The sequence below is a fragment of the Pseudoxanthomonas wuyuanensis genome, assembly GCF_900215535.1.
GTDB classification, from domain to species: domain Bacteria; phylum Pseudomonadota; class Gammaproteobacteria; order Xanthomonadales; family Xanthomonadaceae; genus Pseudoxanthomonas_A; species Pseudoxanthomonas_A wuyuanensis.
Genome location: NZ_OCND01000002.1, coordinates 57,440 through 113,947, shown reverse-complemented (window position 1 = coordinate 113,947; position 56,508 = coordinate 57,440). Strand labels below are relative to the sequence as shown.

50 protein-coding genes (2 of these 50 only partly in view) are annotated in these 56,508 nt (G+C 66.0%); 30 read left to right on the top strand and 20 right to left on the bottom strand.

The genetic code is table 11. The annotated features are described in order from the left end of the window. Nucleotides 1-119, top strand: the 3' portion of a protein-coding gene (locus tag CRO39_RS20440) for a hypothetical protein (protein ID WP_141400722.1). The gene continues 112 nt to the left of window position 1, outside the view; the window shows 119 of its 231 coding nt (coding positions 113-231); its start codon lies beyond the left edge, outside the window; it ends in the stop codon at nt 117-119. A gap of 541 nt (nt 120-660) precedes the next feature. Here the strand turns inward: CRO39_RS20440 and CRO39_RS05530 are convergent. The 6 genes from CRO39_RS05530 to CRO39_RS05500 form a co-directional block, all read right to left on the bottom strand. Further along, on the bottom strand, nt 661-1,407 hold the full coding sequence (locus CRO39_RS05530) for a hypothetical protein (protein ID WP_141400721.1): 747 nt from the start codon (nt 1,405-1,407) through the stop codon (nt 661-663). 649 nt (nt 1,408-2,056) lie between these two features. Beyond that, complete coding sequence (locus CRO39_RS05520) at nt 2,057-3,199, bottom strand: helix-turn-helix domain-containing protein (protein WP_162125651.1); 1,143 nt, start codon at nt 3,197-3,199, stop codon at nt 2,057-2,059. 57 nt (nt 3,200-3,256) lie between these two features. Further along, complete coding sequence (locus tag CRO39_RS05515) at nt 3,257-4,141, bottom strand: type II toxin-antitoxin system death-on-curing family toxin (RefSeq protein ID WP_097120885.1); 885 nt, start codon at nt 4,139-4,141, stop codon at nt 3,257-3,259. Nucleotides 4,142-4,160: 19 nt separating this feature from the next. Next, entirely contained in the window at nt 4,161-5,009 is an 849-nt protein-coding gene (locus CRO39_RS05510) for a TSCPD domain-containing protein (protein WP_097120884.1), read from the bottom strand. A 116-nt stretch (nt 5,010-5,125) separates the two neighbouring features. Further along, nucleotides 5,126-5,653, bottom strand: a complete 528-nt coding sequence (locus tag CRO39_RS20855) for a hypothetical protein (protein ID WP_162125653.1) — start codon at nt 5,651-5,653, stop codon at nt 5,126-5,128. Nucleotides 5,654-6,394: 741 nt separating this feature from the next. Next, nucleotides 6,395-8,551 carry an adenosylcobalamin-dependent ribonucleoside-diphosphate reductase gene (locus tag CRO39_RS05500; protein ID WP_097120883.1) on the bottom strand — a complete coding sequence of 719 codons (2,157 nt, stop codon included), beginning with the start codon at nt 8,549-8,551 and terminating at the stop codon, nt 6,395-6,397. Between the two features lie 960 nt (nt 8,552-9,511). On the opposite strand from CRO39_RS05500, the gene CRO39_RS05495 reads away from it, so the two are divergent. The 8 genes from CRO39_RS05495 to CRO39_RS05460 all read left to right on the top strand — a co-directional run bounded on the left by CRO39_RS05495 (nt 9,512) and on the right by CRO39_RS05460 (nt 17,082). Then, entirely contained in the window at nt 9,512-10,942 is a 1,431-nt protein-coding gene (locus CRO39_RS05495; RefSeq protein WP_097120882.1) for a Do family serine endopeptidase, read from the top strand. A 316-nt stretch (nt 10,943-11,258) separates the two neighbouring features. Next, complete coding sequence (locus CRO39_RS05490; protein ID WP_097120881.1) at nt 11,259-11,630, top strand: hypothetical protein; 372 nt, start codon at nt 11,259-11,261, stop codon at nt 11,628-11,630. Nucleotides 11,631-11,636: 6 nt separating this feature from the next. Next, the gene (locus tag CRO39_RS05485; RefSeq protein ID WP_097120880.1) at nt 11,637-12,131 is read left to right on the top strand and encodes a phage holin family protein; all 495 of its coding nucleotides are present in this window, start codon (nt 11,637-11,639) and stop codon (nt 12,129-12,131) included. Then, nucleotides 12,128-12,571, top strand: coding sequence for a protein sip-5 (locus CRO39_RS05480; RefSeq protein WP_097120879.1), 444 nt, complete (start codon nt 12,128-12,130; stop codon nt 12,569-12,571). The genes CRO39_RS05485 and CRO39_RS05480 overlap by 4 nt, the downstream gene beginning before the upstream one ends. A 323-nt stretch (nt 12,572-12,894) precedes the next feature. Then, nucleotides 12,895-13,998, top strand: coding sequence for an AI-2E family transporter (locus CRO39_RS05475; RefSeq protein ID WP_097120878.1), 1,104 nt, complete (start codon nt 12,895-12,897; stop codon nt 13,996-13,998). Between the two features lie 424 nt (nt 13,999-14,422). Beyond that, nucleotides 14,423-14,545, top strand: coding sequence for a hypothetical protein (locus CRO39_RS21285; RefSeq protein WP_274382246.1), 123 nt, complete (start codon nt 14,423-14,425; stop codon nt 14,543-14,545). A 447-nt stretch (nt 14,546-14,992) separates the two neighbouring features. After that, nucleotides 14,993-15,715, top strand: coding sequence for an HAD family hydrolase (locus CRO39_RS05465; protein WP_097120877.1), 723 nt, complete (start codon nt 14,993-14,995; stop codon nt 15,713-15,715). Next, nucleotides 15,712-17,082, top strand: a complete 1,371-nt coding sequence (locus CRO39_RS05460; RefSeq protein ID WP_097120876.1) for a leucyl aminopeptidase family protein — start codon at nt 15,712-15,714, stop codon at nt 17,080-17,082. Before CRO39_RS05465 ends, CRO39_RS05460 begins: the two co-directional genes overlap by 4 nt. Nucleotides 17,083-17,399: 317 nt before the next feature. On the opposite strand, the gene CRO39_RS05455 is transcribed toward CRO39_RS05460, so the two are convergent. Together CRO39_RS05455 and CRO39_RS05450 are read right to left on the bottom strand one after the other, a co-directional pair. Further along, entirely contained in the window at nt 17,400-18,002 is a 603-nt protein-coding gene (locus CRO39_RS05455; RefSeq protein ID WP_097121301.1) for a response regulator transcription factor, read from the bottom strand. Nucleotides 18,003-18,295: 293 nt separating this feature from the next. Next, the gene (locus CRO39_RS05450) at nt 18,296-19,510 is read right to left on the bottom strand and encodes a sensor histidine kinase (protein WP_097120875.1); all 1,215 of its coding nucleotides are present in this window, start codon (nt 19,508-19,510) and stop codon (nt 18,296-18,298) included. 238 nt (nt 19,511-19,748) lie between these two features. Here CRO39_RS05450 and CRO39_RS05445 point away from each other — a divergent pair, with 238 nt between their 5' ends. The 5 genes from CRO39_RS05445 to CRO39_RS05420 all read left to right on the top strand — a co-directional run bounded on the left by CRO39_RS05445 (nt 19,749) and on the right by CRO39_RS05420 (nt 26,293). Beyond that, nucleotides 19,749-20,996 (top strand): efflux RND transporter periplasmic adaptor subunit, encoded by a 1,248-nt coding sequence (locus CRO39_RS05445; RefSeq protein WP_097120874.1) that lies wholly within the window; start codon nt 19,749-19,751, stop codon nt 20,994-20,996. Nucleotides 20,997-21,504: 508 nt separating this feature from the next. After that, nucleotides 21,505-22,194, top strand: a complete 690-nt coding sequence (locus tag CRO39_RS05435; protein WP_097120873.1) for an ABC transporter ATP-binding protein — start codon at nt 21,505-21,507, stop codon at nt 22,192-22,194. A 133-nt stretch (nt 22,195-22,327) separates the two neighbouring features. Then, nucleotides 22,328-23,488: an ABC transporter permease gene (locus CRO39_RS05430; RefSeq protein WP_097120872.1), complete on the top strand. Its 1,161-nt coding sequence runs from the start codon at nt 22,328-22,330 to the stop codon at nt 23,486-23,488. 103 nt (nt 23,489-23,591) lie between these two features. Then, the gene (locus tag CRO39_RS05425) at nt 23,592-24,905 is read left to right on the top strand and encodes an ABC transporter permease (protein WP_097120871.1); all 1,314 of its coding nucleotides are present in this window, start codon (nt 23,592-23,594) and stop codon (nt 24,903-24,905) included. A gap of 305 nt (nt 24,906-25,210) precedes the next feature. After that, the gene (locus tag CRO39_RS05420) at nt 25,211-26,293 is read left to right on the top strand and encodes an alpha/beta fold hydrolase (RefSeq protein ID WP_097121300.1); all 1,083 of its coding nucleotides are present in this window, start codon (nt 25,211-25,213) and stop codon (nt 26,291-26,293) included. A 60-nt stretch (nt 26,294-26,353) separates the two neighbouring features. On the opposite strand, the gene CRO39_RS05415 is transcribed toward CRO39_RS05420, so the two are convergent. Then, a complete protein-coding gene (locus CRO39_RS05415) occupies nt 26,354-26,971 on the bottom strand; it encodes a nucleotidyltransferase family protein (protein WP_162125656.1) in 618 nt (205 codons plus the stop codon). Next, nucleotides 26,968-27,933: an XdhC family protein gene (locus CRO39_RS05410; RefSeq protein WP_097121299.1), complete on the bottom strand. Its 966-nt coding sequence runs from the start codon at nt 27,931-27,933 to the stop codon at nt 26,968-26,970. The genes CRO39_RS05415 and CRO39_RS05410 overlap by 4 nt, the downstream gene beginning before the upstream one ends. A gap of 194 nt (nt 27,934-28,127) precedes the next feature. Between CRO39_RS05410 and CRO39_RS05405 the strand changes: the two genes are divergently transcribed. The 3 genes from CRO39_RS05405 to CRO39_RS05395 all read left to right on the top strand — a co-directional run bounded on the left by CRO39_RS05405 (nt 28,128) and on the right by CRO39_RS05395 (nt 31,549). Further along, nucleotides 28,128-28,583: a (2Fe-2S)-binding protein gene (locus CRO39_RS05405; protein WP_097120869.1), complete on the top strand. Its 456-nt coding sequence runs from the start codon at nt 28,128-28,130 to the stop codon at nt 28,581-28,583. 154 nt (nt 28,584-28,737) lie between these two features. Further along, nucleotides 28,738-30,936, top strand: a complete 2,199-nt coding sequence (locus CRO39_RS05400) for a xanthine dehydrogenase family protein molybdopterin-binding subunit (RefSeq protein WP_097120868.1) — start codon at nt 28,738-28,740, stop codon at nt 30,934-30,936. A 13-nt stretch (nt 30,937-30,949) separates the two neighbouring features. Beyond that, nucleotides 30,950-31,549 (top strand): hypothetical protein, encoded by a 600-nt coding sequence (locus CRO39_RS05395; RefSeq protein ID WP_097120867.1) that lies wholly within the window; start codon nt 30,950-30,952, stop codon nt 31,547-31,549. Nucleotides 31,550-31,746: 197 nt separating this feature from the next. On the opposite strand, the gene rarD is transcribed toward CRO39_RS05395, so the two are convergent. The 8 genes from rarD to groES all read right to left on the bottom strand — a co-directional run bounded on the left by rarD (nt 31,747) and on the right by groES (nt 42,424). Continuing rightward, a complete protein-coding gene (gene rarD / locus CRO39_RS05390; protein ID WP_097120866.1) occupies nt 31,747-32,664 on the bottom strand; it encodes an EamA family transporter RarD in 918 nt (305 codons plus the stop codon). Further along, nucleotides 32,661-33,569 (bottom strand): drug/metabolite exporter YedA, encoded by a 909-nt coding sequence (yedA, locus tag CRO39_RS05385; protein ID WP_097120865.1) that lies wholly within the window; start codon nt 33,567-33,569, stop codon nt 32,661-32,663. The genes rarD and yedA overlap by 4 nt, the downstream gene beginning before the upstream one ends. A gap of 267 nt (nt 33,570-33,836) precedes the next feature. Next, nucleotides 33,837-34,655: a bifunctional transcriptional activator/DNA repair enzyme AdaA gene (locus CRO39_RS05380; RefSeq protein ID WP_238394492.1), complete on the bottom strand. Its 819-nt coding sequence runs from the start codon at nt 34,653-34,655 to the stop codon at nt 33,837-33,839. Nucleotides 34,656-34,741: 86 nt separating this feature from the next. Next, the gene (locus CRO39_RS05375) at nt 34,742-36,925 is read right to left on the bottom strand and encodes a carboxy terminal-processing peptidase (RefSeq protein ID WP_097120863.1); all 2,184 of its coding nucleotides are present in this window, start codon (nt 36,923-36,925) and stop codon (nt 34,742-34,744) included. A gap of 303 nt (nt 36,926-37,228) precedes the next feature. Next, the gene (gene lipA / locus CRO39_RS05370) at nt 37,229-38,239 is read right to left on the bottom strand and encodes a lipoyl synthase (RefSeq protein WP_097120862.1); all 1,011 of its coding nucleotides are present in this window, start codon (nt 38,237-38,239) and stop codon (nt 37,229-37,231) included. Nucleotides 38,240-38,865: 626 nt separating this feature from the next. Then, a complete protein-coding gene (locus CRO39_RS05365) occupies nt 38,866-39,939 on the bottom strand; it encodes a 3-deoxy-7-phosphoheptulonate synthase (RefSeq protein ID WP_097121298.1) in 1,074 nt (357 codons plus the stop codon). Nucleotides 39,940-40,350: 411 nt separating this feature from the next. Then, a complete protein-coding gene (gene groL / locus CRO39_RS05360) occupies nt 40,351-41,991 on the bottom strand; it encodes a chaperonin GroEL (protein ID WP_097120861.1) in 1,641 nt (546 codons plus the stop codon). Between the two features lie 142 nt (nt 41,992-42,133). Next, nucleotides 42,134-42,424, bottom strand: coding sequence for a co-chaperone GroES (groES, locus tag CRO39_RS05355; protein ID WP_097120860.1), 291 nt, complete (start codon nt 42,422-42,424; stop codon nt 42,134-42,136). Between the two features lie 209 nt (nt 42,425-42,633). Between groES and cutA the strand changes: the two genes are divergently transcribed. The 7 genes from cutA to accC all read left to right on the top strand — a co-directional run bounded on the left by cutA (nt 42,634) and on the right by accC (nt 49,190). Then, nucleotides 42,634-42,957, top strand: a complete 324-nt coding sequence (gene cutA / locus CRO39_RS05350; protein WP_097120859.1) for a divalent-cation tolerance protein CutA — start codon at nt 42,634-42,636, stop codon at nt 42,955-42,957. Between the two features lie 4 nt (nt 42,958-42,961). Beyond that, nucleotides 42,962-45,283 (top strand): protein-disulfide reductase DsbD family protein, encoded by a 2,322-nt coding sequence (locus CRO39_RS05345; protein WP_097120858.1) that lies wholly within the window; start codon nt 42,962-42,964, stop codon nt 45,281-45,283. Next, nucleotides 45,280-45,876 (top strand): TlpA family protein disulfide reductase, encoded by a 597-nt coding sequence (locus tag CRO39_RS05340; RefSeq protein WP_097120857.1) that lies wholly within the window; start codon nt 45,280-45,282, stop codon nt 45,874-45,876. The genes CRO39_RS05345 and CRO39_RS05340 overlap by 4 nt, the downstream gene beginning before the upstream one ends. Nucleotides 45,877-46,295: 419 nt before the next feature. Further along, nucleotides 46,296-46,748, top strand: a complete 453-nt coding sequence (gene aroQ / locus CRO39_RS05335) for a type II 3-dehydroquinate dehydratase (protein ID WP_097120856.1) — start codon at nt 46,296-46,298, stop codon at nt 46,746-46,748. Beyond that, on the top strand, nt 46,745-47,146 hold the full coding sequence (locus tag CRO39_RS05330; RefSeq protein WP_097120855.1) for a lysozyme inhibitor LprI family protein: 402 nt from the start codon (nt 46,745-46,747) through the stop codon (nt 47,144-47,146). Before aroQ ends, CRO39_RS05330 begins: the two co-directional genes overlap by 4 nt. A gap of 59 nt (nt 47,147-47,205) precedes the next feature. Beyond that, the gene (gene accB, locus CRO39_RS05325) at nt 47,206-47,682 is read left to right on the top strand and encodes an acetyl-CoA carboxylase biotin carboxyl carrier protein (RefSeq protein WP_097120854.1); all 477 of its coding nucleotides are present in this window, start codon (nt 47,206-47,208) and stop codon (nt 47,680-47,682) included. A 140-nt stretch (nt 47,683-47,822) separates the two neighbouring features. Next, nucleotides 47,823-49,190 carry an acetyl-CoA carboxylase biotin carboxylase subunit gene (gene accC, locus CRO39_RS05320; protein WP_097120853.1) on the top strand — a complete coding sequence of 456 codons (1,368 nt, stop codon included), beginning with the start codon at nt 47,823-47,825 and terminating at the stop codon, nt 49,188-49,190. 43 nt (nt 49,191-49,233) lie between these two features. On the opposite strand, the gene CRO39_RS05315 is transcribed toward accC, so the two are convergent. Next, nucleotides 49,234-49,611, bottom strand: a complete 378-nt coding sequence (locus CRO39_RS05315; RefSeq protein ID WP_097120852.1) for a hypothetical protein — start codon at nt 49,609-49,611, stop codon at nt 49,234-49,236. Further along, nucleotides 49,608-50,570 carry a hypothetical protein gene (locus tag CRO39_RS05310; RefSeq protein WP_097120851.1) on the bottom strand — a complete coding sequence of 321 codons (963 nt, stop codon included), beginning with the start codon at nt 50,568-50,570 and terminating at the stop codon, nt 49,608-49,610. The genes CRO39_RS05315 and CRO39_RS05310 overlap by 4 nt, the downstream gene beginning before the upstream one ends. Before the next feature lie 260 nt (nt 50,571-50,830). Here CRO39_RS05310 and prmA point away from each other — a divergent pair, with 260 nt between their 5' ends. From prmA to purD, 6 genes are all read left to right on the top strand, one after another. After that, nucleotides 50,831-51,751, top strand: a complete 921-nt coding sequence (prmA, locus tag CRO39_RS05305; protein WP_097121297.1) for a 50S ribosomal protein L11 methyltransferase — start codon at nt 50,831-50,833, stop codon at nt 51,749-51,751. 58 nt (nt 51,752-51,809) lie between these two features. After that, nucleotides 51,810-52,853, top strand: coding sequence for a DUF3426 domain-containing protein (locus CRO39_RS05300; protein WP_238394493.1), 1,044 nt, complete (start codon nt 51,810-51,812; stop codon nt 52,851-52,853). Nucleotides 52,854-52,996: 143 nt separating this feature from the next. Continuing rightward, nucleotides 52,997-53,269, top strand: coding sequence for a DNA-binding transcriptional regulator Fis (gene fis / locus CRO39_RS05295; RefSeq protein WP_097120850.1), 273 nt, complete (start codon nt 52,997-52,999; stop codon nt 53,267-53,269). Nucleotides 53,270-53,357: 88 nt separating this feature from the next. Further along, nucleotides 53,358-54,941: a bifunctional phosphoribosylaminoimidazolecarboxamide formyltransferase/IMP cyclohydrolase gene (purH, locus tag CRO39_RS05290; protein WP_097120849.1), complete on the top strand. Its 1,584-nt coding sequence runs from the start codon at nt 53,358-53,360 to the stop codon at nt 54,939-54,941. Between the two features lie 7 nt (nt 54,942-54,948). Then, the gene (locus tag CRO39_RS05285) at nt 54,949-55,818 is read left to right on the top strand and encodes a DNA-methyltransferase (RefSeq protein WP_202926244.1); all 870 of its coding nucleotides are present in this window, start codon (nt 54,949-54,951) and stop codon (nt 55,816-55,818) included. After that, nucleotides 55,815-56,508, top strand: the 5' portion of a protein-coding gene (gene purD / locus CRO39_RS05280; protein ID WP_097120848.1) for a phosphoribosylamine--glycine ligase. 593 nt of this gene lie beyond the right edge of the window; the window shows 694 of its 1,287 coding nt (coding positions 1-694); its start codon is at nt 55,815-55,817; the stop codon falls past the right edge of the window. Before CRO39_RS05285 ends, purD begins: the two co-directional genes overlap by 4 nt.

Genomic DNA, 56,508 nt, shown 5'->3' with positions numbered 1-56,508 from the left:
ATGTGCATGATTCGCTGCTGCAAAGTGATGCCGCTACGGAGCTTGCGAGTGAAACGATCCGGGTCAGCGAAGATGAACCCTTGAAGGAACACGGCGCCACCAACAAGGACGGCTCCTAATCGTGGAGGCCAACAGATGTCTCCGGCGACAACAGTAAGCAGCGCGCACAACGCGAACGTACCAAAGGTGAGCAGTGCCGCTAAGAAAGTGCTGAACCACATCGCGATGGCCCCCAGTTAGCCCAACTACCTAATAGACGGAATCCAAGGCCGGCTACACTACTTATCCATACCGCGCCATATGAAATACGACCTAAAGGCGAACTAAAAGGGACGGAGGCAGCTAAATGAATTAATCCCCCCCTGTCCTCTTTAGCTGTGCTTTGAATCTGTACCAGTTCACTGCAAAGCGCCCATGACGCCTGGCCTGCGGTATCGAATCCACATTGGTTGCTCCCCAGCAACGCATTCCCGGCCTCCATGGAAACATCGGGAACGGGCGAGCACAACGTAAATAATTCACACCTGATGGCAAAGGCTTTTTATGCTGCGCCCTCCGACCCCTAGAGTTCGACGTAAAGGGTATCTTTCGGGAGAGCTGGACTTCAGTTCTTCGGCTTACTGTCGCCGATTCGCCGCATGGGCCGATCACGACCTAGCATCAGTGATTGCTGGAGACATCCTGCGGCCCCTCAACAGCAACGCTGGTCAACCGATCCGCGGGTTTTGCTCTACCGGCTGCGTCTTTCGTCCGGGCCGTAGATTCCATCGCATCCGCCAGCACCATCTCGTAGAGCTGTACGCGCAGCCGCATCAGCGAGGCAACCCGGGCGATTAGCCATGTGATGACCAGGAACAGGCCAAGCATCGCCTGCCAGAGGGGAATAGCCAGCAGCTGTTCCCAGTTCCGGATGGCTATGAACAGCGCTGCGAATATCGGCAACAAGCCCAGGCGATCCGCGCTTCCCGACAGCAGACCAATCTTTGCGGCCAGTCGTTCCTGGACCACGCGTGCGAAATCCAGATGCTGCTGCAACCTGTCTTGCGGAAACTCCGAGAGCCAGCGCGCCAGGCTGCGGAACTGAGCCAGATCGTGATCCAGCTGTTCGACCTGCTCGTCCTTCCAACGCCACATACCACGCGCAAACACCCACATCGACCTGACGAAGTACGGCAGGTAGAACGCCACAGCCACCCACACCCCGGACCGCGCCAGATAAACCATCCACATCTGCGGCTCGAAGAATCTGATCAGCAGCGAAGGCGCCAGGCCAAGCACCATGCCCAATGTGCCAAGTGCGTTGAGAACCACCAGCCAGCGCGGTGTGTTTAGCACAGCGGCCGGACCATCCGGCATCTCGCGAATGCGGGCTTCAAGCGTTCTGAATGAAAGAAGATGCTTTGTCATCTGACGTCATTCCGTTGATCTGATAAGTAAACCTGACCCCTTTTTTTTAGAATGGATCGCTCCGCTTGATCCATCCTACGCGCTAGCAGGCCTAGCATTGAGGCTGCACTGCAACGCCAATCCATAAGCCCGCTCCAGATGTGGCGCTAGATCGCCCTCAAGCTCTTTGTGTTGGCTAACGACGACCGGCACATCTGAATCGCCAAGCCTGCGCGTGAAGAGCAGCCATGAGAACAAATGGGGTGTCGTTTGAACCAGCGAGTGCCCAGCTGACGAGGCCAACTTCCTGGCCTTCTGATCATCGGTAAGCACTGCTTGGCCGGTCCTCATCGCGAACGCGATGGAGGATATCTCACCCATACCTAGCCGCTTGCGATTCTCAAGAACGGTTATGTCCTGCAGGCCTCCGATGTCGCAAGAGTGTGCCACGAACTCACCTCGCAGCTGCTCTGCCTTAAGTCGCCTCCGCAGCTCGTGATCCGCGTTAGTTGGGGACTTCCTCGGCTTGATCAAGCATTCATATTGAACAAATGAGGTGATGCAGAAGTCGCAACGCGCCTCCTTAGCCGCAGAACGAAGGCGAATCGAAGAAAGAATGTTCCAAACTGAGCAGGTATCTGCAACATTCACCGGATGGAAGTTAGACGGGTCAATTGACATACAGACTCCGTCCATACAGCCTTGCCAGCTCGCTGAGTTCGCCTCGACTACAAAGGAGAGCTTCGGCGAGGCGGCCGAGGCTAATCACTCCCTCCCTGTAACCGTCAAAGCAAAGCCCTACGTAGTGATCTGAAAGGCCACGCTCCAACAATTCAGCCTTTCGGGCGCACTGCATGTCATTGAGTGCGGCGGGTAGCTCAGGTTCGAGCTTGGCCTCGCGCGGTACGCGGAAGCGCCGAATGCGCTCACTGACCTCTGCATCGACGACACCCGCCTCCTTGAGCGCGATACCTAATGCATCGCAACTCACTCGAAGTTCGTTTGCCCAATGTTGCGCTTCCGTCTCGCTCCAAGTAGCAACTGCAGTAAAGCGGCGCAAAACCTCAGGCGGCATTAGGTAGCACGAGGCGAATCTATTAGCTCGCACTTCGAGCATGTCAGAATCCTGCGGTTTGAAGTAGCTCACGCTCGGGCCTGAACCGCTATCAAAAATAGCGTGCGCCATCTCATGTGCTGCACTGAATCGCTGCCGATAGATGTCTTCGCTATAGTTCACTAGGGCGCACTTGCCCGCCACGGGGTGCATTATGAAGAGGCCCGAGATGGCCGAATTCCCAAGTTTCCGCCGAAAAACGTGGAGACCTGCAGATCGGAATTCATCGTAGATATCGCGAGGCACCTGTCGGTCGCCGTGACCCATAGCTTTTCGGAAAGCTGCAGCCGCGGTCTCTCCATGTCCTTTGAAGTAGTTTCCTGTCGGCGAAAAGGTGAAAGGCTGCGGCGCCCTCCCCAGCTCCTGCGTCAGTAGCTCCTCCGTTTCACACAGATACAAGAATTCTTGAATCGAAGCACGATCCTGCTTTGAGAACTCCCGACCATGCGCACGATAAAGGATTTCAGTCTGCTCGAACGGCGCCGATTGCTCGTTGCTAATGAAGTACTTGAAGTCGCAGCGGTAATGGTCCGCCAGGATGAGAACCTCGTCGCCCGTCGGCTCTTGCAAGCCCTCTTCGATTGAGCGCAGGCGTGCAATCTCGATACCGGTAGCTGTCGCCACTTCCTCGAGAGTCTGCATAAGCTGGGCGCGATACTTCGAAAACTTTTCGCCCAAAGCTTGAAGATTAATCGCCATCCGCTTTCATCACATCACCTCGACGTTGGATAGACGGCATGACTACGGCACCAGAACTTACCTGTCCGCCAACCGACTTAGTGGCCCCGAATACTCTTCGATTAGCGAATTCAGTGGATCGGCCGACCCGAAGAACGCCTGTGAATCCACGCCTTTAATCGGCAACAAACCGAGCTCCGTACGAACGGTTTTGATCGCCCCCGCGCTGACTTGCTTCTTCCATCCAGGAAACCCAATGTTAGCGACCCTTGAGGCTCGACGCTCCGGCTTCCCAAAGAGCCCAAGCACTGGGCGCCGCGTTTCATACTTCACTACATCGATGTAGTTCCCGCTTGGATTCTCTAGGCCCGCGGAGAACTTCGTGTTCAGAATCCTGTTCAGATCCTGGAATGTAATCGTGTAGCTGCGCCGATCAACTTGACGAGTATTCCGCTTCAAAAAGTCGGCAATAAACCTAATTTCAGCATCGGGAACATCACTCTTCTCCATATCCGCAAACCGTCGGTACTTCGCAAGCGAGTCTTCCGCAACCTCAACTACGAAATCTTCTAGCTCGCGCTGAGAAGTTGTTGGAACTCGATTGTTTTTTTGGAGAAAGTAAAGCGTCACCAACAAGGCAGTGCGCTTATTCGCATCGTGGAAAGGATGATCTTTTACGATCCCATACAGCAATGTCGCGCATCGCTCATATTCGTTACGCCACTTCTCCATGCCTCCGAATGAAACAAACTGACGATAGACGGCAGAGTGAAGTAGTGAAGAGTCGCGCGGCCCAATACCACCAATTCCAGTGCCCGCGTCAAAAAAGTAGTCCGCAATAAGGAAGTGAGCCCGTAGAACATCGTAGATGCCTACCGTGTTTCCCGCCGAATATGGGTCGTCAGGAAACTCACGCATCCATCGTTCGTATTCCGCTCTTACTTCGCTGCAGATGAAATCCATTCAAGTGCGGCCATATCTATCACCCACACTTCGAATACCCACAGTTCAAACACGTCGCGCAGCCATCCATGATGACCAGCGCTTTGGTGCTGCACTTGTGGCAGAGTGTGGCTGAGGGGGGGAAGCTGGTGCCGTCGCCGGTGACGGCGATGTCTTCGGTGCCGTTGGAGGAAGAAGCAGAAGCACCCCCTTCCGCCCTTCGGGCACCTTCCCCCGCTGGCGCAGGGGAAGGGGAAGAAGCGGGGGATGCGCTTACATCAGAGTTTTTTTTTGCGCGGTTTTCGTATTGGGCGCGCTTTTCGGCCAGGATGGCGCGCTGGTGGTCGCTCATTTCCGGGTCGTGGATAAGTCCAATGGACTTCATGTGTTCTTCGACGATGGCGCCCAGTTCGGCCACCAGCGAGGGCATGTAGACGCCGCCGGCCTTGAAGTAGCCGCCGCGCGGGTCGAACACGGCCTTCATTTCATCGACCAGGAAGGTGACGTCGCCGCCCTTGCGGAACACGGCGCTCATGATGCGGGTCAGCGCGACGATCCATTGGAAGTGCTCCATGGACTTTGAGTTGATGAAGATCTCGAACGGGCGGCGCAGTTCGTGCTCGGTGCCGGCGTTGAGCACGATGTCGTTGATGGTCACGTACATGGCGTGTTCCACCAGCGGCGATTTGATCTTGTAGGTGCTGCCGATCAGGACTTCCGGGCGCTCGATGCGCTCGTGCATGTGGATGATGTCGGCCTTGGGCAGTTCGGCTTCGGCCTTGGCGCGGCTGATCGACTCGACCGGAACGGCCGGCGCGGATTCGCGCGCCTTGTCTTCCGGGGTGAGCACGCTGTAGCCCTTGATTTTCTTGTCGATCTTGACGGCCATGACTTTGGAATCCTGTTATTGCGGTTGCGGTGTGATGTGGCGTGTTGCGGTGGGGCGAAGAGCGCACCCTCTGCCCAACCCCTCTCCCGTCAAGGGAGAGGGGCCAAGGCACAGGCTTACTTCTTAGCTTTCTTTACGGCTTTCTTCGGGGCTTTCTTGGCGACCTTTTTGGCCGCTTTCTTGGGTGCTGCTTTCTTGGGTGCTGCTTTCTTTACGGCTTTCTTGGCCGTGGCCTTTTTGGCGACCTTCTTCACGGCTTTCTTGGCGGTCTTCTTGGTTGGCGCTTTTTTGGCGGCGGCTTTCTTGGCGACCGTTTTCTTGGTGGCTTTCTTGCCGGCGGCCTTCTTCTTCAGGCTGGCGGCTTCGGCCTTGGCGCTGGCGCTGGCGGCGGCGAGCTTTTTCTTGGCCTTGGCGACGGTTTTCTTGACCGCCTTGCTGGCCTTGTCGGTACGCTTGGCGACTGCTTTCTTGGCCTTGGCGATGTCGGCCTTTACGGTTTTGCGGGCCTTTTTTGCGGCTTTTTTGGCCTTGGCTACCGTGGCGCTGGCGGTGGAGGCCACTGCTTCGCCGATTTCCATTGCCTTGTCTTTCATGTTTTCAGCGGCGCCGGAAAGCGTCGCCGTGACACCATTACCGTTGCTCATGACTTCTGCCCTCCTGTGGGCGTAGGTTTGTTACGACGCCGATGCTATACCTGATGCTGGTTGCTGTGGAGATGGACCGATGTTTGGTTCATCGCCTGGGGTGAGGAAGAGCGATTCGCTGCGCTCGTCCCCCCTCATCCTGCGAGGGGAGAGGGGTGAAGCTGGAGCAACAGCAAAAGCTGACCCCTCCCCAACCCTCCCCTGCTTCGCAAGGGAGGGGGTTGAAGCTGACCCTCCCAACCTTTGCTTGCTTCGCTTGGGAGGGGTTGAAGCTGAGCCCTTCCCGACCTTTGCTTGCTTCGCTTGGGAGGGAGAGGGGTGAAGCTGGAGCAACAGCAAAAGCTGACCCCTCCCCAACCCTCCCCTGCTTCGCAAGGGAGGGGGTGAAGCTGACCCTCCCCTACCTTTGCTTGCTTCGCTTGGGAGGGGTTGAAGCTGGCCCCTTCCCGACCTTTGCTTGCTGCATGGAAGGGAGAGGGGGTGAAGCTGGAGCAACGGCAAAAGCTGACCCCTCCCCAACCCTCCCCTGCTTCGCAAGGGAGGGGGTAGAAGCTGCCCCTCCCGACCTTTGCTTGCTTCGCTTGGGAGGGGTAGAAGCTGACCCTCCCAACCTTTGCTTGCTTCGCTTGGGAGGGGGTAGAAGCTGGCCCTTCCCAACCTTTGCTTGCTTCGCTTGGGAGGGGGTTGAAGCTGGCCTTTCCCGACCTTTGCTTGCTTCGCTTGGGAGGGGGTAGAAAGGGTTTAGAACTTGCCGTAGTAGCCTTCTTTGAGGGCGTCGAACAGGTTGGCGGCGGTGTGCATTTCGCCGTCGTATTCGATTTGTTCGTTACCTTTGACCTCGACCGTGCTGCCGTCTTCCAGCTCGAAGCGGTACAGGGTGTTTTCCAGGTCCGCTTCCTTGACCAGCACGCCCTGGAAGGCGGCGGGGTTGAAGCGGAACGTGGTGCAGCCCTTCAGGCCCTGCTGGTGGGCGTAGCGGTAGATGTCCTTGAACTGCTCGTACGGGTAGTCGGTGGGGACGTTGGCGGTCTTGGAGATGGAGCTGTCCACCCACTTCTGCGCGGCGGCCTGTACGTCCACGTGTTCCTTGGGGTGGATGTCGTCGGCGCTGATGAAGTAGTCCGGCAGCTTGGCGTCGGCGTCTTCGGCAAACGGCATGGCCTTGGGGTTGACCAGGTGGCGGTAGGCCAGCAGCTCGTACGAGAACACGTCCACCTTTTCCTTGGACTTCTTGCCCTCGCGGATCACGTTGCGGCTGTAGTGATGGGCGAAGCTGGGCTCGATGCCGTTGGAGGCGTTGTTGGCCAGGCTCAGGCTGATGGTGCCGGTGGGGGCGATGGAGCTGTGGTGGGTGAAGCGGGCGCCGGTTTCGGCCAGCTCGTCCACCAGCTCCGGCGCCACTGTGGCAATGCGCTGCATGTAGCGGCTGTACTTGGCGTGCAGCACCTTGCCGGGAATCTCCTGGCCCACCTTCCAGCCGTCCTTCACCATTTCCGGGCGCTGGCGCAGCATGGCGGCGGTGACTTCGAAGCGCTCTTCCATGATGGGCGCGGGGCCTTTTTCTTTCGCCAGGGCAAGGCCCATTTCCCAGCCGGCCACGGCCATTTCGCGGGCGATGGCTTCGGTGAATTCGCAGGACTCGGCGCTGCCGTACTTGTGCTTGAGCATGGTCAGGGTGCTGCCCAGGCCCAGAAAGCCCATGCCATGGCGGCGCTTGCGCAGGATTTCGGCGCGCTGCTGTTCCAGCGGCAGGCCGTTGACCTCCACCACGTTGTCCAGCATCCGGGTGAATACGCGCACGACTTCCTTGTATTCCTCCCAGTCGAAGCTGGCTTCGTCGGTGAAGGGCTTGCGCACGAAGGTGGTCAGGTTGACCGAGCCCAGCAGGCAGGCGCCGTACGGCGGCAGCGGCTGCTCGCCGCAGGGATTGGTGGCGCGGATGTTTTCGCACCACCAGTTGTTGTTCATCTCGTTGACGCGGTCGATCAGGATGAAGCCCGGCTCGGCGTAGTCGTACGTGGAGACCATGATCATGTCCCACAGGTGGCGGGCGCGGATCTGGCCGTAGATCTTGCAGGCCACCAGGCCGTCGTCGCGGGTCACGTAGTTCTTGTGGGTGGGCCACTCGCGCCACAGCACCTGGGTGGCGTCGTCCACGTCGATGTCGCCCTGTTCCTTGGCGTTGACCGGGAACACCAGGGGCCAGTCGGCGTCGTTGTCCACCGCTTCCATGAAGCCGTCTGTTATCAATAGCGACAGGTTGAACTGGCGCAGGCGGCCGTCTTCGCGCTTGGCGCGGATGAAATCCTTGACGTCGGGGTGGCCGATTTCGAAGGTGCCCATCTGCGCGCCGCGGCGGCCGCCGGCGCTGGACACGGTGAAGCACATCTTGTCGTAGATATCCATGAAGGACATCGGGCCGGAGGTGTAGGCGCCGGCGCCGGCGACGAACGCGCCGCGCGGGCGCAGCGTGCTGAATTCATAACCGATGCCGCAGCCGGCCTTGAGGGTCAGGCCGGCCTCGTGGACTTTTTCCAGAATGCCGTCCATCGAGTCCTCGATGGTGCCGGACACGGTGCAGTTGATGGTGCTGGTGGCCGGCTTGTGTTCCAGCGCGCCGGCATTGGAGGTGATGCGGCCGGCGGGAATGGCCCCGCGGCGCAGCGCCCAGACGAAACGTTCGTACCAGTAGGCGCGCTTCTCGGGCGTGGCCTCGGCGTCGGCCAGGGCCCGGGCCACGCGCTGGTAGGTGCCGTCGATATCGGCATCCAGGGCCTGGCCCTGCTTGGTCTTCAACCGGTACTTCTTGTCCCAGATGTCCTGGGAGGCCGGCTGCATGGGAATCTGATCTGCCGCTGCCGGTTGGGTGTTGATGGCTTCGAGGCGCACCGTACTCATGATCTTGTTGTTCTCCTTGGTCCTGCACCCGCTTTACATGTCTGCGGGCGGCTACTGCCGCCCACCCCTCACTACCGGGCCGGAACGACGGCGACAGCCCCGCACGCGGCCGCATAGCATGCGCCGCGCAAAGTGGCTGGAATGTGTTGGCGGGTCCTGCAAGGAAGAACGCTCACCCACGGTCACCATCGTCTTTTCGCGCCCTGCCGACAGGACGCCCGTTTACCAAGAAACCCTAGTTCTTGGGCCCGTTTCGCACCAAACCGCTATATGTAGTGGCGGCACGAGGTATGCAAGCTACGCCCGGCCTGCCGGTCTGTCAACCGGATTGACAAGCGCTTTTTTGTGGCCAGCCATCCATGGCGGCCACCCTTGCGGGCCGTCGCTGACGCGACGTCATAGATTTGGTTCTTCTCCCGTTTCCGGGGATGTTGGCTTCGGCGGGAGCCGCCGCCCGTCAGGCTGGGGGGTGCTCCGCCCTCCTGACGACGTCGTGTCTTTACGTCGGGCCGCAAGCCATCCCTGGCCTGCTCTCCGCACCCCCCAGCCCGCCGGCCGTCGCCTTTGGGCAGATGGCAGATCGCGACTTCGGAAGGCCTTTCTTCGAGCGCCGACCAGGTGTCCAGAAGCCGGTGGCCAGGGCAGTGCGGGACCGTCCGCGGCATGGATGCCGCGGAAGAGCCTGCATGGACGCATTTACGGCGTGTCCCGCACTGCCCTGGTCACCGGACTCCACATGGATGTTCCCCGCGCTTGGGAGAAGAACCAAAAATTTCTCCGTGAAACTTTTTGCCCTGGCTGGCGGCGGTCCGGGCCGGCCGCGGCGGGCGAAAGGGTGAACTTCATTGCCGGTTTAGGGGTCGGGACGCAGACTCGTTCATATTCGGCGGGCGGGCTTGAGTTCGGCCGCCGCCGCCGCGACTTTCCAGACACTGACAGCCCACCGGAATGAAACCACCGATGCGCCCGCTACCGACCCTGCTTGCCCTGACCGCCGCTGCCGCCTTTGGCGGATTTGCCGCGATTTCGCTGCACGAAAACCTCAACCAGCCGGCCCAGGCCGCGCCCGCGGCCATGGCCGCCGTCCCCACCGCCGCGGCGCTGCCGACGGCAGTGGGCGGCCAGCCGGTGCCGTCGCTGGCGCCGATGCTGAAAACGGTGATGCCGGCAGTGGTCAGCGTGTACACCACCCAGCGCGTGCGCATCCGCAACCCGTTTGCCGACGACCCGTTCTTCCGCCGGCTGTTCCCGGACATCCCGCAGGAGCGCATCAACCAGTCGCTGGGCTCGGGCGTGATTGTCGATGCCGCCAAGGGCTATGTGCTGACCAACCATCACGTCATCGAAGACGCCGACGATGTGCAGGTGACGCTGGCCGACGGGCGCACGCTGAAGGCCGAATTCCTGGGTTCGGACGCCGATACCGACGTGGCGCTGATCCGCATCCCGGCCGAGAACCTGACCGCCATTCCGCTGGCCGACAGCAGCCTGCTGGACGTGGGCGATTTTGTCGTGGCCATCGGCAATCCCTTCGGGCTGAGCCAGACGGTCACCTCGGGTATCGTTTCGGCGGTGGGCCGCAGCGGCATCCGCGGGCTGGGCCTGCAGAACTTCATCCAGACCGACGCCAGCATCAACCCCGGCAATTCCGGCGGCGCGCTGGTCAACCTGCAAGGGCAGCTGGTCGGCATCAACACCGCCAGCCTCAACCCGCGCGGCAGCATGGCCGGCAATATCGGCCTGGGCCTGGCCATTCCGTCCAACCTGGCGCGCGATGTGATGCGCCAGCTGGAAGCCACCGGCGAGGTGGTGCGCGGCACGCTGGGCCTGGAAACCCAGACCGTCGACGCGCGCCTGGCCACCGGCCTGAAGCTGGACAACCCGCGCGGCGCGCTGGTGACCCGGGTCTACGCCGGCTCCGGCGCGGCCGCGGCCGGCGTGCAGACCGGCGATGTGATCGTGGCGGTCAACGGCCAGCGCATCAACGATGCGCCGTCGCTGCACAACTTCGAGGGCCTGCAGCCGGTGGGCAGCACGCTGAACCTGGAAATCAGCCGCGACGGCAAGCCGCTGACCTTGCGCGCCAGCCTGAAGGAACAGCCGCGCGCAGTGGCCGGCGAAACGCTGGACCCGCGCCTGAGCGGCGCCAGCTTTGCCGACTTGCCCGAATCGCTGCGCCAGTCCGGCCTGCAGGGCGTGCAGGTCAAGGAAGTAGCCCGCGGCAGCCGCGCCGCGCAGAACCAGCTGCGCGCCGGCGACGTGGTCACCGCCGCCAGCAGCGGCGACTTCACCGATCTGGCCGGCTTCCGCGCCAGTTTCGAACGCAAGCCCCCGCAGTTGGTACTGCGTATCCTCCGCGGCAATGCCCAGGGCACGCTGCCGATGCAGTGAAAGAGCGAGGAACGAGAAACGAGAAACGAGAAGCGAGAAACGAGTGAAGAGGAGTGAGAAACGAGTGAAAAGGCGAGGAACGAGTGAACGCGGCTTTCGCTTCCCCTGGGCGGTGCTGTAGCCGAGCGGAGGAGCCAGGAGCGAGGCGTGAGGAGTAAAGAGTGAGTGAAAGAGGTCAGCTTTTCACTCGTTTCTCACTCCTCTTCACTCGTTTCTGGCTCTTCTTCACTCGTTTCTCGTTCCTCTCCACTCGTTTCTCGCTCCATCTGCGTTACGCTGACCGGGCACCCCCTTTTTTCCGCTGAAGGAGTAGACGATGAACATGCCCACTGCCACCGATGCCGTGAAAGAGAACCTGGGCGAGGCCGGTTCGCATCTGAAATCCGCTGCCAGCGCTGCCGGCGAGGCCATCAAGGGCGCGGCCAGCGCCGCCAGCGAGGAACTCAGGCTGGGCAAGGCCAACGTGAAAGCGGAGCTGGCCGACAGCGGCCTGGCCGGCCTGGCCGCCGCCGAGTCCGGCGGTGCCGCCGCCAAGGAGCAGGTCGATGCGCTGATGGACAAGGGCCGCGACCTGATCGACAGCGCCGCGGATCTGATCCGCGAACGCCCGCTGGCCTCGTTCGGCGTGGCCTTTGCCGCCGGCTGGATCATCGCCAAGCTGGCGCGCAGCGGCGGTGGCGACAAGTAAGCGCGCGTGACCGATAGCGACGACAGCGCGGGCGCGGAGAAGGCGCCCAGCCTGGAACAAAGCCTGCGCGAAGTCGGCGCGGCCGGGCGCGCCGCGTTCGGTGCTTCCCGCGATACCGGCCGCGCGTTGCGCCGGCTGGTGTCGGCGGATCTGGCGCTGGCGCGCAGTTCGCTGGGGCGCGCGCTGGCCTGGGTGGGCGTGGCGGTGGTGTTTGGCGGTTCCGCCTGGCTGCTGATTGCCGGCGCGCTGATCGCGCTGCTGCAGCGCCTGGGCTGGTCGTGGCTGCAGTCGCTGTCCTTTGCCGCGCTGCTGAGCGTGGCGGTCACCGCGCTGGCGGTATGGAAGGTGTCGCGCTACTTCGACCACGCCGGCATGCATGCCACCCGCCGCCAGCTGAGCCGGATGGGCCTGTTCGACGAGGACAGCGAGGACGAGGATCCGCCCGTGCGGGAAGAGCAGGTACAGGCAGGAAACACGCAGAAGGGAAGCCCGCAACGATGAACTTCGAAGCGCTGCAGCGGCGGGTGGAACGCGCCGAACGGCTGGTCGAAGGCCGTGCCGAGGAAGCCCGCGGCCAATGGCAGATACTGAAATCCGCCTGGCGGCAGGGCTGGACGCCGCTGCGCATCGTGGTGGCCGGCGGCGTGACCGGCTTCCTGGTCGGACGCTCCGAACCGCTGCGCGCGATGACCGGCGCGCGCTGGCTGCAGATGGTCGGCTCGATCTCCGGCATGATCGCCAGCCTGCAGGCCGCCGCCGCGGCCGAACAGGCCGAAGAAGCAGCCGAATCGGCCGAGGCCACCGCCCCAGATGCGCAGGCGCAAGGCGATGACAGCGGCTACGCGGAAGAACCGCTGGTCGACGAACGCTTCGACGAAGATCCGGTGACCGCGGTCCAGCCGCGCCCGGCCGAGGCGGCGACCGAACTTTCCGAACGCTGACAGGGCCCGAGGTTTCTGACTAGCACGATGCTTCAGTTCCCTTCTCCCTTTGGGAGAAGGTGCCCCGAAGGGGCGGATGAGGGAATGGCAACGACTCGCCATCCACCTTTGCTACAAGCGGACGCTTCCTTCCCTCATCCGTCGCTACGCGCCACCTTCTCCCGTAGGGAGAAGGAAAGGCTCAATGCCTTCACCCCAAAAGGGAGAAGGAAGCTGAGATTCGACTCAGGAGCGCATGCACCCACCCCGCGCTGCATCATGCGTTACTGACCTCCCAGGCGCGATAATCGCGGTTCCGCAGCCGCCGTTGGAAGGTGCCCGCCATGCCGTCCCCCGACGAACCGCTGCCAGCCGATCCGCAACCTGCCGAGGCCGCCACGCCACCGCCGCGCCCGCGCGCATCGGCACCGCTGCTGTTGCTGACCATCCTGGCGGTCGGCTTTACCTTGTGGGCGGCACAGCCGGTGCTGTTGCCGGTGCTGCTGGCGATGTTCTTCGCCCTGGTCGGCAATCCCATCATCCGCCTGCTGCGGCGGCTGTACCTGCCGCGTTTCATTGCCGCGCTGCTGGTATTGCTGGGCGGGATGACCGGCGCGGCGCTGCTGGGCAACCAGTTGCTGCCGCCGGCGATGGAGTGGGCGCGCCAGGCCCCGCGCGAAATGCGCCAGTTGGCCTCCAAGCTGCACGCGCTGACCAAGCCGGTGCAGGACGCCAACCAGGCCGCGGAGAATTTTGCCCGCGCCGCCGGCGGCACCGCCGGCAAGCGCCCGCCCATCGTGCTCACCGCCCAGGACGACCCGTACCGGCGGTTGCTGGCCACGCCGCGGCTGCTGGCGTCGATTCTGGCGGTGGTGCTGCTGACGTTCTTCTTCATGGTGTACGGCGACAACCTGCAGCGCAACGCCATTGCCCTGCTGCCCGGCCGCCAGCAGAAGAAGCTCACCGTGGGCATCCTGCAATCGATAGAACGCGAGGTGTCGCGCTATGTGCTGACCATCAGCCTGATCAACCTGGTGGTGGGCATGGTCTTTGCCGGCGTGATGTATGCGCTGAAGTTTCCGCTGGACGAGGCGCTGCTGTGGGGCACGCTGGTGGCGCTGCTGAATTTCGCGCCCTACGTGGGGCCGCTGATCGGCGTGATGCTGATGCTGCTGGTGGGCTTTGTCACCTTCGACGAACTGTGGCAGTCGCTGCTGCCGGCCGGCGCCTATCTGGCGTTGCATACGCTGGAGGGTCAGTTGATCACGCCGATCGTGCTGGGCCGGCGGATGGCGTTGTCGCCGTTGGTGCTGATCCTGGCGTTGATGTTGTTCGGTTGGATGTGGGGAATCATCGGTCTGTTGTTGGCGGTGCCGTTGTTGGTCTGCATCAAGTTGGTGTTGGCCAAGGTGGAGGGAATGGAGGGGTGGGCACGGTTGTTGGAGTAGGGGTTGCTGGTTTTTTTTACTTCATTCCTATGAAAGCTTTGACCAACTCTGCTGGCGAAGAGCTTTGACCAGCTCTGCTGTTGAAGAGCGTTGACCGGCGTTGCAGTTGAAAAGCGGTTGACCAGCTTCGCGGTTTAGAAGCGTTTCGCACCTGGCGGTGCGAGTTACTTTTCTTGTGTGGCCAAGAAAAGGTAACCAAAAGAAGGCCACCCCGGCGGCGCGCCCTCCGCGCGTTGCGCTACGGGTCCGCAAGCAGGCCGGGAATTTCCGGACGGCACATCCATGTGCCTTCCGGAAACGGCGCGCGTCGTGCGCGCCGCCCCTGCGGGGTTTAACCCGTCCCGCTTGCCGCGCCTCAGGGGCCCCTTGAAAAGCAACCGCAAAGGCAACTGCAAAAGCGAAAGCTGGCGCACGGGCAGCCTGAATGTCCGTTGTTGCTGTTGTTGTTGCTGTTGCTGTTGCTGTTGCTGTTGCTGCTGTTGCTGCTGTTGCTGTTGCTGTTGCTGTTGCTGTTGTTGTTGTTGTTGTTGTTGCTTTCAGCTTTTGACTTTTCGGGTCCCTTGAGGCGTGGCGGAGGGGACGGGGAAGAACCCATAGGGCGGCGCACATGGACGTGCGCCGTTTCCGGAAGGGGCAGGATGCCCCGTCCGGAAATCCCCGGCCCCGCAGCGTACCTGGAGCGCACAGCGCGGAAGGCGCGCCGCCGGGTGGTCTTTCTTTTGGTTACTTTTCTTTGGCCACGCAAAGAAGCGCTTTTCAACAGCCGAATGGCTGGTCAAAGTGACTCGCGCCGACAGGTGCGAAAGCTTTTCAACAGCAGCGCCGGTAAACACTCTTCAATAGTTGAGCGGGTCAATGCGCTTCAACAGGAAGCATGTCAACGTCCGTCAACAGCAAAATCCGCTCAACGCCCACAGTCGGCAAGACAACAACACCAAAACCCGGAATACCCCCAATCCAACGCCCCCACCCCCTTCGCGCTAAAATGCCGCCAATGAGCTTCCCCCTGCGCGCCATCACCCTCGACCTCGACGACACCCTCTGGCCGTTCGCCCCGATCGGCGCACGCATCGACCAGGTCCTGCACGACTGGATGCGAGTGCACAGCCCGCGCACCGCCGAACGCTTCCCGGTGGCCGCGATGCGCGAATTGCGCGAACGCTCGTTCGCAGAAAATCCGCACCTGCACCACGACCTCAGCGCGCTGCGGCGGCTGACCCTGCAGCAGGCGCTGGCCGAGAGCGGCGCCGACCCCGAACTGCTGGAACCGGCCTACGAAGTGTTCTACGCCGCGCGCAACCAGGTCCAGTGCTATCCCGATGCGCTCGACGCGCTGGCGCGGCTCGCTGCCAAAGTGCCGGTGGCGGCGGTCAGCAACGGCAATGCCGATCTGCAGCGGATCGGCCTGTCGCAGCATTTCGTTTTCCAGCTGGGCTCGCGCGAACACGGCGCCGCCAAGCCCGACGCCAGCATCTTCCACGCCGCCTGCGCGCGGCTGGGCGCCGCCCCGGGCGAAGTGCTGCATGTGGGCGATCACATCGAGATGGACGTGCTGGGCGCGGCCCGCGCCGGCCTGCGCAGTTGCTGGCTCAACCGCGAAGCGCAGCGCTGGTCGCATCCGTCGCTGCGCCCGGATCTGGAATTCCACACCCTGACCGCGCTGGCCGACTGGCTGGATGCGCATCCCTCTTTCGCCACGGAGCATGCCGCCGCATGAGCCTTCCCCACGGATTCACCGACATTTCCTCGCCCTCGCTGCCGCTGCATGTGCTGGAGCGCAGCCAACTGGCCGACTGGCGCGCCAGCCAGCCGGCCGCCATCGGCGCCTGGCTGGATGCGCAGAACTTCACCGCCGCGCCGGGTTCGCTGCTGGCGCTTCCGGGCGAATCCGGCATCGGCGGGGCGATTGTCGGCATTGGCGATCCGCTGGACCCGTATTCGTACGCGCATGCGCCGTTCGCGCTGCCGCAGGGTAGCTGGCAGCTGGCCACCGCGCTGGAACAGGCGCAGCGCGCGGCATTGCAACTGGGCTGGGGCCTGGGCAGCTACCGCTTCGATCGCTACAAGCAGCCGCCGCGGTCGCCGGCGCGGCTGGTGCTGGAACAGGCCGACGCCGAGGCGCTGGACCTGCTGGCGGCCAGCCTGCGCGTGCGCGACCTGGTCAATACGCCCACCGAGCACATGGGCCCGGACGAGCTGGAAGCCGTTGCCCGCGAGATTGCGCAGGCCCATGGCGCGAGCGTCGAGGTGACGGCCGGCGATGAACTGCTGGCGCAGAACTTCCCCGCCATCCACGCGGTGGGCCGCGCCTCGCACCGAGCGCCGCGGCTGATCGCGCTGCGTTGGGGCCAGGCGGACCACCCGCATGTGGCGCTGGTCGGCAAGGGCGTTTGCTTCGACACCGGCGGGCTGGACATCAAGCCGGCCGACGGCATGCGCAACATGAAGAAGGACATGGGCGGCGCGGCGCACGCGCTGGCGCTGGCGCAACTGGTGATGGCGCGGAAACTGCCGGTGCGGCTGACCGTGCTGGTGCCGGCGGTGGAAAATGCCATCGGTCCCAATGCGTTCCGCCCCGGCGAAGTCATCGCCACCCGCCAGGGCATCAGCGTGGAGATCGACAACACCGATGCCGAGGGCCGGGTCATCCTGTGCGATGCGCTGACCTATGCCGGCGAGCAGTCGCCGGACATCGTGCTGGATTTCGCCACGCTGACCGGCGCGGCGCGCATTGCGCTGGGCCCGGACCTGCCGGCGCTGTTCGCCAATGACGATACGCTGGCCAACGACTGGATTGCCGCCGGCGAGCAGCTGCGCGACCCGGTCTGGCGGATGCCGTTGTGGCGCCCCTACCTGCGCTACCTGACCAGCAACATCGCCGACCTGGCCAACGCCGGTTCGCGCATGGCCGGTGCGGTCACCGCCGCGCTGTACCTGGAGCGCTTTGTCCCGGCCGGGCAGAAGTGGGCGCACCTGGACGTGTACGCCTGGAACGACAGCGACCGCCCCGGCCGCCCCGCCGGCGGCGAAGCGCTGGCCCTGCGCAGCGCCTACGCCATGCTGAAGGCGCGCTACCCGGGTTGAGGCGCGCTTCCCGCTTCCCTGCTCCCTGTAGGAGCGACGTCAGTCGCGACAGCGCCCCGATAGCCGCTCACCATGCAAGGCGATGAACGCACCACCGCACGCCCGAATGGAGAGAACAACCTGCCTTCTGCACGGGTGTTGAGCGCGCGGTCGCGACTGCGCCCCGATAGCCGCTCACCATGCAAGGCGATGAACGCGCCACCGCACGCCCGAATGGAGAACAACCTGCTTTCTGCGCAGGCGTTGAGCGCGCGGTCGCGACTGACCCGCACCGGCATGCCGGCGCGACTCCTACAGGCGACAACCTGCAGCGTCCTTTACAACCAGCCCCGCTGCCGCGCCAGCCGGTAGGCTTCGATGCGGTTGCCCACGCCGAGCTTGCCGATGGCCTCGGACAGGTAGTTGCGCACGGTGCCTTGCGAGAGGTTGAGCTGGCGGGCGATCTCGCCGGCGGACTGGCCTTCGCCGGCCAGCCGCAGCACCTGGCGTTCGCGGTCGTTGAGCGGATCGGCGTCGGACCACGCTTCCAGCGCCAGTTGCGGATCGATGGCGCGGCCGCCGCGATGCACCTTGCGCAGCGCCTCGGCCAGATCCTCGGCAGGCGCATCCTTCAGCAGATAGCCGCAGACGCCGGCCTCCAGCGCACGGCGCAGAAAGCCGCTGCGGGCGAACGTGGTGACGATGACCACCTTGCACGGCAGCTCCTGCCGGTGGATGCGCTGGGCCAGCTCCAGCCCGGTCAGGCCGGGCATCTCGATGTCGGTGACCAGCAGATCCGGCTTCAACCGCTGCAGTTCGCGCCAGGCGCTCTCGCCATCCGCCGCGCTGCCGACCACGTCGATGTCGTCCTCCAGGTTCAGCAGCGCCGACAACGCGCCACGCACCATGGCCTGGTCTTCGGCAAGCAGTACGCGAATCATCGGCGGCATCGGCAGCAAGGGACGGCGTACACGCTATCAAATCGCAGGACGATTGGTTGCCCGCTGCAGGAGCGATGTGAGTCGCGACCGCGCGCCCCGGTGCCTGCGCAGAAAGCGGGTTGTTCTCCATTCGGGCGCGCTGCGGCGCGTTCATTCCCTTGCATGGTGAGTGGCTATCGGGGCGCAGTCGCGAAGTCTTGCAGACACCGGCAATGCGAAGGGACACGGATGACAAGCCAGTGCCTTCGGTATTCATCCGCTTTCATCCGTGTCGAATGGCTTGCGACTCACCCTCACCGGCTTGCCGGCGCGACTGCCACCATGTCTTCAAGCCGATGGGGCTCGGAGGGTGCATCCCCCGCTTCGCCCGACGGCAGCGGCAGCGTGACCTCCACGCAGGTGCCCTGCCGCGGTACGGACTCGATACGCAAGCGGCCGCCGCGCGCTTCCACCCGTTCGCGCATGCCGGTCAGGCCATTGCCGGGCGCCATCGCGCCGCCGACGCCATTATCGCGGACGTGCAGGGTCACCTGCTGCGAGTCGCTCTGCAGCGATACCTCGGCCAGGCTGGCGCGGGCGTGCCGCTGGATGTTGGTGACGGCCTCGCGCAGGGTCAGCGCGAGCACGGTTTCCAGTTCCGACGGGATCGGCGCTTCCTCGGCGGTATAGCGGAAGGCCACGCCGTCCGATTCCAGCAGCAGCTTGGCCGACGCCAGTTCGCCCGCCAGTCCGGCCGCACGGATGCCGGTCACCGCACGCCGCACCTGCGCCAGCGCATCGCGCGCGACCCGGCTGACCTCGTCGATTTCGCGCCGCGCTGCGACCGGGTCGCGCTCCATCAGCCGGCCGGCCAGGTCCGACTTCAGCGCCACCAGCGACAAGGTATGGCCCAGCAGATCGTGCAGATCGCGGCCGATGCGTTCGCGTTCGGCCAGCGCGGCCAGGCGGCGGACTTCGTCGTGCGAAAACTTCAGTGCCGCTTCGCGCTCGTGGTTGATGCGTTCGACCGTCACCATGGCAGCGACCACCGCGGTGACCACCGGCATCCATACCAGCGCCTGCCACGGATAGCCCAGATGGCGCGCGTAGACCGCCAGCACCGCATTCAGCACGGCCAATAGCGCGAAGTAGCCCAGGATCGAGCGCCCGCGCCGCGGCTGCAACATCACGCAGCCGAATACGAAATAGCTCAGTCCCGACGGGTACCACGGCAGCAGCGCCAGGCACATCCCGACGATGGCCAGTGCGCAGGCGCGGGCCCTGCGCGGCGCGGCGATCAGCGCCATCGCATACAGCCACAGGAACAACGGGTACGACACCAGCGTAAGCAAGGCCCACAGCGCGGTGTAGCCGAACGCGCCCCCCGACATCGCCGGGGTCAGGAACACCCACACCGTCCAGACCAGGTGGATGGCCTGCAGCCACGGCGAGCGCCCCATGCGCAGGTCGTGCGCGGCCAGCGAATCCGGCTGCGGCGTCAGCCAGCGGGGAAGCGGAGGCAGTTTCACGGTCGGCTCCTCTGATGGCCTGCGGCCATTCTGCGTCTGCGCTGCGGCTGTGATAAGTGGCGTTGTTCAGACGAATCAGATGACATCTGTCACTGGAATCGGCCGCGGCCGGCCGCCACCATGCACCGCCATGCCGGCCACCCGTGGCGGCCGGCCGCCGGCGCGAAGTGACTTCCGGCAGCTAGGCTCGTGTAGCCTGTGCGGTCACACTTGCCCCATTGCCACGTCCAGGTAAGCGATGAACAGCCCGAACACCTCCGCCGAACTGCTGAAGGAACTCCGCATCGACCGCAAGACGCCTGCGCCGCAGCCAGGCTCCCGGCGCGGCCTATGGATTGCGCTGATCGCCGCGGCGGTGGTGCTGCTTGCGGCGCTGGCGGCCTGGGCGATGCTGGGCCGCAGCAAAGCCATCGAAGTACGTACCGCTCCCACCGTAGCGCTGGGCAATGGCGGCGCCTCGGCGTCGGTGCTGGACGCCTCCGGCTACGTGGTGGCGCGGCGGATGGCCACGGTGTCGGCCAAGATCACCGGCAAGGTCAAGGACATCCTGATCGAGGAAGGCATGGTGGTGGAGGCCGACCAGGTCATGGCCACGCTGGATCCGATCGATGCCAATGCCTCGCGCGCGCTGGCCGCCGCCCAGTTGCAGGCCGCGCGCAGCCAGGCCGGCAGCATCCAGGCGCAGCTGCTGGAAGCCGACGCCAACGCCCGCCGGCTGGACACGCTGGTCAGGCAGCAACTGGTGTCGCAGTCGCAGTTCGAGCAGGCCGTCGCCCAGCGCGATTCCCTGCGTGCGCAGTTGGTGACTTCGCAGCGCAACGCCCAGGTTGCCGCCGATCAGCTGCGCATTGCCGACCTGGGACTGGACAATACCGTCGTACGCGCGCCGTTCGCCGGCGTGGTGATCGCCAAGGCCGCGCAGCCGGGCGAGATCGTTTCGCCGCTGTCGGCCGGCGGCGGTTTCACCCGCACCGGCATCGGCACCATCGTCGACATGGATTCGCTGGAAGTGGAAGTGGAGGTCAACGAATCCTTCATCGGCCGCGTGCAACCGAAGATGCCGGTGCAGGCCACGCTGAACGCCTATCCCGACTGGCAGATCCCCGGCGAGGTCATCGCCATCATCCCCACCGCCGACCGCAGCAAGGCCACGGTCAAGGTGCGGGTGGCGCTGAACGTCAAGGATCCGCGCATCGTGCCGGACATGGGCGTGCGGGTGAGCTTCCTGGAAGCGGCCAAACCCCAACAGGCCGAGCAGCCCAAGGGCGTGCGCGCACCGGCCGCGGCGGTGTTCGAACGCGACGGCAGCCAGCGCGCGTTCGTGGTGACCGAAGAAGACATCGCGGAACTGCGCACGCTGAAGGTGGCCGGCAAACTGGGCGACGACGTCCACGTCAGCGAAGGCCTGGCCCCCGGCGAAGCGGTGGTGCTGGATCCGCCCGCCGAACTGACCAACGGCGCCAAGGTGAAGCTGGCGGAAGAGTAGACAATATCGAAGCGGCGCGCGCGGGGATTCCGACGCTGCGACGAAATCGATGAAGTGAAAAACTGTTGCTGTTGCTGTTGCTTTTGACTTTGCTGTTGCATCTGCTCTATTGAGCCGTAGAGCGAGCCGAGCACCGCAGGCGGATACGGCCGAAGAGGCGCCCTTGTCTGAGCGCAGCGAGTTTGGGCGCCGTGCCGTATCCGGCGAGGAGCGCAGGGCACCGATGCGGCTCCATCGCATCGGCGAGTGTCAGGCTCAAGCGGTTTTGGTTCCTTTTGCCAAGACAAAAGGAACTCGCGCGAAAGCGCGGCTTTCAACGGCGAAGCCGGTCAAGCTTTTGCTCTTGCAGTTGCAGTTGCAGTCGCCAATATCGCCGTCATCGGATCTACCTATGCAGACCAATGCAGCAAGGCACCGGTCTCAATCAGGACAGAACCCGCCCTGAATTACCCGTAAAAATCGCAGTCCCAGGACACAGCACCCCGAACGCCACCGAAGGAAAACGCCCATGTCATCACTGGTCTCCATCCGCAACCTCACCAAGACCTACCAGCGCGGCCCCGAGAAAGTCCAGGTGCTGCACGGCATCGACCTGGACATCACCCACGGCGACTTCGTCGCGCTGATGGGTCCGTCCGGCTCGGGCAAGACCACCCTGTTGAACCTGATCGGCGGGCTGGACAACCCCAGCGGCGGCGAAATCGACATCGAAGGCCAGCGCATCGACCAGATGAACGATGCCCAGCTGGCGCAGTGGCGCAGCCACCATGTCGGCTTCGTGTTCCAGTTCTACAACCTGATGCCCACGCTGACCGCGCAGAAGAACGTGGAGCTGCCGCTGCTGCTGACCAAGCTGGGCGCGGCCCAGCGCAAGCGCAACGCCGAAGTCGCGCTGCAGCTGGTGGGCCTGGCCGACCGCGGCTCGCACCGCCCCAACGAACTGTCCGGCGGCCAGCAGCAACGCGTGGCCATCGCCCGCGCCATCGTTTCCGACCCCACCTTCCTGATCTGCGACGAACCGACCGGCGACCTGGACCGGCATTCGGCCGAAGAGATCCTGGGCCTGCTGCAGCAGCTCAACCGCGAGCACGGCAAGACCATCATCATGGTCACCCACGACCCCAAGGCCGCCGAGTACGCCACCCACACCATCCACCTGGACAAGGGCGAGCTGACCGACACCCCGGCGACGCACTGACGCATACCCGCTCTCCCTGTCCAACGGGAGAGATTGGAGGAACGTGCCGTCGGACTCGCGTTTACGCGGGACCACGCACTCCTCCCCGATCCTTCCCTGCCTTTGCGGGAAGGGAGTCAAACACGGAGGCACCATGAAATATTTCTCCCTGATCTGGTCCGCGTTGTTCCGCAGCAAGACCCGCACCCTGCTGACGCTGCTGTCGGTGGTGGCGGCATTCCTGCTGTTCGGCCTGCTGGACTCGGTACGCGTGGCATTCACGTCCGGCGGCGGCGTCGCCGGCGCCGACCGTCTGGTCGTATCCTCGCGGCTGTCGCTGACGCAGATGCTGCCGCTGAACCTGGAGCAGAAAATCGCCGCCACGCCGGGCGTGCAGAAGGTCGCCTATGCGGCCTGGTTCGGCGGCATCTACAAGGATCCCAGGAATTTCTTCCCCAACTTCTCGGTGGGTCCGGGCTATCTGGATCTCTACCCCGAGTACATCATTCCGCCGGAGCAACTGAAGGCGTGGGAGCAGGACCGCACCGGCGCGGTGGTCGGCGAATCGCTGGCCAAGACCCACGGCTGGAAGATCGGCGACACCATCCCGCTGCAGGCCACCATCTTTCCGCAGAAGGACGGCAGCAACGCCTGGCCGCTGACCTTGCGCGGGATCTTCCGCGTGGCCGACGACAAGAAGAAGGGCGAAGAGAACCAGTTGCTGTTCCACTGGAAGTATTTCGACGAGGCCAACCAGTACGTCAACGGCTACGTCGGCTGGTACATGGTCAAACTCGACAACGTCGATCACGCCACCCGCGTGGCCAAGGCCATCGACGCGATCTCGGAGAACTCCGACCGCGAGACCAAGTCGCAGACCGAGCAGGCGTTCAACCAGTCGTTCCTGAAGCAGTTCGCCGACATCGGCTTCATCGTCACCGCCATCATGGGCGCGGTGTTCTTCACCCTGCTGCTGCTGACCGGCAACACCATGGCGCAGGCGGTGCGCGAACGCATTCCCGAACTGGCGGTGCTGAAGACGCTGGGCTTCAACAACCGCACCGTGCTGCTGCTGGTGCTGGCCGAATCGGTGCTGCTGGTAGTGCTGGGCGGCGCCATCGGCATGGGCCTGGCCGCGGTGATTGTGCCGGGACTGGCCGCCGCCAGCCGCGGCGCCATGCCGGTGGGCAGCGTGCCGCTGGAGACGTGGCTGATGGGCCTGCTGCTGATGGTGCTCATTGGCGTGGTGGTGGGTACGCTGCCGGCGATGCGCGCAATGCGGCTGAAGATCGTCGATGCGCTGGCCGGGCGCTGACCGTGAACCGCAACCGCCTGCGCGGCGCTGCCGCGAGTTTTCCAAGAACCCCCGGCGCGCAACGCCGGGCCGGATGGCAGTCCATCGGCATTGGAGTTGAGCGATGAAGAACAAGAAATGGTTGTGGAATCTGGTTTCCGTGGTGCTGCTGGCCGTCGGCCTGGGCCTGTGGATCGCCCTGCCATGGCAGGGTGTGCTGGGCGTGGTGGTGCTGGTGGGGCTGTGGCTGGCGTTGACGCGTAGCGGCCGGGTGGCGCTGGCGGCCACGCGCATCGGCATCGCCAGCCTGCCGCAACGCTGGGGCGCCTCGTCGGTGATCATCGTCGGCATTGCCGGCGTGGTCGGCGTGCTGGTGGCGATGCTGGCGATGGGCGAAGGCTTCGAGGCCACGCTGAAGCAGACCGGCAACGACACTACCGCCATCCTGCTGCGCGGCGGTTCGCAGGCCGAGACCAATTCGGTCATCAACCGCGATCAGTCGCCGCTGATCGGCAGCCTGCCCGGCGTGGCCAAGGATGCGCAGGGCCGGGCGGTGATGTCGGCCGAGCTGTCGCAGGTGGTCAACCTGCCCACCGCCAGCACCGGCGAGGACGCCAACGCGCAGTTCCGCGGCGTCAGCGATGCGGCCTGGGCCATCCGCCCGCAGATCAAGCTGATCGAAGGACGCAAGTTCAATGTCGGCGTGCGCGAGATCGTGGTCGGCCAGGGCGCCAAGGGCCAGTACCGCGGCCTGGAGGTCGGCAAGACCATCAAGCTGGGCAACCAGGACTGGACCGTGGTGGGCGTGTTCGCCTCGGGCGATGCGTTCGATTCGGAGCTGTGGACCGATATCGAAACGCTGTCCTCGGCCTACGACCGCCGCGCCTACCAGTCGGTCACCGTGGGCCTGGACGGCAAGGACGGTTTCAATCAGTTGAAGGCGGCGTTGGACAACGATCCGCGGTTGAAGCTGGACGTGCAGACCACGCGCGACTACTACTCCAAGCAGACCGAGATGCTGACCAACCTGATCCGCATCCTGGGCATGGTCATCGGCAGCATCATGGCCGTCGGCGCGGTGTTCGGCGCGCTCAACACGATGTACGCGGCGGTGGCCGGGCGCGCGCGCGAGATCGCCACCATGCGCGCGATCGGATTCCGCGGCCTGCCGGTGGTGATGGCGGTGATGCTGGAAACCATGCTGCTGGCGCTGCTGGGCGGCGTGCTGGGCGGCCTGATTGCCTGGGCCGTCTTCAACGGCTACAGCGTGGCCACGCTGGGCTCCAACTTCAGCCAGGTGGTGTTCCAGTTCAAGGTCTCGCCAGGACTGCTGTGGAGCGGACTGAAATGGGCGCTGGGCATCGGCCTGGTCGGCGGGCTGTTCCCGGCGCTGCGCGCTGCGCGGCTGCCGATCACCGCCGCGCTGCGCGCGCTTTGAGCGCTGGGGCCTGTCCCCGCCCGCAGCTGGCACTCCCCCCTCTCCCGCTTGCGGGAGAGGGTTTAGATTCGTCCCGCTTGCGGGAGAGGGTTTAGATTCGTCCCGCTTGCGGGAGAGGGCCGGGGTGAGGGCCCGCGGCCATGCCGCCCCTTGTCCGCCCTGACCCCGTCTCCGCCGCTGCCAACCTCGCTGCAGATGGCACACGACAGGCGGCGGCACGTTGTCATCAAGCTGTCATCGTTTTGAGGTAGCGGCGTTCCGGGTAGATGCGTATGGTGGCCGGCCCTCACGGTTTCTTCGCCATCATGTTGCGCCTGCTGCTTCTGGCCTGCGCCTGCCTGTTGCTTACCGGCTACGCCTGGTCCACCGCATCCACTTCGCTGAGCGAACGCCTGGTCGCCCCGGGCGGCGTTTCGCCGTTGCTGCCCGAGCAGCGCATTGCCGCCGCACTGGCCGCGTTGCCCAACCGCAGCGGCCAAATCCGGACGCCGGCCGGCGTAGCGTTGTTCTGGCGCGCCATCGATCCGGGCGACTACCGGTTGCGCTACCGCTACCGCGGCATCGGCAGCGACGCCGCGCATCCGCAGCAGCTGGATTTTTCGCTGGATTTCAGCGCGCCGAAGACCGCACCGCAAACCCCGCGCGGCACCGTGGTCCTGCTGCATGGCTGGATGATGGATGGCGACTCGCTGCTGCCATGGGCGCTGCAGCTGGCGCAGGCCGGCTACCGCAGCATCAGCATCGACCTGCGCAACCACGGCCAGTCCGGCCACGCTGCGGCCGGCTATGGCACCCGCGAGGCGGCCGACGTGGCGGCGGTCATCGCCACGCTGCGCCAGCGCGGCGAAGTGGTCGGCCCGCTGTACCTGTTCGGCGTTTCCTACGGCGCCGCCACTGCGGTGTTCACCGCGCAGGCAATGGGCAGCGAGGTCAGCGGCGTGGTGGCGATGGAGTCGTTCGCCAATGCGGGGCGCGGCATCCGCGACATGCTGCCGTACATGCTGACCATCCCGCCGACCGACTGGCGGAGCTGGGTCGCCATGCAACTGGGGCGCTGGCGTTATGGGCACCAGGACATCGACAAGGTCATCGCTGCCGCCGACGCCAAGCTGGCATTGAACCTGGACCGGGTGGATGTGGCCGCGGCGCTGGCCACGGTTCCCGCCTGTGTGCTGCTGCTTCACGGCGAGGAAGACAGGCACATCCCGGTCAGCCACGGCCGCCGGTTGGCATCGGCGTCGGCGCGGGCGCGCTATCTGGAAATCGCCGGCGAAAACCACCTCAGCCTGCCGATGCGCATCGATACGCTGGGCACCACCGTCGATGACTGGTTTGCGCAGACGCAAACGGCCGGTGAGGCATGTCCGCAACCGCAGTTGCCGGGATAGCCCTGCTTGAAGCGGTCTTTTTTAACAACGTCTTGATGCAAGAGCCCTGTGGCGCAGCAGTCAGTTGCGCACATCCTCCGCATCGAGCCAGCCGCGCGCGATGGCCGCGCGCAGATCCTCGGCAGTGTCCACATCCAGCGCCAACTCGGCATTCGCTACTCGCGCCACTTCGTTCTCCGGCAAGGCCGCCAGTATCGCGCGCAATCCGCGATCCTGATCCGGCGCCTGCGCCAGCAGCGCGGTAGTCACCACGGCGGGGATGCCGCAGGCATCGCCATAATCGGTCAGCGCGCATTGCGCGCGCGAGCGCTGCGCCGCATCCAGCAGCGCCCGCAGATGTCCGGCTTGCAACGCCGGTTGATCGCAGGCCAGCAGCAGGCAGCGGCGCGGCGGCGTGCCCGATGACGCCAGCGCCTGCGCGGCCGCACGCAGACTGCTGCCCAGACCCTGCCGCCAGGCCGGGTTGTCGACAATCTGGACCGGCAGATCCGCGCAGGCGGCGGCGATTTCCGGCGCGTGCGCGCCGGTCACCAGCAGGATGCGCTGCGGTTGCGTCGTCGCCGCCAGCCGCAGCGCGCGGTGCACCAGCGTCTCGCCATCGCGGCTCAGCAATTGCTTGGGCCGGCCCAGGCGCTGGCTGCCGCCGGCCGCCAGCACGATGGCCGCATGCGCATTCACAACGGGCGCCCGTTGCGCCAGGCCTGCAACTGCGCGGCGATGCTCAACGCGATCGCTTCGGGTCCATGGCCGCCCAGATCCAGCCCCACCGGCGAGCGCAGGCGCGCCAGCAGCCGCTCGCGCGCGGCCGGTGCCAGTAGGCGGAACAGATCGTCGCGGCGGCGCGGCGGGCCCAGCAGGCCGACGAACGGGATGGCGGTATCGGCCAGCGACGCCAGCGCCTCACGGTCCAGTTCGAAATGATGGTGCATGACCAGTGCCGCATCGAAGCGGTCATCGGCCACCGCCTTTGCCGCCGATGCAGGTGTGGCTTCGATCGTATCGTCGGCAGCGTCGCGCATCGGCAGCCAGCGCGGGCGCCGTTCGATCAGCCGGATCATCCAGCCGGACTGCCGCAGCAACGGCAACAGCAGCGGCGTTTCCGGTCCGGCGCCGAACACCGCCACCGCCGGCGGCGGCGCAATCGACACCTGCATGGTGGCCGTTGCCGGCCAGGGCGGCGGCGACGCGCTCATCCGCCACCGCTGGCGCTGATCGCCGACGCTGGCGGCCAGCGCGCCATCGGCCTGCAGTTGCAACCGCAGTTCGCCCTGGCGCTGGCGCCATGCCTGCACCAGTTCCGCCCAACCCGGCGTGCGCTGCAGCGGTATCAACGCAATGCGCAGGCGGCCGCGGCATCCCAGCGCCGAACCGGCAAACAGATCCTCATCGTCGCGGGTGTCGATTTCCATCCATGCCAGTTGCCCATCGCGCCCGGCCTCCGCAGCGCGTTCGGCGATCTCCGGCTCCAGGCAACCGCCGCTGAGCCAGCCCCGCTGCTGCTGTGCCGGTCCGAACAAGGCCATGCCGCCGGCGCGCACGTAGGTCGATCCTTTGGTGTCGATCACCAGCGCCAGCACCGCCGGCTGCGCATCGGCTGCCGCGTGCGCGGAGTGTTCGAGGATGTGGGCGTGGCTGGACATGCGCATCAAGATGGCCCAGGCCAAGGCGGATTGGCAACTGCGAAAACCCCGGATATCGCAGCCGCAGCGGGCGCGTCAGGAATCGGGCAAACATCCTGCAGGATCAGGCAATCATCTGGGCGCCACGGCAGTTGGCAAGCGGCGCGGAGGGGGCGTAATGTCAACCATTCCCAAGCCACCGCCAGGGAGTCGCGATGAAGCTGCACGTCAACGGTTCGGAACACGAGATCGATGCCCCGCCCGACATGCCGCTGCTGTGGGCATTGCGGGATCTGATGGGGCTGACCGGCACCAAGTTCGGTTGCGGCATCGCCCAGTGCGGCGCCTGCACCGTGCACATCGATGGCGCGCCGCTGCGCGCCTGCGTCACCCCGGTGGCCGCCGTGGAAGGCAAATCGATCACCACCATCGAAGGCCTGTCGGCCAACGGCGAGCACCCGGTGCAACGGGCCTGGGCCGAGCTTGATGTCGTGCAATGCGGCTACTGCCAGTCCGGGCAGATCATGTCCGCAGCGGCATTGCTGGCGGCGATACCGACCCCCAGCGACACCGATATCGATCAGGCCCTGGCCGGCAACCTCTGCCGTTGCGGCACCTACCAGCGCATCCGTGCGGCGGTGCATCGCGCCGCGGAGATCGGCAAGGCTTGAAGGTTTTCTCCCGCTTGCGGGAGAAGGGTGGAGCGAGGCTGCGGTTCAACCGGCAATGGAACCAGTCCCGGCCCCGCCGCTCCACCAGGCTTCATCCGGCGCGTCGCGCCGACGTCTCCCGATGGGGAGATGACAACAGACACCGGAGATTGCCGTGAACGCTGTCACCCGCACTTCCCGCCGCAACTTCCTCAAGGCAGGCGCCGCGCTCGGCGGCGGCCTGGTCGTGGCCTTCGTCGTGCCTGGCGCCAGGCGCCTGGCGATGGCGCAGCAAGCCGCGGCCGCCGATGGCGCGAGCGGCGCATTCGCGCCCAACGCCTACCTGCGCATCGGCAGCGACGACAGCATCACCGTGCTGTCGGCGCATGCGGAGATGGGCCAGGGCATCTGGACCACGCTGCCGATGCTGATTGCCGAAGAACTGGATGCGGACTGGTCGAAGATCCGGGTCGAGCACGCGCCGGCCGCCGAAGCCTATTTCAGTTCGGTGTTCGGCATGCAGGGCACCGGCGGTTCGACCACCACCTGGTCCGAATTCGATCGCTATCGCCAGGCCGGCGCAGCCGCGCGCGCGATGCTGGTGCAGGCGGCGGCAACGCGCTTCGGCGTGCCGGCGTCCGAGGTCCGTACCGAGAACGGCGAGGTCATCGCCGGCAACCAGCGGCTGCGCTACGGCGCGCTTGCCGACGATGCCGGCAAGCTGGCGCCGCCGGCGATGGACACGCTGAAGTTGAAGGACGCCAGCGACTGGCGCGTGATCGGCAAGCCCACCAAGCGCCTGGACACCCCTGAAAAAATCACCGGACAGGCGAAGTTCGGCATGGACGTGCAGTTCGATGGCCTGCTGACCGCCGTGGTTGCGCGCGCGCCGGTGTTCGGCGGCAAGCCCCGGTCCATCGACGACACCGCCGCCAAGGCGATACCCGGCGTGCGCCAGGTGCTGCAGGTGCCCAGCGGCGTGGCGGTCGTGGCCGATCACTACTGGGCAGCCAAGCTGGGCCGCGATGCGCTGGTGATCGACTGGGATCCCGGCGAGCATGCCGCGCTGGACAGCGACGCGCTGCGCAGGGAATTCTCCGCACTGGCCGATACGCCCGGCGCGGTGGCGGCGCAGGCCGGCAACGTCGACGCCGCATTGGCCGGCGCCGCGCGCACGGTCGCCGCCGAATATGCCGTGCCCTACCTGGCGCACGCGGCGATGGAACCGCTGAACTGCACGGTCAAGCTGCAGGCCGATCGCTGCGACATCTGGTGCGGCACCCAGTTCCCGACCCTGGATCAACGCAACGCCGCGCGAATCACCGGGCTGGCGCCGGAGAAGATCTTCATCCACACCCCGTTCCTGGGCGGCGCATTCGGCCGCCGCGCCACGCCCACTTCGGACGTGGTGAGCGAGGCGGTCGAAATCGCCAAGGCCGCAGGCGCGCCGGTCAAGACGGTGTGGACGCGCGAGGACGACACCCGCGGCGGCTACTACCGTTCGGCCTTCGTGCAGAAGGCCAGCGTCGGCCTGGACGAGAACGGCATGCCGGTGGCGTGGCGGCAGGTGCTGGTGGGCCAGTCGATCATGGCCGGCACCTTCATGGAGGCGATGATGGTGCGCAACGGCGTGGACCACACCTCGGTCGAAGGCGTGTCCGATTCGCCCTACGTCACCGGCACCGCCGCGCACCGGGTCGATCTGCATTCGCCAAGCACCGGCATTCCGGTGCTGTGGTGGCGTTCGGTCGGCCACAGCTACAACGCCTTTGTGATGGAAAGCCTGGTCGATGAACTGGCCCATGCCGCCGGGCGCGGTCCGCTCGAGTACCGGCGTGCGTTGCTGGCCAAGCATCCGCGCCACCTGGCTGCGCTGGAACTGGCCGCCGAGAAGTTCGGCTGGAGCGCGCCAGCGGTACCCGGGCGCGGACGCGGCATCGCCGTGCACGAATCCTTCGGCAGCTTCGTCGCCCAGGCCGCCGAGGTTTCGGTCGAGGACGGCGCCATCCGCGTGCACCGCGTGGTCTGCGCGATCGACTGCGGGCCGGCGGTCAATCCGGATGCGGTGCGCGCGCAGATGGAATCGGGCATCGCCTTCGGCCTTGGCGCGGCCCTGCATTCGACGCTGACGCTGCGCCAAGGCCAGGTGCAGGAATCCAACTTCCACGACTACCGCGTGCTGCGCATCGACGAGATGCCGGTGGTGGATGTGCACATCGTGCCCAGCACCGAAAAGATGGGCGGCGCCGGCGAACCCGGCACGCCGCCGATCGCCCCGGCGGTGGCCAATGCCGTGTTCGCGTTGACCGGGCAACGGCTGCGCGAACTGCCGCTGCGGCTGTCCGCCGCCCCCGCTGCCGACAACGCGGCCTGAGGAGACCGACCCAATGCGTATCCTGCTGCCCTGTCTTGCCCTGGCCGTGCTCACCGCCTGCGGCCCGCGCATCAGCCCCGAACAGAAGGCGCAGGCGCTGCAGGCCTTCGCCACCGTCGAACAGGTATTCCAGCACCCGCGCTGCATCAACTGCCATATCCCCGGCGATGCGCCGCTGCAGTTCGACAGCCAGACCCGGCACGCGATGAACGTGGTGCGCGGCCCCGAAGGCAAGGGCGCGCCCGGCCTGCCCTGCGCCACCTGCCATGCCGAGGCCAATCCGCCGGCCGGCTACGGCCCGCATGCGCCACCCGGTGCGCCGCACTGGCAGTTGCCGCCGCCGGACCAGAAGATGGCCTGGATAGGCCTGCCCGCCGCCGAGCTGTGCGCGATGATCAAGGACAAGCAGCGCAACGGCGGCCGCGACTTCGCCGCGCTGACCAAGCATGTGGCCGAAGACAAGCTGGTGCTGTGGGGCTGGGAACCCGGCGGCGACCGCGCCCCGGTGCCGGTGCCGCATGACCGCTTCGTCGCCGCGTTCACCGCCTGGGCCGATGCCGGCGGCCCGTGCCCGGAACCGGGCGCCACCGCCCGCGGCGATGCCCAGCATTGAGCGAAGCCGCGCCATCGGAACAAGAACCTGCTGATAGTTCCATGTAGGAGCGACGCGAGTCGCGATGGAGCTTTACCGGTAGAGCTTCATCGCGACTCACGTCGCTCCTGCAAGACCAGCCTGTCCTCACCCTGTCGGCAAGCGGCTTCTATCGAAGCCTCACTGCCCTACTGCCGCAATCCGTACGATGCGCACGCCTACTCCGCTGCCGCGGGCACCGCTGCCGGTCGTCGGCGCGAACGCCACAGGCCGTCGCTGGCGAAGATCAGCAGGCCCAGCCAGATCGACGCAAAGCCGACCGCGCGGTCCGGGCCGAAGGCTTCCTTGAACACCAGCACGCCGATCAACAGCTGCAATGACGGCGCGATGTACTGCAGCAGGCCAACCAGCGACAGCGGAATCCGCCGCACGCCATAGGCGAATCCGATCAGCGGCACCGCACTGACCACGCCGGCGAAGATCAGCAACAGATCGATGCGCCAGCCCCAGTCGGCGACAAAGCCGCCGCCGTGGCCCATCTCGCCCCACACCACGAACGCCAGCGCCGGCAGGAACAGGTAGACGCTTTCCACGCCCAGCCCGGCCACCGCATCGACCGAGATCAGCTTGCGCAGCAATCCGTACAGGCCGAACGAGAACGCCAGCCCCAGCGCAATCCACGGCGGCGATCCGGAATGCCAGGTCAACCAGGCCACGCCCAGCAGCGCGAAAGCGACCGCCACCCATTGCGCCGGACTCAGGCGCTCGCGCAGCAGCGCCACGCCCAGCACCACGTTGATCAGCGGATTGATGAAGTAGCCCAGACTGGTTTCGACCACATGGCCGGCATTGACCGCCCAGATGTAAAGGCCCCAGTTGAACCCGATCGTCACGCTGCTCAGTGCCAGCGTCGCCAGTGCGCGCGGTCGCGCCCGCATCTGCCGCCACCAGCCCAGGCCGTTGCTCAGCAACAGCCAGCCGACCACCAGCACGCCGCTCCAGATCACGCGGTGGGCCATGATGTGCAGCGACGGCACGGCGTCGAGCAGGCGCCAGTACAGCGGCACCACGCCCCACAGCACGAAGGTCAGGGCGGTGATGGCCAGCCCCTTGCGATCCACGGCGGCCGGGTTCATGCGCTGCGCCTGGCCTTGGCCAGCGTAATGATCACCACGCCGGCCAGGATGACCGCCATCGCGCCGAACTCGCCGGCGCTGAAACGCTCGTTGGCCAGCCAGGCACCCAGCGCCACCGCGATCACGGGATTGACGTAGGCGTAGCTGCCGGCCAGCACCGAGCGCACGTTGTGCAGCAGCCAGACGTAGGCGGTAAACGCAATGATGGAACCGAACACGGCCAGGTAACCGACCGCCAGCGCGCCCTGCACGGTCCAGTCGCTGTCGAAGCGCTCGCCGCGCAGCAATCCGGCCGCCATCAGCATGAAGCCGGCCAGCAGCATCTGTGCGGCAGCGGCCATGAACGGCGACGGCAGTTCGCGGCCGCGCGACCACACCGAACCGTAGGCCCAGGCGATCGGCGCAATCAGCAACAGCACCAGGCCGGTTGGGGTAGCGGTCAGGCTGCCGCCGGCATTGAGCCAGACCACGCCGGCGAATCCGACCACGATGCCCAGCCATTCGCCGTGACTGGGATGCTGGCCGCGCATGGCGCCGAACAGTCCCATCCACAGCGGCACCGACGCCACCGCCACCGCCGCCAGCCCGGAAGAAACCGTCTCTTCGGCCAGCACCACTCCACCGTTGCCTACCAGCAACAGCAGCGCGCCCATCACCGCCAGATTCTTCCAGTGCGCGCGCGTCGGCGCGGCCACCCCGCGCCAGCGCAGGAACGCGAACAGCACGGCGCCGGCCACGACGAAGCGGCTGCCGGAAACCGCCAGCAACGGCGGAAAACCGCCTTCCAGCGCAAAGCGGATTCCCAGGTAGGTGGAACCCCACACGACATAGACGATGGCCAACGCAGCGGCGACGGCCCAGCCGGCACGCACAGGCGCGGCCGCAGTGGAGACGGAGGAAGTCATGGGAAGCAGGGGGAGCTGTCAGGCACCCATTCTAGGGCAACACCGGGTCGCCGGAACGTCGCCATGCCGGTATGCCATGTGAAAGGATTGATACGGCACATTGCATTTGGCTCAAGTCGCGCCCGCGCCCCGATAGCCGTCCGGTATGCGCGATGAAGAACGCGCCGCAGCGCGTCCGAGATGGCGAACGGCTCTCTCTATCGTTCCTCGGATTCGCGGTCGCGACTCACGTCGCTCCCACAACAAGCACTCCCACAAGAAATCAGGTCAAGCCCGTTCGCGTTCGAGCAGGCTCTGTTTCATCGGCAGGCCCCAGCGGTACCCGCCCAGCGAACCATCGCCGCGAACGATGCGGTGGCACGGCACCACCACCGCCAACCGGTTGCGCGCGCAGGCGCTGGCCACTGCCCGCGCCGCGCGCGGCTGGCCCAGTTGCTGCGCCAGCGTGGCGTAACTCAGGGTCTGGCCGGCCGGGATTTTCATCAACGCTTCCCACACCCGTTTCTGGAAACTGGTGCCCATCAGATCCAGCGGCAGATCCGCGCTCAGGCCGGCCAGGCGGTCGGCCACTGCGCGCAGCCGCGGGGCAAGGAATTCGTCGCGGCCGGCATCTACCCGCTCTATCGCCGCCTGCGGAAATTCCTGCCGCAGCCGCGCTTGCAGCGCTTCGGCATCGCCGCCCAGCTCGATGGCGCAGATGCCGCGCTCGGTCGCCGCCACCAGCGCCTTGCCCAATGCGGTATCGACCATCGACCAGCGAATCTCCACCCCGCTGCCACCGGCGCGGTAGGTGGCCGGGGTCATGCCCAGCCGGCTGGAACTCTGCTCGTAGACCCGCGATGGCGACCCGTAGCCGGCGTCGTACAGCGCGGTGGTGACATCGCTGCCGGCCCGCAGCGCCGATTTCAGCACGCCCAGCTTTTTCTGCGCCAGGTATTCGGCCGGGCTGATGCCGTAGCGGGCGCGGAAGCGCCGTTGCAGATGCGAGGCGCTCAGTCCGGTGCGCGAGGCCAGCTGGGCCAGCGTCGGCTCGCCTTCATCGAGCAGCCGGCGCGCCTGCTGCAGGGGATCGGTCTTGTTCGACATGAGGTTCATGCCTGCAATGTAAAGCGGCCGCAATGCGGCCGCTATCCGGATCTTGCGCCTGGCCCCGGTACCCGCCCGGGTTGCGCTTACTCGGCCCAGCGGCCGGGACCGCTGGATTCGGGCAGTACCTGCGCCGACAGTTGGCGGTCCTGGCCAAGCACGTCGATGGCGTCGGCCAGGATGGCGGCCGACTCGCGCAACAGCGGGTCCGGGCGCTTCTCGGCCAGCTTCTCGCGCGCGGCATCCTTGACGATGTCGCGCTCGGCCGCGCCCAGCCCGTCGTCCAGCGAATCGTCGGCCAGCGGGTCCAGCGCCAGTCCCAGCGCGCGGCGCTCTTCCTGCCGCTGCTTGCGCTGGGTTTCCTGCCGGTCGCGCTCGGCGCGGCGCTCGGACTCGTTCAACGAGACGTACTTCTTGGCCTTTTCGGCGCGGAAATGCGCCACATCCTCGGCCCACCACTGGAACTCGCGGTCGTCGACCACGCGCGCGGCGTGGCGCGCTTCCAGGCGCGGCAACAGCGGGGCAAAGTTGCCGTACTGGGTGTGCGGCACCGCGGCGATCTTGGTCCACGGCAGCGCGTTGTCGTAGGTGTTTTCGCCGTATTCGGTGGCATCGACGCTGACCGGGAACGCGATGTCCGGCACCACGCCCTTGTGCTGGGTGCTGCCGCCGGCCACGCGGAAGAACTGCGCGATGGTCAGCTTGACCTGGCCGAAGCGGGGCTTTTCGTTGGCCGGCCAGCGGTCCAGATCGACCAGGTTCTGCACCGTGCCCTTGCCGAAGCTGGTTTCGCCGATGACCAGGCCGCGGCCGTAGTCCTGGATGGCGCCGGCAAAAATCTCCGAGGCCGAGGCCGAACCGCGGTTGATCAGCACCGCCAGCGGCCCGTCCCAGGCCACACCGGGTTTGCGATCGCTGTTGACCGTCACCCGGCCGCCGGATTCGCGCACCTGCACCACCGGGCCCTTGTCGATGAACAGGCCGGTCAACTCGATGGCCTCGTCCAGCGAACCGCCGCCATTCTGGCGCAGATCCATCACCACGCCGTCGACGCCGTCGATCTTGAACTGCGCCAGCAGCCGCGCGATGTCGCGGGTAGCGGAAGTGAAGTCGTTGGGATTGCGGCGGCGGCCTTCGAAGTCCTGATAGAACGCCGGCAGCTTGATCACGCCGATGCGGCGCTCGGGCTCGCCGGCACCTGCCGGGACGACAATGGTCTCGGCCTTGGCGGCCTGCTCTTCCAGTTTGACCTTCTGCCGGGTGATGACCACCTGCTGGTGCGCGCCGTCGATGCCGGCCTCGGCCGGAATGTATTCAAGGCGGACCTTGGTGTCCTTCTTGCCGCGGATCTGCGCGACCACATCATCGATGCGCCAGCCGATGACATCGGTCATCGGACCGGAGGCGCCCTGCCCGACCGACACGATGCGGTCGCCGACCTTCAGCTTGCCGCTCAGATCGGCCGGACCGCCCGGCACGATTTCGCGGATGGCGATCAGATCGTCCTGCCGCTGCAGCACCGCGCCGATGCCTTCCAGCGAAAGCGACATCGACTGGTTGAAGTTTTCGGCCGTCTTGGGCGTGAAGTAATCGGTATGCGGATCGATGGCGCTGGTATAGGCATTGAGGAACGTCTGGAACACGTCCTCGCTCTTCAGCTCGCCGACGCTGCGCTTGAGGTTGGCGTAGCGCTTGTCCAGCGTCTTGCGGATGTCTTCGGGCTTCTTGCCGGCCAGCTTGAGCCGCAGCCAGTCGTTCATCACCGACTTGCGCCAGATCCCGTCCAGTTCCTGCGCGTCGGCCGGCCACGGCGCCTTTTCGCGGTCGTATTCCCAGCGTTCATCGCCGCTGAAATCGAAATCCTGCTTGAGCAGCGCGCGCGCGTAGGCGACCCGCTGATCGACGCGCTGCCGGTAGACGGCAAAGATGTCGTAGGCCGGCTCCAGATTGCCGCTGCGGATCGCATCGTCCATCTGCGTCTGGTAGGGCGCGAACTTGGCGATGTCCTGCGCAGTGAAGAACTGCTTGCCGCCATCCAGCGCTTCCAGGTAGCGCTTGAACACGTCCTGCGACAAGGCGTCATCCAGCGCGCGCGGCCGATAGGCATAGCGGCTGTCGGACAGCAGGCCGTAGACCAGCTTGGACGTGGTGGCCTGATCGGCGGTCGGCGCGGTGGCAGGCAGCGCGTCGCCATCGGCACGCGCCAGCAGCGCCAGCGGCGTGACCAGGGCCAGCGACAACAGCAGAACGGGGAATTTCTTCAATTTCATCGGCTACTCGCGGCCGTTGGGGCCAGTAAAAGGATGCTGCGGTGGGCTCTGACAGGCAGACAGTGCCGAAAGTTGCAGCGCTTGTCATCTGCCTGCAGCCAGGCTATCGGCAGCCTAGCCCGGGAAATGTAGGAAAAAGTGAACGGTTCCCGGTACGACCGCAGCGTACCGGCCCGCTGCCTTCACGCGGGCACTGCATGGCGTGCCCTGGCCCGCCATTGCGGCCGGCCGTTGCTCGGGGGCGGCGGTTCCGAGGATTGTTCGAACGGGTCGGATGAATGGCGGTGGCGAGCCGGGCCCGCCTTACGCGGCGACGCCGGCTCCGGCGGCCTGCTGATCGGCGTGGTAGGACGAGCGCACCAGCGGGCCGGAGGCGACGTGGCTGAAACCCAGTTCGTAGCCGTAGAGCTCGAACTCCTTGAATTCGTCCGGGGTCCAGTAACGCATCACCGGGTGGTGGTGCGCGGTCGGCTGCAGGTACTGGCCGATGGTGACCATGTCCACGTCATGCGCACGCAGATCGCCCAGGGTGGCCTTGACCTGTTCCATCGTCTCGCCCAGGCCCAGCATGATGCCGGACTTGGTCGGCAGCTGCGGATGCTGCTGCTTGAAGCGCTGCAGCAGGGTCAGCGACCACTGGTAATCGGCGCCCGGGCGCACATTGGGGTACAGATCCGGCACGGTTTCGATGTTGTGGTTGAACACGTCCGGCGGATTCGCGGAAAGGATTTCCAGCGCGCGATCCATGCGGCCCTTGCCGCGGAAATCCGGGGTCAGGATCTCGATCCGGGTCCTGGGCGAATGCTCGCGGATGGCGGCGATGCAATCGACGAAATGCTGGGCGCCGCCATCGCGCAGATCGTCGCGGTCCACCGAGGTCACCACCACGTATTTCAGGCTCATGTCGGCAACGGTGGTGGCCAGGCTCAGCGGTTCGCCGGCATCCGGCGGCTTGGGACGGCCATGGGCGACATCGCAGAACGAGCAGCGACGCGTGCAGACCTCGCCCAGGATCATGAACGTGGCGGTGCCATGGCCGAAGCATTCGTGGATGTTCGGGCAGCTGGCTTCTTCGCACACGGTGACCAGGCGGTTTTCGCGCAGCTTGGCCTTGAGCCGGGCCACCGAACCGTCGGACGGAATGCGCACGCGGATCCACGACGGCTTGCGCAGCACCGGCGCGTCTGCGAACTGCACCGGCGAGCGCGAAATCTTGTCGCCGCCCAGCTGTTTGGCGCCGGTTTCCAGCGGGGTGGCCGGAGCGGCGGCATTGACGACCTGAAGCGGAATCTGGCGGGTGGAGGATTCGGACATCCGACAATTCTAAACCCTTCCGCCACCGGCGCCGCAGGCGGCTTTGCCGGCCTTGCCGCAACCCTGCATCTGGCCTGCGGCCGCAGAGCCGGCGTTCAGTCGCGACCACGGGCAGTTTCGCTGGCGGCGCAGGCAATAAAAAAGCCCGCAATGGCCAGGCCAGTTGCGGGCTTTGCTCCCTCCCCCACGTCGGGATGCGGGGCCATCGTGAAGGACGTTTCACCCATCTTGCACGCTGCACTGCAAAACAGCACTGAAGAGTACAGTTGGGGGACTCAGCGCCGGTTAATGCCAAAGTCGGCAAAGGCATTGCCAGCATTGGATGTTACCGATATCAGACCAATTCGCCGGTCGCGCCGGACCTGGGCTCCCTACCGCTGGCGGCACCGAAACTGAATAGGGAAGGAGGGTCCAAGTTGCGCAAATCCGGACCTGAGTGTGGTACCCGCGCCCTCCGGCAATGCGCCCCCAGATCCAGCGGACCACCCCGCCACGGCGATGCGATGGTCATCGTTTCAGGGCGAGCGACTTCGCCTTGCCTGCCGATACGGGCGCCAGCCGAGACGGGGCAAGCTCGGCTCCCATCGTGCGCGTACCCGGAGCGTGACTACCCACTGATGACACGCCTATGCCGCCTGCGCGGTGCGCCGCTCGCGCCGCCGCCGCACCGCTGCGGCCAGCCGCTCCAGCACCTGTGCCGATTCCTCCCAGCCGATGCAGCCGTCGGTGATGCTCTGGCCGTAGGTGAGCGCCTGGCCCGGCAGCAGATCCTGGCGCCCGCCGACCAGATGGCTTTCCACCATCGCACCGATGATGCGGGTTTCGCCGGCTTCGATCTGGGCGGCGATGTCGTCGATCACCAGCGGCTGGTTTTCCGGGCGCTTGCCGCTGTTGGCGTGGCTGGCGTCGATCATCAGCCGCGCCTCCAGGCCGGCCTTGGCCAGCACCTGGCTGGCCGCTTCGACGCTGGCGGCATCGTAGTTGGGCTGCTTGCCGCCGCGCAGGATCACATGGCAGTCCGGATTGCCGGCGGTGGCGGCGATGGCCGAACGCCCGTCCTTGGTGACGGCCAGGAAATGATGCGGATGGCTGGCGGCGCTGACCGCATCGGCGGCGATCCTGATGTCGCCGCTGGTGCCGTTCTTGAAGCCGACCGGGCACGACAGGCCCGAGGCCATTTCGCGGTGGATCTGGCTCTCGGTGGTGCGCGCGCCAATCGCGCCCCAGGCCACCAGGTCGCTGATGTATTGCGGGGAAATGGTGTCCAGGTATTCGCAGCCGGCCGGCAATCCCAATGCGTTGATATCGCGCAACAGGCCGCGCGCCAGCCGCAGGCCGCGGTTGATGTTGAAGCTGTTGTCCAGATCCGGATCGTTGATCAGGCCTTTCCAGCCCACCGTGGTGCGCGGTTTTTCGAAGTACACGCGCATGACGATTTCCAGCTCGCCGCCCAAGGTATCGCGCAGCGGCCGCAACCGATCCGCATATTCCATCGCCGCTTCCGGATCGTGGATGGAGCATGGCCCGATCACGACCGCCAAGCGGTCGTCCTGGCCATGCAGGATCCGGTGCAGCGCCCGGCGCGCGCCGGCCACGGTATCGGAAGCGGCATCGTCGCAAGGCAGCTCGGCGATCACTTCGGCCGGGGTGCTGAGGGTGTCGAGCCTGCGGATGCGCAGATCGTCGGTGTAGGGGGGCACGGGTTGCTCCTGTTGCAAGGGTTTCCGCTGGCGCGACGGCAATAAAAAAGCCGCCAGTTGCGCTGGCGGCTCAAGGGGATTCTCCGAGTGAAACTTCAGGATGAATGCTGCCCTTCCTCCGCCAATGGCATTGGAAATCCGTAATACCAGAAGTAAAAACGGTGGCAGGAGAGAGTCATCGCCTGCATTGATAGCACAGCCTTTTGCGGCTTGCGAATGTTTCATCTGCAACCGCCGCGGAGGCGAGTGTAGGAGTCGTGCCGGCATGCCGGCACGGGTGAGTCGCGATTGGGCTTTACCGGTAAAGCCTCATCGCTACTCACGTCGCTCCTGCAGGGAAAATGATCGGGCAACAAAAAACCCCGCCTTTCGGCGGGGTCTTTGTGGTGCGGTTGCAACGGGAAGCGGGACTTAGAAATCCATGCCGCCCATGCCGCCCATGCCGCCGCCCGGCGGCATCGCCGGTTCGTCCTTCTTCGGCGCTTCGGCCACCATGGCTTCGGTGGTGATCATCAGGCCGGCGATCGAGGCCGCGTTCTGCAGCGCCGAACGGGTGACCTTGGTCGGGTCCAGGATGCCGAAGGCGATCATGTCGCCGTACTCGCCGGTCTGGGCGTTGTAGCCGAAGTTGCCTTCGCCGCTGGCGACCTTGTTCAGCACCACCGACGGCTCTTCGCCGCAGTTGGCGACGATTTCGCGCAGCGGGGCTTCCATCGCGCGCTTGGCGATGTTGATGCCGTGGTTCTGGTCTTCGTTGTTACCCTTCAGCTCGCCGATGGCCTGCAGCGCGCGGATCAGGGCGACGCCGCCGCCCGGGACCACGCCTTCTTCCACCGCCGCACGGGTGGCGTGCAGGGCGTCTTCAACGCGGGCCTTCTTTTCCTTCATTTCGACTTCGGTGGCGGCACCGACCTTGATGACGGCCACGCCGCCGGCCAGCTTGGCCACGCGTTCCTGCAGCTTCTCGCGGTCGTAGTCCGAAGAGGTCTCTTCGATCTGCGCCTTGATCTGCTTGATGCGGGCCTGGATGCGGTCGGCTTCGCCGGCGCCATCGATGATGGTGGTGTTTTCCTTCGACACCACGACCTTCTTGGCGCGGCCCAGGTCGTTGATGGTGGCCTTTTCCAGCTGCAGGCCGACTTCCTCGGAGATCACCGTGCCGTTGGTCAGCGTGGCGATGTCTTCCAGGATGGCCTTGCGGCGGTCGCCGAAGCCCGGCGCCTTGACGGCGGCAACCTTGACGATGCCGCGGATGGTGTTGACCACCAGGGTGGCCAGCGCTTCGCCTTCGACCTCTTCAGCCACGATCAGCAGCGGCTTGCCGGCCTTGGCCACGCCTTCCAGCACCGGCAGCAGTTCGCGGACGTTGGAGACCTTCTTGTCGTGGATCAGGATGAACGGGTCGTCGAATTCGACCTGCTGGCTCTGCTGGTTGTTGATGAAGTACGGCGACAGGTAGCCGCGGTCGAACTGCATGCCCTCGACCACGTCCAGTTCGTTCTCCAGGCCCGAACCTTCCTCAACCGTGATCACGCCTTCCTTGCCGACCTTCTTCATCGCTTCGGCGATGATGTCGCCGATGTTGGAATCCGAGTTGGCCGAAATGGTGCCGACCTGGGCGATGGCCTTGTCGTCGGCGGTGGGCTTGCTGATCTTCTTCAGCTCGGCCACGGCGGCGACCACGGCCTTGTCGATGCCGCGCTTCAGGTCCATCGGGTTCATGCCGGCGGCGACCGCCTTGGAACCTTCGCGGATCAGCGCCTGCGCCAGCACGGTGGCGGTGGTGGTGCCGTCACCGGCGTTGTCGGAGGTCTTGGAAGCGACTTCCTTGACCATCTGCGCGCCCATGTTCTCGAACTTGTCGGCCAGTTCGATTTCCTTGGCCACGGACACGCCGTCCTTGGTGATGGTGGGGGCGCCGTAGCTCTTCTCGAGCACGACGTTGCGGCCCTTCGGGCCCAGGGTGGCCTTGACGGCATTGGCCAGCGTGTTCACGCCGCGCACCATGCGCGAACGGGCGTCTTCGCCGAAACGGATATCTTTAGCTGCCATTTGAAACTCCGGAAATGGGGAACTGAGAATGGGGAATCGTTAGAAGCAAAATGACATTGCGGTGGATGGAGATCGTGGTGGTAAATCGACGCGAAGCGCTTTTCCGATTCCCTGTTCCCGATTCCCCATTCCCGCCTCGGCGTCAGCCGAGGATCGCGAAGATGTCGTCTTCTTTGACCACCAGGTAGTCGGTGCCGTCCAGCTTCACTTCGGTGCCGCTGTACTTGCCGAACAGGACCTGGTCGCCAACCTTGACCTTGGGCGCGCGCACGTTGCCGTTGTCCAGCACCTTGCCTTCGCCGACGGCGATGACTTCGCCCTTGATGGGCTTTTCGGTCGCCGAATCGGGGATCACGATGCCACCGGCGGAAACTTTCTCTTCTTCGGTACGCTTGATGACCACGCGGTCGTACAGCGGCTTGATATTGCTCATTTCAATCCTCTTTAAGTGATTGATTGGACTGGGAAAGGGGCGGCGATGTTAGCACTCGCACATGACGAGTGCCAGCAACGCGGGCGCAAAAACCCGGCACGAGCGCCGGATTGCCCAGATGTTGGGGCCTTCGACTGCGATTCAAGGGCCCGCCTGCGACAAATTTTCCGCGGAAGAGCCCTGCCCGGGTCTGCGATAATCCCTGCCCAATGACTGTTCGCCTTGTCTTCTGCACCTGCCCGGATGCCGCCAGCGCCGAGCGCATCGCCGATGCGCTGGTGGAGGAGCGGCTGGCCGCCTGCGTCAATCTGCTGCCCGGAGTGGCTGCGATCTACCGCTGGCAGGGCCGGGTCGAACGCGCCAGCGAGGTCCTGCTGCTGATCAAGACCAGCGGTGCGCGGCTGGAGAAGCTGATCCGGCGCATTCCCGAGTTGCATCCCTATGAACTGCCGGAGGTGCTGGCGGTCGAAGCCGGGGCCGGCCTGCCCGCCTATCTGGACTGGGTCGCCTCCCAGACCGCCGAGGACGCCTGATCCGATGATATCGCTGCGCCGCTTGCTGGCCCCGCTGACCCTGTGCCTGGCCGCCCTGCCCGCGCAGGCGGCGGACCTGGACGATCTGCTGCCGGTCGACCAGGCCTTCGCGCTCAGCGCCGCCGCGCCCAGCCGCGACCGTATCGAAGTCCAGTGGAAGATTGCCGACGGCTACTACCTTTACCGGCACCGCACCAGCGTGCAGGCCGGCCCCGGCTTCGACGGCGGGCCGCTGCAACTGCCCAAGGGCAAGGCGTACACCGACGAATTCTTCGGCGATGTCGAAACCTACCGCGGCCAGCTGACTGCCACCCTGCCCGGCAGCGCCGATGCCGGTGCCGACAGCGTCGCGCTGACGATCAAGTACCAGGGCTGCGCCGATGCCGGCATCTGCTACCCGCCGCAGACCCGAACCCTGACCGTGGCCTTGCCGGCGGCCGGCGCAACCCGGAGCGGTGGCTTCACGCCGCTGGGGCGCTTGTCGCTGCCCGGTGCGGCATCCACCGCGCCGCAGTTCGACCCGCCTGCCGGCAGCGATGCGCTGCCGCTGCCGCAGGAGCAGGCGTTCGCATTCGAGGCCATCGCCTTCGACGGCAACCAGCTGCTGCTGCGGTTTACGCCGGCCCGCGGCTACTACCTGTACCGCGATCGCACGACGATGACGCTGCAAGGCGCCGACGGCATCGCACTGCAGGCGCCGCGCTGGCCGAAAGGCGTGCCCCACCGCGACGAGCATTTCGGCGAGGTCACCGTCTATTTCGACCAGGTGGAAGTGCCGGTGCCGCTGCGGCGCAACCACGCCAGGCCGGCCGATGCGATGCTGCAGGTGACGTTCCAGGGTTGCCAGAACGATGGCATCTGCTATCCGCCGATGACCCGGCAGGTCGCGCTGTCGATACCGGCAGGCAGCATCACCCCGGCCGATCAACCGGTCACCGCCGCACCGACCGTGCCCGGGCTGTCGTCGCCGGCTGGCATCGATGCCGCCGCCGGGGAAGATGCCGCAGCCGGCGTCGCCGGCGATCCGTCCGCCACCGATTCCGCGGATGAATCCGCCGCCGACGTTCCGCGCACCACGCCGCCGGAACAGTTGCTGCGCGGCAACTCGCGCGCGCCCGCCAGTTTCCTGCTGGCCCTGCTGCTGGCGCTGGGCGGCGGGCTGATCCTCAACCTGATGCCGTGCGTGTTGCCGGTGTTGTCGCTGAAGGCGCTGTCGCTGGCCGAAAGCGGCCGCAGCGGCGGGCACGCGCGCAGCAGCGCGCTCTGGTACACCGCCGGCGTGCTGGTCAGCTTCATCGCCATCGGCGCGCTGGCCATCGCTTTGCGCGCGGCCGGGCAGGCGCTGGGCTGGGGCTTCCAGTTGCAGCAACCGCTGGTGATCGGCCTGCTGGCCTATGTGATGTTCGCGGTCGGCCTGAGCCTGTCGGGGGTGTTCGCGATCGGCTACCGGCTGGCCGGTGCCGGCGCGGCGCTGACCCGGCGCTCCGGGCCGGCCGGGGATTTTTTCACCGGCGTGCTGGCGGTGGTGATTGCCAGTCCATGCACGGCGCCGTTCATGGGCGCGGCGCTGGCGTTCGCGTTCGCCAGTCCCACGCCGCTGGCGCTGGCCGTATTCGCAGCGCTCGGCCTGGGACTGGCGCTGCCGTTCCTGCTGATCGGTTTCGTGCCGGCATTGGCCAACCGGTTGCCGCGCCCGGGCGCCTGGATGGAAACGCTGAAGCATGCGCTGGCGTTTCCGATGTACCTGACCGCGATCTGGCTGCTGTGGGTGCTGGGCAAGCAGCGCGGCGTCGATGCGCTGGCGCTGGTGCTGGCCGGTATGGTGCTGCTGGCGGCGGGACTGTGGTGGTTCCAGCGGGTGCGTATGGCCAGCGCGCCGCTGCAGCGCGCGCTGGCGGTGCTGCTGGCGGTCTCCGCGCTGGTGCCGCTGGCGATGGCGCAGCGCCTGCCGCGCAATGCCGCCGCCGTGCAAGCGGTCGCCGGCACCGTGGCCTATTCGGCCGAGCGGCTGGCCGCGCTGCGCGCCGAAGGCCGCATCGTCTTCGTCGACATGACCGCCGACTGGTGCGTGACCTGCAAGGCCAACGAGCGCGCGGTCATCAACACCGATGCCTTCCGCGAACTGATGCGGCAGCATGATGCGGTGCTGATGCAGGGCGACTGGACCAATGTCGACCCGGCCATCACCGCATTCCTGGAGTCGCACAAGGCGGTCGGCGTGCCGCTGTATGTGGTCTACCCGCGCAGCGGCGGCGCCGGCGAAGTGCTGCCGACCGTGCTGACCCACCGCCGCGTGCGCCAGGCGCTGGAGCGGGCGGCGCAATGAAGGTGACGCCGTTGCGGGTGGTTGCGGTGGCCGTGGCCGCCGGCGCGCTCGGCGTGCTGGCCAGCCTGTGGTACGGCGGCAGCCCGCTGCTGCGCAGCGAACCCGGCCAGCGCGCGCTGCAGGCGGTGATGGAAGCCGATGCGCCAGCGCCACCGCCGGGGGTAACGGTGGCCGGCCGCGGCGATCCGATGCCATCGATCGCCTTGCCTGATCTGGACGGCAACATCGTCGATCTGGCTGCGAACTACCGCGGACGGCCGTTGCTGATCAACGTCTGGGCCAGCTGGTGCGGCCCCTGCATCGAGGAAATGCCGGAGCTGGACCGGTTCGCCAAATCGCAGCCCGCCGACGGCGTGCAGGTGATCGGCCTGGCGCTGGATACCCCGGACGCGGTGCGCGATTTCCTGGGCCGGATTCCGGTCGCCTACCCGATAGTGCTGGACACGCCCGGCCCGGCCGACGCCAGCGTCTGGCTGGGCAATCGCAAGGGCGTGCTGCCGTACACCGTGCTGATCGGGGCCGACGGCCGCATCGCCAAGCAGAAGATCGGCCCGTTCCGGCATGGGGAAATCAGCGGCTGGGCGGGGGAATGAGGAGCGAGAAATGAGGAGTGAGGAGTGAGGAGTGAGGAGTGAGGAACGAGGAACGAGGAACGAGGAACGAGGAACGAGATAGGTTCCGCTTTGCCTTCCGCCCTTGACCAGCCATTCGGCTGTTGAAGATCGCTGTAAAAGCGGGATTGAGAGGATTTTCTTTGGCAACGGCCAAAGCAATTCCCCGGCGCCGGCTGACGCGCGCCCCTTTTGATGAAAGGGAGCTCTCCTCTCTATACCAACTCCCAACCTCAGGCCAGGCCTCACTCCTCACTCCTCGTTCCTCACCTCTCATTTCTCACTCCTCATTTCTCACTCCTGGCTGTTTTCAAACAAGCACTTAAAACGCGACGAACTTCGGCGATCTGGACAGTATCGCCGGCTTCAAGCAGACTGCCGCCCTTCCGCTGGAGTGCTCGATGGCAAAGCTGCTGGTTCTGCATGGCCCCAATCTCAATCTGCTCGGCAGCCGCGAGCCGGAGATCTATGGCCGCGCGACCCTGGCCGACATCGACGCCGGACTGGCCGCCCAGGCTGCGGCGGCCGGGCATGCGCTGTCCAGCCTGCAGTCCAATGCCGAACATGAACTGGTCGACCGCGTGCAGGCCGCCCGCGACGACGGCACCGGCTTCATCCTGATCAATCCGGCCGCCTTCACCCACACCTCGGTGGCGCTGCGCGACGCGCTGGCGGCGGTGGCGTTGCCGTTCATCGAAATCCACCTGTCCAACCCGCACAGCCGCGAACCATTCCGCCATCACAGCTATTTCAGCGATCTGGCGGTCGGGGTGGTCTGCGGCTTCGGTGCCGACAGCTACCGCTATGCGCTGGATGCGGCACTGCAGCGGCTGGCCGGGAGCGCCGCGGCATGAGAACGCTGCTGGCAGCGCTGGGACTGGCAGCGATGGCGGTCCCGGCCTGGGCCGACCCGGTGGGCTGCGACCCGCCGCTGTCGACGATGGAAAGCGATCTGTGCCAGTCCCAGGCGGTGGAACAGGCCCAGGCGCAGTTGGATGCGTTGTACCAGCGCGTGTTGCGCAGCCTGGCCGACGAACAGGCCTGCCCGGTCAGTGCCGCCGCCTGCGGCAACGCGCAACTGGCCCTGGCCCAGGCGCAACGGCATTGGGCCGCCTTCCGCGATGCGGACTGCGAGTCGGCCTACGCGTTCCATTCCGACGGCAGCGGCCGCAACAGCGCGCGGCTGCACTGCCTGGCCGGCCACATCAGCGCGCGCGAGCGCCAGCTGCACGAGCATTTCGAAATCCGCTGACCGGTCCCGGCCAGCCATTCAATCCCGGACGGCACCGCCGTCAAAACCAAGAGGCCCCTATGGATCTCCGCAAAATCAAGAAACTCATCGACCTGCTGGAAGAATCGAACCTCGCCGAAATCGAAATCAAGGAAGGCGAGGAGTCGGTGCGTCTGGCACGCGTACCCAAGGGCAACTACGCCGCGCCGGCGCCGGTGGTGACGCACGTCGAAGCGCGCCCGGCGGCGCCGATGCCGATGAGTTCGCCCACCGAGGCCTCCACCGGCGGCAGCGCCAAGCCGGCCGCCAGCAACCTGCCCGAAGGCCATGTCGTGCGCGCGCCGATGGTCGGCACGTTCTACGCCTCACCGTCGCCGGACAAGCCGCCGTTCGTCAGCGTCGGCCAGGCGGTCAAGGCCGGCGAAACGCTGGCCATCATCGAAGCGATGAAGATGTTCAACCCGATCGAAGCCGATGTTTCCGGCACCGTGCTGGCGGTGTTGACCGAAAGCGGACAACCGATCGAGTTCGATCAGCCGTTGTTCGTGATCGGCTGAACAGCCGGGACCGGGGACCGGGGACCGGGGACCGGGAAAGGCAAAAGCCGAAAAGCGCTCGCGCTTGGCTCTTGCTCTTCCCGGTCCCCGGTCCCCGGTCCCCGGTCCCGAAGACATCCCATGCTTCGGAACCCCATCCCATGCTAGATAAAGTCGTCATCGCCAATCGCGGCGAAATCGCGCTGCGCATCCTGCGCGCCTGCCACACCATGGGCATCCGCACCGTGGCCGTGCATTCCACCGTCGATCGCAACCTCAAGCATGTGGCGATGGCCGACGAGTCGGTGTGCATCGGCCCGGCGGCCTCTGCCGACAGCTATCTCAACACGCCGGCGATCATCGCCGCAGCGGAAGTCACCGACGCCCAGGCGATCCATCCCGGCTACGGCTTCCTGTCCGAGAACGCCGACTTCGCCGAACGGGTGGAGCAGTCCGGCTTCGTCTTCATCGGCCCCAAGGCCGACACCATCCGCCTGATGGGCGACAAGGTCGAAGCGATCCGGGCGATGAAGGCCGCCGGCGTGCCGTGCGTGCCCGGCTCCGGCGGTCCGCTCGGCGAGGACATCGTCGCCAACACCAAGATCGCGCGCGAAATCGGCTATCCGGTGATCATCAAGGCCGCCGGCGGCGGCGGCGGCCGCGGCATGCGCGTGGTGCATGCCGAGGCGGCGCTGGGCAACGCCATCTCCACCACCAAGTCCGAGGCCAAGGCGGCATTCGGCAATGGCGAGGTCTACATGGAGAAGTTCCTCGAGAACCCGCGCCATGTGGAGATCCAGGTGCTGGCCGATGGCCAGGGCAACGCCATCCATCTCGGCGAACGCGACTGCTCGATGCAGCGCCGCCACCAGAAGGTGGTCGAGGAAGCGCCCGCCCCCGGCATCAGCGAGGAGCAGCGCGCCGAGATCGGCAAGGTCTGCGTGGAAGCCTGCCTGCGCATCGGCTACCGCGGCGCCGGCACGTTCGAATTCCTGTACGAAAACGGCCGCTTCTACTTCATCGAGATGAACACCCGCATCCAGGTCGAACATCCGGTCACCGAACAGATCACCGGCATCGATCTGGTCTGCGAGCAGCTGAAGATCGCCGCCGGCCACAAGCTCAGCATCAAGCAGAGCGACATCGTGCTGCGCGGCCATTCCATCGAATGCCGCATCAATGCCGAGGATCCGGAAACCTTCATGCCCAACCCGGGCCTGATCCAGCATTTCCACGCCCCGGGCGGTCCCGGCGTGCGCGTGGACACGCATATCTACGAAGGCTACCGCGTGCCGCCCAACTACGATTCGATGATCGGCAAGCTGATCGTGCACGGTCCGGACCGGCAGACCGCCATCGCGCGCATGCGGGTGGCGCTGAGCGAAATGGTCGTCGACGGCATCAAGACCAATATCCCGCTGCAGCAGCGCATCATGCGCGACCAGGGCTTCCAGGCCGGCGGCCAGAACATCCACTACCTGGAAAAGCGCCTGGCCGAACGCAAGAACAAGTCGATCGCGCTGGTGTAGCCGTTCGCGCGCGTGAGGGGAATGGATCCTTTCTTCTTTGCGGTCAGCGCGGTCCGGAGTTCGGCACGGGCGCGGGCTGCTGGCTGCCTTTCAGCGTCCGCGTGCCGGCGCTGGAGGCGGGATTGACCACCATCACCGTTTCCGATGAGCCATCCGGCCAGACGATGCGGAACGTGCTGCCCGGCGGCAGCGAGGAGAACGGCGCGCCGCTGGAGGCGCGATACACGGCGGCAGCCTGCGCCGCGCCCAGCGCGCGGGCCGGTTCGGGCGATTCGACCGACGTCACCGCCACCTGGGTCAGCCGGTGGTACTTCGGACTCAGCGTATCGATCACCACCGTGGCCGCCATTGCGGTATAGGACACGAACAACAGAATCCAGAACCAGGATTTCGCCCTCTGTACGAGCCGTGTGCGATTCATTTCATGACTCCAGTGCCGTACAACAGATCATCCACCATCACATTCAAATCCTCGGCGCTTTGCCGTGAGACGCCCGCATCGCGCACGAAGGCTTCGAAATCCTGCGAATCGTCCTTGGAACAGATCCCGCCGGCTGCGCAGTAGGTCGTCATCAGCGTTCCGCCGGGGCCGCATTCCTGGCCCAGCCTGCAGGCGGCCACCAGCCAGCTCAGTTCGGTCAGCGGCGTACCCGATATCTCGCCGAAGTATGCCTCCTGCCCGCTCGCCGGCAGTCCCATCGCCGGCGATATTGCGACGTAGGCCTCAGGATCCTGCGACTCGACCACGCGCTCGATCAATCGGCGTATGTATTCTTCGCTGTCGATCAACGGCCGCCCAAGCGCCAGCAGCGACGCTTCGGCGGCCAGACTTCCGGCTTCGGCCGCCTGCCTGCGCTTGCCGTCGATCCGCTGCGGCGAAAGATCGTCGCCGGGAACGAAACGCGCGCAACGCCGGCCGACCCGTTCGCGGGCCGCCAGCATCGACGCGCCGCTGGCCAGCCGCAGTTCGGCGAGGGTGCGGGTATCGCGGGAATATCCGGCCGGGTCCGCCGCGAACGCGGCGCAGTAGTCGTAGATGCGGCTGACGATCCACAACGCCTGCGGATCCCCGGCATGCTCGCGCGCGGCCAGGCGCTGCGCCAGCGCATACAGATCCGGCGCGGTTTCGAACTCGCCAACCAGCGTGGCCGCACCCCTGGCGGCGGCGCGCGCCATGCCCGGCGATCTTCTATCGGCCACCGGCAGCGGTGAAGGCGAATCCAGCGACGGCGCCTGCTGGCGCCCCACCGTTCCTGCGGGCGCGGCATGCTCCCAGCCGCGTTTCCACAGCAGCAACAGCGCCAGCAAGCCGATCATCGCCAACAGCAACAGCGTTCTGGCCGATACGGGCGATGAGGGTCGGGCCAGCAGGCGCGGCATCAGGTCGCCGGCTCCGGTCGGTGCGCAAACACCAGTTGCCTATTGAGGTCTGACAAGCTCATGGCGGCAGGGGGCGCTTCGTGCCCGTTCTCGCTATCGCAACGGATGACGGGCGGCAGTGTAAACGAATCCGCCGGCGCGACCGTTCACGGCCCACGGCAGAGGCCTCCAGCCGCATGCGGGCCGCTACCGGGCCATTCGGTTACGATCCGCCGGCACCTTCCCGCAAGCCGCAGGGCGCCACCGCGCCGCATCGCACCATGCCCTATCTGGAACTTTCCCTCCGCTGCGCCGAATCCGAACAGCCGCGCTACGAAAACGCACTGGAGGATGTCGGCGCGCTGTCGGTCACGCTGCTGGATGCCGATGCCGACACCAGCAACGAACACGCCATTCTCGAACCCGGCGTGGGCCAGACGCCGCTGTGGAATGCGCTGGTGCTGACCGCGCTGTTTCCGGCCGAGACCAATGCGCTGGCGCTGCTGGCGGCGCTGGAGTCCTTCGACCCCGGCCTGGCGTGGACCGGCGCCAGTTTCCGCACCGTCGAAGACCAGGATTGGGAGCGCGCCTGGCTGGACCAGTTCAAGCCGATGCGGTTCGGCAAGCGCACCTTCATCGTGCCGTGGAATCACGCCCTGCCCGAGCAGGCCGCTACCGCCGGCGCCGCCGTGATCCGGCTCGACCCCGGACTGGCGTTCGGGTCCGGCACCCATCCCACCACCGCGCTGTGCCTGCGCTGGCTGGATCAACTGGCCGATACCGGCCAACTGCAAGGCCGCGAGGTGCTGGATTTCGGTTGCGGTTCCGGCATCCTGGCGCTGGCGGCGCTGAAGCTGGGCGCCGCGCAGGCCGTCGGCGTGGACAACGACCCGCAGGCGCTGATCGCCACCGCCGACAATGCCGCGCGCAACGAGGTCGGCGACCGCCTGTCGGTCTACCTGCCCGAAGACGAACCGCAGGCCAGCTACCCGATCGTCGTGGCCAACATCCTGGCCTCGGCGCTGGACGCGCTGGCCGAAACCCTGGCTGCGCGCGTGGCCGCGGGCGGGCGCATCGCCCTGTCCGGCATCCTGCATGGGCAGGAAGGCGAATTGCTGGAACGCTATGCGCCATGGTTCGACGGACTCGCCGCCCATCGCGACGGCGACTGGATGCGCATCGACGGTGTACGCAGGGCGTGAGCGGAGACGGCCTTGATGCGACGCGCACGCGGGTACCCCGGCATGATTGAATAGCCGCATGTTCATCGCCTGCCCTCACTGCCACGAACTGGTCGCCCCCCATCCGCAGTCGCGGCAGCCGCCGGAACTGTGTCCGCGTTGCGACGGCGCGCTGCAGATGCCGGCGAGCGACGAAAACACCGCACCGGCCATGCCGGTCGCACCCAGTTTTGCCAGCCTGTTGCGCGGCACCGAAGCGCCGGCCGCGGCTCCGCCGCCGACGCAGGTGGCCGGGTCCGCCATCGAGCCCGCAACGGAGGTCGGACCGCCCGTCGAGGAGGCAACGCCGCCGGCTTCGACAACGGATGCGCCTGCGGCGGCCGCCTCGGCCGACACCGAATCGGAAGCCGGCACGGCACCGGAGGCGACGGCGGCATCCGCGCCACTATCGCCTGCCGCCAGCGCCGGGATGCTCGCGGACGAAACAGCGCTGTCCAGCGAGCCGCGCGCAAGCGCATCGGTCGACGCAGCGACGGGCGCGCATGGCGATGAAGGCACGGCCTCCTCGGTAATCGTTGCCCCGGTCGCCAGCCAGGCAGCCGCCCGCAGTCGCGGCCCCAGTTTCGTCCGCAGCCAACGCACCACTGCGGTGCAGACGGGGACGGCAAAAGGGCCGTGGTGGCTGCTGGGCGCCTTGACACTGCTGCTGGCGATACAGGTGCTGCTGGCCGACCGCGCGCGGTTGGCGATGGATGCCGGCTGGCGCCCGCTGCTGATGTCGATGTGCGGCGTGTTGCGCTGTTCATTGCCGCCATGGCGCGAGCCGGAAGCCTTTGTGATGCTCAGCCGCGATGTCCGGCCCGTCGCTGAAGCACCGGGCACGCTGCAGGCGCAGGCGAGCTTTCGCAACGATGCGCGCTGGCCGCAACCCTGGCCGGTGCTGCTGCTGACGCTGAAGGACGCCGACGGCCGCACCCTGGGCGCGCGCGCGCTGCTGCCGGCCGAGTACCTGGACGCGTCTGTCGACAGCAGCGAAATCGCCGCCGGGCAAAGCGCCCAGGTCGCCGTGCGGATACGCGAACCCAGCGCCAACGTGGTCGCCTACTCGTTCGACTTTCGTTAGGGCATGCCGCCGCAGGTGCAATCCAAAGCAGATTTTGCATAAACCGGATGCGCCGGCCGGGCTCAGGCGCTAGACTCGTCCCCCCGCCGAAGGTCCACAACCGCACAGGCGGATCTTCTATCCAGTTGCATCAGGGGATTCGTGTGAACGCCGCCTCCACCCGCCCAGACAGCACCCGCGCCGCGCCCAGGCCGCCGCTGCGCGAGCACGTTGCCCAGTCCGTACGCCGCTATCTGCGCGATCTGGACGGTTGCGACGCCGATGACGTCTACGAAATCGTGTTGCGCGAGATGGAGATCCCGCTGTTCGTCGAAGTGCTGAACCACTGCGAAGGCAACCAGAGCCGCGCCGCATCGATGCTGGGCATCCACCGCGCCACGCTGCGCAAGAAGCTCAAGGACTACGGTCTGGTCTGAGCGCGGATTCGCCGCGCCGGGTGGTGCCAGCCGTCGGCCGGAAGGCGCCACGGCTATAATTGCCGCTTCCCTTCCGCTTCGCCTGCCAATGACCGCCAATCTCACGCCCATCCGCCGGGCTCTGCTTTCCGTTTCCGACAAGACCGGCCTGATCGATCTGGCCAAGGCGCTGGCCGCACGCGATGTCGAACTGCTGTCCACCGGCGGCACCGCCCGGACCTTGCGTGACGCCGGCCTGGCCGTGCGCGACGTGGCCGAGGTCACCGGTTTCCCGGAAATGATGGACGGACGGGTCAAGACGCTGCATCCGCGGGTCCATGGCGGCCTGCTCGGCCGCGCCGGCCTGGACGAAGCGGTGATGGCCGAACACGGCATCGCCGCGATCGACCTGCTGGTGCTGAACCTGTATCCATTCGAACAGGTCACCGCCCAGGCCGACTGCACATTGGCCGATGCGGTCGAGAACATCGACATCGGCGGCCCGGCGATGCTGCGTTCGGCGGCAAAGAACTTCGCCCGCGTCGCGGTGGCTACCGATCCGGCGCAGTACGGCGCCATCATCGAAGAACTGGACGCCAACGACGGCGCGTTGTCGGCAGCCACGCGCTTTGCGCTGTCGGTGGCCGCCTTCAACCGGGTGGCCCAGTACGACGCGGCCATCAGCAATTACCTGTCGGCGGTGACCGACACCGCGGCCGCGGTGCCGGCGCGCAGCGAATACCCGGCGCAGATGAATTCCAATTTCATCAAGGTCATGGATCTGCGCTACGGCGAGAACCCGCACCAGTCCGGCGCGTTCTACCGCGACCTGTATCCGGTGCCCGGCACGCTGGCCACCTTCCAGCAGTTGCAGGGCAAGGAACTGAGCTACAACAACCTGGCCGATGCCGATGCGGCCTGGGAGTGCGTGCGCCAGTTCGACGCGCCGGCCTGCGTCATCGTCAAGCACGCCAATCCCTGCGGCGTGGCGGTAGGCGTGGCCTGCGGCGATGCCTACGAATTGGCCTACGCCACCGACCCGACCAGCGCGTTCGGCGGCATCATCGCCTTCAACCGCACGCTGGACGCGGCCACCGCCAAGGTCATCCTGGAACGCCAGTTCGTCGAGGTGCTGATTGCGCCGGACTACGAGCCAGGCGCGCTGGACTACGCGACCAAGAAGGCCAATGTGCGCGTGCTGAAGATTCCGCATGGCGATGGCCGGAACAACTACGACAGCAAGCGCATCGGTTCGGGCCTGCTGCTGCAGTCGGCCGACAACCGCGGCATGACGCTGGACGAGTTGAAGGTGGTCACCCGGCGCGCGCCGACCGAGGCCGAACTGCGCGATCTGCTGTTCGCCTGGCGCGTGGCCAAGTACGTCAAATCCAATGCCATCGTCTATGCCCGGGACAACCGCACCATCGGCGTCGGCGCCGGGCAGATGAGCCGGGTGTATTCGGCGCGCATCGCCGGCATCAAGGCCGCCGACGCGAAGCTGGTCGTCGAAGGTTCGGCGATGGCTTCCGATGCGTTCTTCCCGTTCCGCGACGGCATCGACGCCGCCGCCGCCGCCGGCATCAAGGCCGTCATCCAGCCGGGCGGATCGATGCGCGACGGCGAAGTCATCGCCGCGGCCGACGAGCATGGCATTGCGATGGTGTTCACCGGCGTGCGCCATTTCCGGCACTGACCCGCGCATGCCCGCCCCGGTGAAATCCGCAGCCAGGCGTCCGGCAAAATCCGACCCGCTGGGTCTGGGCGCATTTGCCGCAACCGCCACTTCGCCCAACAAGCTGGCCTACGTGGATGCCGCGCAGCGGGCGGTGCTGTACCACGCCAACTGCTTCGAGCTGCTGGACCGCATCATCGACCGGCACCCGGATGGCTACTTCGACATGGTCTTCGCCGATCCGCCGTACTTCCTTTCCAACGGCGGCATCACCTGCCACGCCGGCAAGATGGTCAAGGTCGACAAGGGCGAATGGGACCGCAGCCGCAGTCCCGAGCTCAACCACGAGTTCAACACCGAATGGCTGCGCCGCTGCCAGCAGGCGCTCAAGCCCAACGGCACGCTGTGGGTCTCGGGCACCCATCACGTCATCCATTCGGTCGGCTATGCGATGCAACAGCTGGGCATGAAGCTGCTCAACGACATCATCTGGGAAAAGCCCAACCCGCCGCCGAATCTTGCCTGCCGCAATTTCACCCATTCCACCGAAACGCTGATCTGGGCGGCCAAGACCGAAAAGAGCAAGCATCTGTTCCACTACCGGCAGATGAAGGCCGACAACGACGGCAAGCAGATGAAGTCGGTATGGCGGCTGACCGCACCGGGCAAGGACGAGAAGTCGCACGGCCGCCATCCGACCCAGAAGCCGGTGGAACTGCTGCTGCGCTGCATCGAGGCTTCCACCAATCCCGGCGACAGCATCTTCGATCCGTTCAACGGTTCCGGCACCACCGGCGTGGCCGCGCTGCGCAGCGGCCGCCGTTATGTCGGCAGTGAGCTGGACCCGGAATACGTCAAACTCACCACTTCCCGTTTGAAGGCGGCAGGCGCTCCATGAAAATTCTCGTCATCGGTTCCGGCGGCCGCGAACATGCGCTGGCCTGGAAGCTGGCCCAATCCCCGCGCGTGAGCCAAGTGCTGGTGGCGCCCGGCAACGCCGGCACCGCACGCGAAGATGGCTGCCGCAACGTCGACGTCGGCGCCACCGAGATCGACAAGCTGGTCGAACTGGCCCGGCGCGAAGACGTCGCGTTGACCGTGGTCGGTCCCGAGGCGCCGCTGGTCGCCGGGGTGGTCGACCGCTTCCGCGCCGAAGGCCTGCGCATCTTCGGCCCCACCGCAGCGGCCGCGCAATTGGAAGGCAGCAAGGCGTTCGCCAAGGATTTCCTGGCCCGCCACGGCATTCCCACCGCCTTCTATGCGGTGTTCACCGAGGTCGAGCCGGCGCTGGCCTATCTGCGCGACAAGGGCGCGCCCATCGTGGTCAAGGCCGACGGCCTGGCTGCCGGCAAGGGCGTGATCGTGGCGATGACGCTGGCCGAAGCCGAGGCGGCGGTGCACGACATGCTGGCCGGCAACGCGTTCGGCGCGGCGGGCGCGCGCGTGGTCATCGAAGAATTCCTGGAAGGCGAGGAAGCCAGCTTCATCAGCATGGTCGATGGACGCACCGCCTTGCCGATGGCCACCAGCCAGGATCACAAGCGCGTCGGCGACGGCGACACCGGCCCCAACACCGGCGGCATGGGCG

What these genes read in the sequence shown, in the direction of transcription:
- CRO39_RS05465 (WP_097120877.1), top strand. Translation starts at nt 14,993, where the DNA reads ATGAGCTTCCCCCTGCGCGCCATCACCCTCGACCTCGACGACACCCTC.
- cutA (WP_097120859.1), top strand. Translation starts at nt 42,634, where the DNA reads ATGACTGTTCGCCTTGTCTTCTGCACCTGCCCGGATGCCGCCAGCGCC.
- CRO39_RS05510 (WP_097120884.1), bottom strand. Translation starts at nt 5,009, where the DNA reads ATGGCCGTCAAGATCGACAAGAAAATCAAGGGCTACAGCGTGCTCACC.
- purH (WP_097120849.1), top strand. Translation starts at nt 53,358, where the DNA reads ATGACCGCCAATCTCACGCCCATCCGCCGGGCTCTGCTTTCCGTTTCC.
- CRO39_RS05490 (WP_097120881.1), top strand. Translation starts at nt 11,259, where the DNA reads ATGAACATGCCCACTGCCACCGATGCCGTGAAAGAGAACCTGGGCGAG.
- CRO39_RS05330 (WP_097120855.1), top strand. Translation starts at nt 46,745, where the DNA reads ATGAGAACGCTGCTGGCAGCGCTGGGACTGGCAGCGATGGCGGTCCCG.
- CRO39_RS05420 (WP_097121300.1), top strand. Translation starts at nt 25,211, where the DNA reads ATGTTGCGCCTGCTGCTTCTGGCCTGCGCCTGCCTGTTGCTTACCGGC.
- groES (WP_097120860.1), bottom strand. Translation starts at nt 42,424, where the DNA reads ATGAGCAATATCAAGCCGCTGTACGACCGCGTGGTCATCAAGCGTACC.
- CRO39_RS05410 (WP_097121299.1), bottom strand. Translation starts at nt 27,933, where the DNA reads ATGTCCAGCCACGCCCACATCCTCGAACACTCCGCGCACGCGGCAGCC.
- CRO39_RS05315 (WP_097120852.1), bottom strand. Translation starts at nt 49,611, where the DNA reads ATGAATCGCACACGGCTCGTACAGAGGGCGAAATCCTGGTTCTGGATT.
- yedA (WP_097120865.1), bottom strand. Translation starts at nt 33,569, where the DNA reads ATGACTTCCTCCGTCTCCACTGCGGCCGCGCCTGTGCGTGCCGGCTGG.
- CRO39_RS05500 (WP_097120883.1), bottom strand. Translation starts at nt 8,551, where the DNA reads ATGAGTACGGTGCGCCTCGAAGCCATCAACACCCAACCGGCAGCGGCA.
- CRO39_RS05445 (WP_097120874.1), top strand. Translation starts at nt 19,749, where the DNA reads ATGAACAGCCCGAACACCTCCGCCGAACTGCTGAAGGAACTCCGCATC.
- CRO39_RS05405 (WP_097120869.1), top strand. Translation starts at nt 28,128, where the DNA reads ATGAAGCTGCACGTCAACGGTTCGGAACACGAGATCGATGCCCCGCCC.
- CRO39_RS05380 (WP_238394492.1), bottom strand. Translation starts at nt 34,655, where the DNA reads ATGTCGAACAAGACCGATCCCCTGCAGCAGGCGCGCCGGCTGCTCGAT.
- accC (WP_097120853.1), top strand. Translation starts at nt 47,823, where the DNA reads ATGCTAGATAAAGTCGTCATCGCCAATCGCGGCGAAATCGCGCTGCGC.
- CRO39_RS05310 (WP_097120851.1), bottom strand. Translation starts at nt 50,570, where the DNA reads ATGCCGCGCCTGCTGGCCCGACCCTCATCGCCCGTATCGGCCAGAACG.
- CRO39_RS05340 (WP_097120857.1), top strand. Translation starts at nt 45,280, where the DNA reads ATGAAGGTGACGCCGTTGCGGGTGGTTGCGGTGGCCGTGGCCGCCGGC.
- CRO39_RS05460 (WP_097120876.1), top strand. Translation starts at nt 15,712, where the DNA reads ATGAGCCTTCCCCACGGATTCACCGACATTTCCTCGCCCTCGCTGCCG.
- CRO39_RS05455 (WP_097121301.1), bottom strand. Translation starts at nt 18,002, where the DNA reads ATGATTCGCGTACTGCTTGCCGAAGACCAGGCCATGGTGCGTGGCGCG.
- CRO39_RS05395 (WP_097120867.1), top strand. Translation starts at nt 30,950, where the DNA reads ATGCGTATCCTGCTGCCCTGTCTTGCCCTGGCCGTGCTCACCGCCTGC.
- CRO39_RS05480 (WP_097120879.1), top strand. Translation starts at nt 12,128, where the DNA reads ATGAACTTCGAAGCGCTGCAGCGGCGGGTGGAACGCGCCGAACGGCTG.
- lipA (WP_097120862.1), bottom strand. Translation starts at nt 38,239, where the DNA reads ATGTCCGAATCCTCCACCCGCCAGATTCCGCTTCAGGTCGTCAATGCC.
- CRO39_RS05520 (WP_162125651.1), bottom strand. Translation starts at nt 3,199, where the DNA reads ATGGCGATTAATCTTCAAGCTTTGGGCGAAAAGTTTTCGAAGTATCGC.
- CRO39_RS05425 (WP_097120871.1), top strand. Translation starts at nt 23,592, where the DNA reads ATGAAGAACAAGAAATGGTTGTGGAATCTGGTTTCCGTGGTGCTGCTG.
- CRO39_RS05285 (WP_202926244.1), top strand. Translation starts at nt 54,949, where the DNA reads ATGCCCGCCCCGGTGAAATCCGCAGCCAGGCGTCCGGCAAAATCCGAC.
- CRO39_RS05375 (WP_097120863.1), bottom strand. Translation starts at nt 36,925, where the DNA reads ATGAAATTGAAGAAATTCCCCGTTCTGCTGTTGTCGCTGGCCCTGGTC.
- CRO39_RS05475 (WP_097120878.1), top strand. Translation starts at nt 12,895, where the DNA reads ATGCCGTCCCCCGACGAACCGCTGCCAGCCGATCCGCAACCTGCCGAG.
- prmA (WP_097121297.1), top strand. Translation starts at nt 50,831, where the DNA reads ATGCCCTATCTGGAACTTTCCCTCCGCTGCGCCGAATCCGAACAGCCG.
- groL (WP_097120861.1), bottom strand. Translation starts at nt 41,991, where the DNA reads ATGGCAGCTAAAGATATCCGTTTCGGCGAAGACGCCCGTTCGCGCATG.
- CRO39_RS21285 (WP_274382246.1), top strand. Translation starts at nt 14,423, where the DNA reads ATGTCCGTTGTTGCTGTTGTTGTTGCTGTTGCTGTTGCTGTTGCTGTT.
- CRO39_RS05430 (WP_097120872.1), top strand. Translation starts at nt 22,328, where the DNA reads ATGAAATATTTCTCCCTGATCTGGTCCGCGTTGTTCCGCAGCAAGACC.
- CRO39_RS05530 (WP_141400721.1), bottom strand. Translation starts at nt 1,407, where the DNA reads ATGACAAAGCATCTTCTTTCATTCAGAACGCTTGAAGCCCGCATTCGC.
- accB (WP_097120854.1), top strand. Translation starts at nt 47,206, where the DNA reads ATGGATCTCCGCAAAATCAAGAAACTCATCGACCTGCTGGAAGAATCG.
- CRO39_RS05435 (WP_097120873.1), top strand. Translation starts at nt 21,505, where the DNA reads ATGTCATCACTGGTCTCCATCCGCAACCTCACCAAGACCTACCAGCGC.
- CRO39_RS05345 (WP_097120858.1), top strand. Translation starts at nt 42,962, where the DNA reads ATGATATCGCTGCGCCGCTTGCTGGCCCCGCTGACCCTGTGCCTGGCC.
- CRO39_RS05515 (WP_097120885.1), bottom strand. Translation starts at nt 4,141, where the DNA reads ATGGATTTCATCTGCAGCGAAGTAAGAGCGGAATACGAACGATGGATG.
- CRO39_RS05495 (WP_097120882.1), top strand. Translation starts at nt 9,512, where the DNA reads ATGCGCCCGCTACCGACCCTGCTTGCCCTGACCGCCGCTGCCGCCTTT.
- aroQ (WP_097120856.1), top strand. Translation starts at nt 46,296, where the DNA reads ATGGCAAAGCTGCTGGTTCTGCATGGCCCCAATCTCAATCTGCTCGGC.
- rarD (WP_097120866.1), bottom strand. Translation starts at nt 32,664, where the DNA reads ATGAACCCGGCCGCCGTGGATCGCAAGGGGCTGGCCATCACCGCCCTG.
- CRO39_RS05300 (WP_238394493.1), top strand. Translation starts at nt 51,810, where the DNA reads ATGTTCATCGCCTGCCCTCACTGCCACGAACTGGTCGCCCCCCATCCG.
- CRO39_RS20855 (WP_162125653.1), bottom strand. Translation starts at nt 5,653, where the DNA reads ATGAGCAACGGTAATGGTGTCACGGCGACGCTTTCCGGCGCCGCTGAA.